Raw genomic sequence first — 54,805 nt, 5'->3', positions numbered from 1 at the left:
GCGCCGCCGTCAGGTAGTAAAGAGGGGATGGTCGTTGGGCTAGGGGCTATGGTGAATGCACTATGATCAGCTCTTCGTCGATTGAGAACTTCCTCAGCAGCACCGGGATGATCGAGGCCGGTCTGCTGCTGGCCAGCTTCGTCCTGTGTTCCCTCATCGGCTTCGAACGGCAGTTCCGACAGAAGGCGGCCGGGTACCGAACCCATGTGCTCGTGGGCATCGGCACCTGCGCCTTCACCCTGATCTCCGCGTATGGATTCGCGGGAGTCCTCGAGAACGACGTTCGTCTCGACCCATCACGGATCTCCGCGCAGATCGTCTCCGGCATCGGCTTCCTCGGCGCCGGGGTCATCTTCAAGGGACGCAACATGGTCCGCGGACTCACCACTGCCGCGACGATCTGGGTCACGGCCGCCGTCGGTATGGCCTGCGGCGCCGGGATGCTGCTCTTGGCGACGATGCTCACTGCCCTCCACCTGTTCACGCTCTTCGTCATCGCTCCCCTGATCCGCAAGATCCCCAACAGCGACCACCGCAAACTGCTGCGGGTGTCCTACCGCGACGGAGCGGGAGTCCTCCGCGAGATCCTCGCCCTCGCCGGCCAAATGGGATTCCAGAACACCATCGTCGATTCGCGGCGGTTCGAGTCCGCCGACGGGACGCGGATGGTCCAGGTCGACGTGAGATTCGACGGAAAACGACCCCTGCACCTGCTTGTGGCCCCGCTCATGGAGCTGAACGGAGTCGAAACGGTGAGCATGCGCGAAGACCGCGTCCATTCGGTCGATGACGACGGCGACTCCGTCTGAGCAGCGGAGGAACGAAGAAGTCGACGCTGACTCAGAACTCGATGCTGGAGAGCACGGCTTCGATTCCAGCACGGACCCGCACCCTGGAGGATTCGCCGAAGACGGTCGACTGGACGACTGCGCCCTGGATCATGGCCAGCAGGCCGGGCACCAGAACCGCGGCCCGAGCCCGCGCGGTCTCTGCATCCACTCCCCGTTGGTCCTGCAGGTAGAGAGCGAGGTAGTCGGTGAACTCTGCGATGAGCGTTTCGAAGGTACCCCTGGCGAAATTCGCGAACTCCATGTCGTAGGAGGACTCACCCCACACCTGAACCATCACCGGTGAGAACGGGTTGTCGATGAGCAGTGAATCGATGATCTCGACGAACACCTCCGCAGGAGCCGTCACCTCACCACCGGATTTGGCTGCATCGAGCACCGCCATGCGCGGCCCCATCACCCGGCGGGCGACGTCGATCATCAGGTCGGCCTTCGACGCATAGTAGACATAGACGGCTCCAGCCGACAGCCCCGCCTCCTTGACGATATCGGCCATCGACGCACCGGCGAATCCTTTGCGGGCAAAGCATGTCAGAGCCGCATCCTGGATCCTGGTACGCATCGCGGCCTTGTGCTCCTCGGTGACCTTCGGCACGTCTCCCCCTAAAAACGAATGGCCATTCTTGATATATCCTAGCCGCTGGTTTCATAATGAACGAGTATTCGTTTTCGATGATTGGACAGACATGCCGACCCAGATACTCAGCCGAGAAGACGCGGCCGACCGTTCGGCCGCGAGCACGACACCGGCGACGACAGCCCAGGATGCTCCCCCGCAGTTCGGACGGGCCGTCCTCGTCGCCGTCCTTGCCGCAGCCGTCGTCAGCCTCGTACTGCTCGCCTTCAGCTGGCCGACCGTGACCTCGGATCCCAAGGATCTGCCGATCGCCGCCGTCGGTGATGAAGAGCAGATCGACCGGATCTCCGGCAACGCCCCCGACGGCATGCTCGATCTCAAGCGCGTCGATTCCCGCGCCGAGGCGGTGCAGCTCATCAAGGAGCGTGAGGTCTACGGAGCCTTCGTCCTCGAGGACGAACCGGAGATCCTCATCGCCAAGGCCGCCTCCCCAGCAGTCGCGCAGCAGCTGAGCGGAATCGGCACCCAGATGCAGCACAACATCGACCAGCAGGCGATCTCGGGCCTTCAGGAAGGCACGAAGAAGATGCAGGAGCAGATGCAGAAGGCCCTCGAAGCCGCGGCCGCCGGCCAGGCCCCACCCCAAGGCAACCCGGCGGGAGAAGGCGCCGATCCGGCCGCCTCGGCGATCGAAATTCCGCAGGTGAAGATCACCGACGTCGCTCCGCTCTCCGATGACGATCCCTCCGGCGCGGGACTGGCCATCGCGGGACTGCCCCTGACCCTCGGCGGAATCGTCGGAGGTGTGCTCACCAGCATGGGCATCCGCTCGCGGCGGATGCGCCTGGTCGGCACCGTCGTCTACGGAATCGTCGGCGGAATGGCCCTGGCGCTGATCATGCAGACCTGGTTCGGGATCCTGCAGGGGAATTTCGGCCTCAACGCACTGGCGATCGGGCTCTCGATCGCGGCGACGGTCGGGCTGATCAACGGCTTCGTTTCGCTCATCGGTCCTGCCGGCATCGCCATCGGTGCGGTGCTGACGATGCTGATCGGCAACCCGATCGCCTCGCTCAATCAGCCGAAGGAGTTCCTCGCCGGTTCATGGGGTGACATCGGTCAGTTCTTCGTGCCCGGAGCGGCCGGCACGCTCCTGCGCGATCTCTCCTACTTCCCGGACGCGTCCATGTCGCTCCAGTGGTGGGTGCTCAGCGCCTGGCTCGTCGTCGGCATCGCGCTCATCCTCGTCGGCCATGTCATCGCCCACAGGAAGGCGCACGCCGCCGCCCACTGACAAGCTGGCGCGTCGTTGGACTCCCATCGATCCTGGTCTTCACTTCATGTGAGGACTAGGCTCGGTGGGAGTCTGTGGTTTCACGTGTGGGACCGAGAGGATGACATGGTGGCATTTTCCGATGTGACGATCTGCCGCACCTGCGGGGTGGAGACGACGACCCCTCTGCCCGACTTGTGCCCGATCTGCGCGGACGATCGGCAGTGGGTCCCTGCCTCCGGCCAGCAGTGGACGACGCGGACGGAACTCGAGTCCGAGGGCCACCGCCTCACCATTTCCGAACGCGAACCCGGCCTCTTCGCCATCCGCGTCGAACCGAAGCTCGGAATCGGTCAGACCTGTTATCTCGCCTGCACCGATGCCGGCAATGTGCTCTTCGACGTGCCCGCCTATATCGACGCCGAGGCGGTCGCGGCGGTCCGGGACCTCGGCGGAGTTGCGGCGATCGCCGCCAGCCACCCGCACATGTTCGGCACCCAGTTGGAATGGAGTGCCGCATTCGACGATGCCCCCGTCTTCGTGTGCCGAGCCGATCTCGACTGGGTGCAGCGGACCGGGCGGGCCATCTGCCCCTATTTCCACGAGGCGGAACCGGTCCCCGGAGTGAGGCTCCGACGCACCGGCGGTCATTTCCCGGGCAGCGCTGTAGCGGTATGGACGGGCGCCGACGGCACCGGGGTCATGCTCAGCGGAGATTCCATCGGTCCGGTGGCGCGATCGGGATGGGTGACATTCATGCGCAGCTTCCCGAACTACCTGCCGCTGTCGGCGGCAGTCGTTCGGCGCATCGCAGCCTCGGTGAACGATCTCGACTTCGACCGCATGTACGGCAACTTCGGCCAGTCGATCGCCTCCGAAGCTCACTCAGCGGTGCAGACGTCGGCCGAGCGCTATGCCGAATGGGTCTCCGGTGAACACGATCGGCTCACCTGAGCTTCTTTCTCGTCCGGCCCGCAGCGCTGGAGGTGACTGTGAGGCCTTCAGCCTGCGGGACCGCAACTGAATGTGCCCCGCCAGTCAGCGAGACCGGAACTGCGCGGTGACGGGGCAGTCGAAGGGATCGGCTTCCCCGAGGCCCACTCGGTTGAGGTAGGCGATGATGATGCGGAAGGACTCGAGCAGAGTCGTCTCCGTGTAGGCGATGTCCTTCTGGCGGCAGTATTCGCGCACCATCGGCTGGACCTTGTGGAGGTTGACGCTCGGCATGCTGGGGAACAGGTGGTGTTCGATCTGATAGTTGAGTCCGCCCATGAGGAATCCCATCGGGCGCCCTCCGGAGATGTTGCGTGACATCAGCGTCTGCCGGCGGAGGAAGTCGATCTTCACGTCCTTGGGAACGATCGGCTGACCTTTGTGGTTCGGAGCGAAGGACCCGCCCATGTGGACTCCGAAGACCGCGACCTGAACGATGACGAAGACGCTGCCGATGAGCGGGCCCGCCGCCCAGATCGCCACCAGCGGAAAGCCGATGAGGCGGACGGCGATGAAGACTCCCTCCATCCACCGACGTTTGATCGAGGACTGCCCTTTGACGATGGCCTTGACCGAATTCACGTGCAGCTGCAGGCCCGCCAGCGTGAGCAGAGGCAGGAAGAACCAGCCCTGGCGGGCGGCGAACCATTTGGCGATGCCGGTGCGTTCCCTCGCGTCTTCAGGGGTGAAGACGAGCGCACCGGGAGCGATGTCCCCGTCGACTCCGGCCTTGTTCGGATTGGCATGGTGAAGCGCATTGTGCTTCTTCAGCCACCATCCGTAGCTCAGACCGATGAAGAGGTTGCCGATGATCGTCGACACCCACTCCCCTGTCTTTCCATTGGTGAAGATCTGGCGGTGCGCCGCGTCATGGGCGACATAGGCGGTCTGAGTGAACAGTGCACCGAAGACGACCGCAGTCGCCATCTGCCACCAACTCTCACCGATGAGGAAGAGCATTCCGAAAGCCACAACGTAACCGAGCCCGAGGAGGACGAAGCGCAGCGTGTTCCAACCCGGCCGCCTGGCCAGCAGTCCCGCTTCCTTGACCTGAGCCATCAGCGCGCTGAAGTCGCTGGTGAATTCCTGTTCGGCGGTTCCCCTCTTCGCTCGCCTGCGTTCGAGCACCTCGGCCCGGGACGCGCGATCCGGTGCCGGAGTCGACAACGGCGTCGCAGCTGGGGAAGTCGGTTCAGATGTCATGAGGTCAGACGGGTTCATGGTTCCCACCGTATGGAGATCCGCCCGGTTTTTCGTCACCCCAGGGAGCCGTTCTTCACCCCCTACTCGGGTAGGGGGTGCGAGACGAAGACGAGCGCTCGGACTCAGCTGTTGGGAATGACGAGACCGGATTCGTAGGCGGCGATGACTGCTTGGGCGCGGTCGCGGGCATCGAGTTTGTACAGAATCCGGGAGACGTGGGTCTTCACGGTCTGCACCGCGATGTGCAGGCTCGACGCGATCTCTGTGTTCGAAGCTCCGCGTGCGACTTGGATGAGGATCTCGCGTTCCCGGTCCGTGAGTTCGGGCAGCGCTGTGCGGTTGGCCGTCTTCCCACCGGTAGCGAAGTGCTCGATGACTCGCTTGGTCACGCTCGGGGCCAGCAGCGCTTCGCCTCCCGCGACGATGCGGACCGCCTCGGCGAGTTCAGCGGGCGGAGCATCCTTGAGGAGGAATCCGCTGGCCCCGGCACGGATGGCGTCGAAGACATAGTCGTCGATGTCGAAGGTGGTGAGCATGATGATCCGGGTCGCGGCATTCGCGGCGACGATCGTGCGAGTCGCTTCGATTCCGTCCATGAGCGGCATCCGGACGTCCATGAGGACGATGTCGGGGGCAAGGTCGGCGACGAGATCGACGCTTTGTGCACCGTCCTCGGCCTGTCCGACGACCTCGATATCGGCATGGGCGTTCAGCAGTGCGGCGAAACCGGCGCGCACCATCGCCTGGTCATCGGCGATGACGATTCTGATCATGGGGTCTCCTTGTTCGTCACCGGTGCGTCGGTGGTCGATTCGCTGCCGTCGGTGGGGCGTTCGCGGGGCGCGAGCGGCAGCACCGCTTCGACCTCGAATCCTCCGTCGGCTGTGGACCCGGTGCGGATCTCCCCGCCTACGGAGGCTGCGCGTTCGCGCATGCCGATCAGTCCCTGCCGGTCTTGCTTGTCGTGCTTCGCCGCTTCGCTGGGACCGTCGCCGTAGTCGTTGGTGACGCTGATCCAGACGGCTGGGCTGGCCCCACGAATGCGGATGGCGATGGCGGAGTTGCGGGCGTGGCGTATCGCGTTGCTCAGGGCCTCTTGGATGATGCGGTAGCCGGCGAGTCCGGTGCTGTCGCGCATGAGGTGGTCGATCGGTTCGCCGCTGCGTTCAACGCTGACCTGCACTCCGGCCTGTCGGGCCTTCTCGATGAGAGCATCGATCTCGGAGAACTTCGGCTGCGGTGCCAGTTCGCCTCCGCCCTCATCGTTGCGCAGGACGCTGAGCAGTCCGCGCATCTCTGTCAGCGCGGTGCGGGCGGAAGTGGAGATGTCTTCGAACTCTTTGGCCACCTCCGCGTCGATTCCGGAGTGGCGGAACGGTGCGCTGGAGGCTTGGATGTTGATGATCGACATGCTGTGGGCGACGATGTCGTGGAGTTCCCGGGCGATGCGCGCCTTCTCCTCGATGGTCACGCGTTTGGAGTGCTCCTCCGCGGTGTTCTCCTTCTCCTGGACCAGTTGGGAGCGGATGAGCTGCCATTGCTGGACGATGACTGCGGCGAGATACACGCCGCCGGCGATGCAGGAGTAGATGAGGATGTTGACGATTGCGCCGTCGGTACGGGTGTCTGCCACCAGCAGATGAGTGATGAGCACCGCGGCTGCCGATCCCCCGATGCTGCCGAGCAGTGCGGCCAAGGCCACTCCCCAGTGGGCCCGGAGTCCGATGATGAGGATGATGACGATCTGCGTGATCATCATCGGAACCATCCACGGCCACGGCACACCGGACACGTGAGGCCCCAACAGCGGCAGCACCGTGCAGGCGCCGATCGACATGAGCGTGCCGAAGAGCGGGCGCAGCATCGACAGCGGCATGGATCCGACGTGGACGATCGTGACGACGAAGGCCAATGCGACGGAAGCCTCGTTGACCGAGACGGCGATCGACGATTCCACCGCGAGCATGACGATGGCGAGAACGATCACCGCAACCCAGGCCAGCGCCTCGGGATTGAGTCGACGGTTCGGTGGCATGAACCTGTCGAAGATTACCATCACAGACACCGGGTTCCCTTCTGTGATTCCGGCCGACCTGTGCGATCATAGCGTGTGGACTGCTTCATCACCTGGGAACGGCACATGGTGGTCAGGCCACGACCGTAAACAGACAGGCCGCGTTCAGTCTCCGCGGATCCCTTCGGACAGGTGCGCGTGTTCCGTTCTCGCGAACTTCTCCCGACTGCTCCAGGACAGCGCGAGGTAGAGCACGAAGGAGCTGGCGAAGGACGGGATCGTCGCTCCTATCGGGCTCGGATAGGCGTAGGTGAGCACGTAGGAAGCCAGTGCCCCGAGGACCCACACGCCGACGGCCACCCAATTGATTCCGCGCGTGTAGGAGTAGATCCCGCCGGAGTCCGTGAGGATGTCGGGTGAGTAGGCACGGCGTTTGATGATGTAGTAATCGACGATGAGGATGGCGAACACGGGGACGAAGAACGCTCCGATCATCACCAGGAAGTCGGTGTACTGGTCGAGCAGGGCCAACCATGTCGAACCGATGATCGAGATCGCGCCGAGGATGAGCGCCGTGGGCAGGAACTTCAGCTTCGTTCGGCTCTGTGCGCCGACGACGGAGTTGACCATTCCGTAGACGACCATCGTGTTCGTGGCCATGACGGAGAGGAAGATGACGATGGCCAGCGCCCACCCGAATTCCGCGGCCAAGGCCGTCGGATCGAATTCGGCCGGGTCTCCCCCGTCGAGCAGGATGAAGCTGAACGCGGTGAGACCCAGCAGCATCGCCAGCACGGTCGAGGTCAGGTAGCCCAAACCCGATCCGACGATTCCGGCCTTCTGAGTCCCGGCCAAACGGTTGAGGTCGCCGGAGAGCACGGTCCAGGAGATGGCTGTGGAGATGACGATATCGAGTGCGAGGACCGGAGTGAACTCGAGTGCCGGGAGGCTTTCGATTCCCGCGTACTCGCTCGGTGCATGTCCGGTGAAGGCGATGACGAAGACATAGGCCATGACCAGCAGGATGAGAAGAGCGAACCAGGGTTCGGCCTTCTCGATCCCTTCGTGGCCGAGGATCGCCAGTCCGACGACGAGCGCCTGGCAGAGCACGGAGAAGAGGATCGGATTGGAGAACCCCGTCGTCTGGGCGACCACATAGTTGACACTGATCCCCGCCAACATGGCCTGCACCCAGCTCCAGCCCATGAGGATGATGACGTTGGCCGCGACCGGCAGGAAGCTGCCCTTGGCACCGAAGGCACCGCGGGTGATGGCCATGGTCGCCAGGCCCGTGCGGGTGCCGATGTTGCCGATGAGCGTGAGCACGACGGTTCCGATGATCGTCCCGCCGATGATGACGATGACCGCCGTGGTGAAGTCGACGCCGGGGACGAACAGAGTTCCGGTCAGCAGTGTCGTGACGACGAGGTTCGCGGCCAGCCAGATCATGAACATCCGTCCCCCGCTCAGGGTGCCGCGGATGACCCCGGAGTCATGATCGGATTCCAGTCGCTGCTCCAAACGGCGGTACCAGTTCACTGCGCGGCCTCCTCGGCGTTCGTTGTGACTTCAGCGGCACCAGACCCAGCGGCCGAGGAGTCCCCACCAGAGTCCGGGACCGTGGAGAGGTGTTCGTGGATGGCGATGAGCTCACCATCGCCGAGGCGGCGGAAGATGATCGATTCGCGCTCCCGATACGATTCGCTGCCGTCCACCGTATTCACAGTGGTGTCAACGGTATGGGAGAAGACGGCCCCGCCGGGGAAGGTCTGCACGAGCTGATCCGACGAGGCGCAGGCGGCCACTGACCAACCGTCGGCCAACCACGAAGCCCACTCCCTTTCATATTCCGCACGAGTGTTCAGGCGTCGCGATTCGGGGTGGAAGACGAACGAGGCGTCCTCGGCGAATCGGGAGAAATACGACTGAGTGTCCGTGGCAGCGAAGGCATCGACGATCGCCGAGGCGGCCGTGAGCACATCTGATTCGCTGGGCTCCGGTGTGGATTCGTTCATGATCGACGGCGACCTTTCGCAGACTGAGAAACGGAGGATGCCGCGTTGAGTCCAAATGATTCGCGTGCGGCCCGATGAAGCTGAATGACACACTAACGAGTCTGTGATCGTCCGCACTATCCGCGATGGACGAATTCTGACCTCAGTTATACGAAGCGGCGAATCGGCGCGTGAATTCTTCCGCTGAACGTCACTGTGAGTTCATATGCCGAATGGACCCGATCGCACCAGGTGACATGCATTAATTTGAGTCGCATGCCCGTGTGCCGCCGGACATTCCGCGGCTGACGTTCGAAGGAGAAGCTGAACCCATGAGTGCAGAACTGATCTGCGTCGTCGTCCTCGGACTGATGTTCGTCATCGGAACCTGGCGGGACATCAATATGGGCCTGCTCGGCTTCATCGCGGCTGCGGGCGTCGGCGGCCTCGTCCTGCACCAGGCGCCCGAAGAGTTCCTCGCAGGATTTCCCGTCGACCTCTTCCTTACGCTCGTCGGCCTGACCTATCTCTTCGGATTCGCCCAGAACAACGGAGCCATCGAAGTGATCGTCCGCTGGTGTGTGAAGCTCGTCGGCGGGCGCGTCGGACTCATGCCGTGGATCTTCTTCGCACTGACGGCTGTCCTCATCTCGCTGGGGGCGCTCTTCGCGGTGGCCATCATCGCGCCGCTGGCGCTGTCGTTCGCGCGGCGTCATCGGATCAATCAGTTCATGGTCGGTCTGCTCGTCGTGCACGGAGCATTGGCAGGCGCGTTCTCCCCGATCAGCGTCTACGGCATCTTCATCAATGACTATCTGACCACGAACGGTCTCACACCGACGCCGCTGACCTTGTTCCTCGCCCCGTTCATCTTCAATACCGTCTTCGCGGTCGTTGTCTGGTTCGTCCTCCGTCGCCGGCCAGGACTGCGCGCGGAGGCAGATGGGGCTCATCCCCACCCCGAGCCCGAATTCGACGGCGGAACGACCATCCGCCTCACACGCTCTCAGATCCCGACCCTGATCGGGCTCATCGCGATGGCGCTGTCCGTGATCATCTTCAGCTGGGATGTGGGCCTGGTGACCATCGTGATCTCGGTAGTGCTCGCCGCCATCGACCCGGCCGCAGGCAAGGCCGCGATGTCGAAGGTCTCGTGGTCGATCGTCATCCTCATCTGCGGTGTGCTCACCTACATCGCAGTTCTGCAGGAAGCCGGAACCGTCGAATGGGTGTCGGCCGGAATCTCAGCGATCGGCGTCCCTCTGCTGGCGGCACTGCTGCTGTTCTACATGTCAGGTCTGATCTCTGCGCTGGCGTCGTCTCTGGCGATCATCGGTGTCGTCATCGCTCTGGCGGTGCCGTTCCTCGAATCGGGAGACGTCCATGTCGGCGGATTCGTCGCGGCTCTGGCGATCGCCGCGACCATCGTCGACATCAGTCCGTTCTCGACCAACGGCGCGATGCTCCTGGCGAACGTCCATCCGAGCATTCGCGACCGCTACTACCGGCAGATGATCGGCTACGCCGGTCTCATGTGCCTCATCGGGCCCGGACTCGCCTGGGTGGTCGCCGCGGTTCCGACCGTGATCACCGCCTGAAGATCCACCACGGCGGGGCCGCGCAGTCCCGCTGCGGCTCACATATGTCCGGTACTGAGGAAGTTCTCGTGCCAGGACAGAGCCTCGCCGAGGATGTGCGGGGTATGCCGACCGGTCGGGTTCGCCGCGATCGCACGTTCGAGGTAGTCGGTGAGACGGTCCCGATAGTCCGGGTGGGCGCAGTTGTCGATGATCTTCCGTGCCCTGGCCACCGGCGGCAGTCCGCGCAGATCGGCCAGGCCCCGTTCGGTGACCAAGATCTGAGTGTCGTGTTCGGTGTGGTCGATATGGCTGGCGAACGGCACGATCGCAGAAATCGCTCCCGCTTTGGCCTGCGAGTTCGACACGAAGAAGTTGAGGTAAGCGTTGCGGGCGAAGTCACCGGAGCCGCCGATGCCGTTGATGATCGACGAACCAGTCACATGCGTGGAGTTGACGTTACCGTAGATATCGGCCTCGACCATTCCGTTGATGGCGATGATGCCGAGTCGCCGGATGGCTTCTGGGTGGTTCGACATCTCCTGGGTGCGCAGCAGGATCCTGCCCTTGTACGACTCGATCCGGTCGTTGAAGTCCGCTGCCCGTTCGGCCGAGAGTGAGAACGCCGTCGCCGACACCGAGGTGAGCTTTCCGCTGTCGATGAGGTCGAGCATTCCGTCCTGGATGACTTCCGTATAGGCGGTCAGTCCCGCGAACTCGCTGTCGGCGAGATTGCCCATCACCGCATTGGCGACATTGCCGACGCCTGACTGCAGCGGCAGCAGTTCCGGCGGCAGCCGATCTGCGGCGATCTCATAGCGGAGGAAGTCAACGAGGTGGCCGGCAATCTCCTTCGAGTCCTCGTCGGCAGGTTTGAACGGCAGGTTCCGGTCCGGAGCGTTCGTCTCCACTACGGCGACGACCTTCGACAGGTCGACACGCAGGTACGGATCACCGATGCGCTGCATCGGCTCGAGCAGCTGGATCGGCAGCCGCTCGGGCGGACGCCGAGTTCCGTAGTAGACGTCGTGGAAACCTTCGTACCCACGCGGATGCCAATCGTTGACTTCGAGGATGACCTTATCGGCCAGGTCCAGCCACGTCTTCGAATTCCCCACCGAGCTGCCGGGCACCAGCAGACCATTGGGCAGGATCGCTGCAACTTCGACGACGGCGACGTCGAGATTGCCGTAGAAGCCGAACCACGCCTGCTGCGCCGCATGGCTGAGGTGCGTGTCGACATACGCGGTATCGCCAGAGTTGATCGAGGCCCGCATCGCCGGATCGGATTGGAACGGCAGACGCTTGCTCACCGCGTTCGCTTCGGCCAGCACTCCGTCGAGTTCCGGTGCCGTCGATGCGCCCGTCCACAGTTCGATCCGGAAGTCTTCGCCCTGATCGTGGGCGGCTCGAGCGCGTGCAGCCACTGCCCCCGGCACTGCTTTCGGGTACCCCGAACCGGTGAAACCGCTCATCGCCACGCGTTGGCCATTGTCGATGTGGCGGGCCGCGTCCTCGGCGGTGACGGTCTTGGTACTCAGTTCGGGGCAGGTGATTCTCGACATGGCTGGCAGTCTATCGGGCGTGGCGTCCCCCTCGCCGAGGCGGTCCCGCGTTCCGCGCATGCGTGGTCGGCCTTGGCTCATTGCATAGCTGGGGGCGCGTCCCGGACGACCCGGAATCCGATATTCGACGCCGAGGAATCCGGTGTGTTCGAGGAGCGGGCTGCCACCCGATAGCGGTTGCAGTAGGAGTCGTGGCACAGGAACGATCCTCCGCGCATGATCCGCTTCTCTCCGGTGTCGGGACCGCGGGGATCGGAGTGCGGGGAATGCTGGTAGTAGTCGCGAGCGAACCAGTCAGCGCACCATTCCCATACATTGCCGACGGTGTTGTACAGGCCCAGACCGTTGGGGGTGAACTGTCGGGCCGGCGCGGTGCCGACGAACCCGTCGTCGAGGGTGTTCGTGCGCGGGAATTCGCCCTGCCAGATATTGCAGTTCCATTCCCCGTCGATCAGCAGCCGGTTGCCCCACGGATAACGGCGGCCCTTGAGTCCGCCGCGAGCCGCGAGTTCCCACTCGGCCTCGCTCGGCAGCCGTGTTCCGGACCATGCGCAGAAGGCGCGGGCATCGTCCCAGCTGATGTGGACGACGGGATGGTCTCGTCGGTCGTCGATGGTCGATCCGGGACCTTCGGGTGCCGCCCAGTTCGCGCCGGAGACTTCGACCCACCAAGGCACACCCGGCGCCTGCCCGAGGACGTGAGCTCGTGCTCCGGGATTGGATTCCAGGAGCATTGTGAACACCGCTGAGGTGCCCAGGTGCTCAGCCGTGGTGACATACCCGGTGTCAGCGACGAACCGGGCGAAATCATCGTTCGTCACGCTTGTCGTCGCGATCTCGAATTCGGTGAGGCTCACGCGGTGACGCGGTCCCTCACCGTCGGAGGGGTGCCCGTCGCCGAAGGGATCGCCCATGTCGAAGGTGCCGCCGGAAGTCACGAAGTCGAAGCTGAACGCAGGCATCGATTCCGAGCGCACAGCAGGACGAGCAACGGGGCTAGAAGGATGACTGCCCGCCGCCTCGGCACGGCTGACCGCCGGGGCGCAGCACGAATGGTCGTTCTGTTCCCCGGCGGCGCTCAGATCTCCGGTCGTCGTCACGTCTGGACTCCCTTGTTCTCTCCGGTTCTGCCCCTGTCTCGGGCAGATTCTGGGTTCACCTTATGACCTCGGCAGGGGTCGGGGACAGTCCGGGTCATCTCGCTCAGGTGAAGAAAGCTGACTCCGCGGACACCTCAGACCATCGCCGCCGAGATCGAGGCAGGTCTGCTCACCGTCGACGATACGACCTCGTTGCGACTGCGGCCGGTCTCCTTGCCGAACATGGGCGCTGATCCGAGATCACACGGTCGATGGCTTCCCCGACTACCCTGTGGCCATGACTGATTTCCTCAAACTGCGGAAGTCCGCCCCGGACGGCTTCTTCGCCGCCGAGGCCGCGGGGCTGCGATGGCTGGCCGAACCGGGTGTGGTCCCGGTCGTCGACGTCGTCGAACATGGTGCGGATTTCCTGCGGCTGCGCCGCCTCGAAGAAACCGGTCCCGACGCCGAGGCGGCCGCCGCCTTCGGTCGCGACCTCGCTCGGCTCCACGATGCCGGTGCTCCCGGGTTCGGGTGGGCACCGGCACCACAGGCATTCTTCGGCCCCCTCGACAATCCCTTCGAGGTGCCCGCCGAGTCTGTCAGCGACTTCACCGAGTACTGGGTCGAGCAGCGCCTCCGCCCGTTTGTCGCGGCGGTTGCCGGGGACCTCAAAGGCGCGGATCGGGCCACGGTCGCCTCGGCGATCGATGCGATCTCATCCGGCGCCTTCGCCGGGATCTGCGGCGAAGGCGAGGAGGCACCGGCGCGCATCCATGGGGACCTGTGGGCGGGTAACCTCATGTGGACACCGACCGGGGTGACTCTCATCGATCCGGCCGCACACGGCGGTCACCGACTGGAAGACCTCGCCCTGCTCGCGCTCTTCGGCACCCCGTTCCTCGAGGACATCTTCTCCGGCTACGAACACGCCCACCCGATGCCGGACGGCTGGCAGGAGGACCTGCCGGCGCACAGCTTCTTCGCGCTGCTCGCTCACATTCGTCTGTTCGGGCGCGGGTTCCTCGGACAGACGGTCCGTGCCGCCCGGTCGGTCATCGCCCGGGCGGCACAGCTGGATCGGTGAGGTCACTTCAGGGAGATCTCCACCGGGTCGGAGAACAGTCCGCCGGCGAAGGTCAGTGTGGTCGGGTCGACGTCTTCGGGCACATCGAAGACGAGGACGCCCTCAGCGGTGTTTCCGGGATTGATCTCTTCGAGGAAGAGGATGTTGTCCTCGGCCGCATAGATGCCGGCTTCTGAATCCGCAGAGTAGGTGTTGCCGGAATCATCACCGAGTTTGATGTCGTCTTCGAAGAAGAAGCTCGGATCCGATCCTGTGTTCTTCACCGACAGTTCGACCTGGACGAACTGTCCCTGTGCCTGGGCGTTGAGGAATTCGTCACCGACCTGCGAGACACCATCGTCGACCTTGGCGACGGTGATCTCCCAGTCATTGGCAGCCACGGTGTCTCCGATACCGTACGAAGCGTCCTCGGCAGGCTTGTCCGCGGCTTCCTTCTCAGCGGCCTCATTCTCCGCAGCCTCCCCCGACTGCTGGGCGTCGGACGAGCCGCCTTCCGACGTGCCGGTGTCGTCTCCCCCACCTCCGATCGCGCTGGCAACGGCGATGATGATGACGACGACGAGCAGCCAGAACCACCAGCGCTTCAGCAGCGGCTTCTTCTGCTTCGGCGGCTTCTGCCCGTAGGGCTGCTGCTGGTAGCCGCCGGCTCCATAGGCTGGTGCGTTCTGGGCGGGTGCCCATTGCTGGGGGTCGAAGTTCTGGGCCGGTTGCTGGTGGTGGGTGTTGTGAGGGGGTTGGTGCTGCGGGGACCATTGGTGCTGCGGCTGTGGTGACTGCGGCTGCTGCGGGGTGTTCTGGGGATTCCGCGAGTGGGACATGACGCTCCTTCGAAGCTCGGATCTGACTGACTGCTCCAGCTTCGTCCCATCAGCGCCCCGGCACGTCCGCAATCGGGCTGGATCACTCCAGCCGATCGGTTGACCTCGTCCAGCCGGAAGGTGGACTACGTGTGTCAGCCCCCGCGGATACGATTCTCTTGTGTCAGAACACTCCGCCCCTCGCCGCAGAATGCCACGCGGCGTCCGCATCGCCGGCAGCATCCTCATCGGCGTCATTGCCTACCTCTTCGGGTTCCTCACCTCGTCGATGGCGGTGACGGCAAACGCCTGGGCCTTCTCCGACGGCGAACTCAACGACACCGGGCTCGTGGCCGTCCTGCTGCTGTTCTTCGTGTGGGGGCTCGTCTTCCTCCGACACCGATGGCCGTGGGTGCCCTTCATCGCCGGCGGACTGCTCACAGCGGGATGGGGCGATGCGCTGATGCTGCTCATTGCGGTATTCCACCTCGTCATCCGAGCATCCCGGCGGCAGGCGATCGCCGCCTCGGCGGTGGGCACCGGACTGATCGCGTTCTCGACATTGAGGATGTGTCTGGCACCGGCCGAGCACAATCCCTTCAGCATCTTCTTCCTGCCCGACCCGGCACAGGTCACGGGCCTCGAGGCGTCCATCCCGCCGGAGGATTCGCACTTGGCGATCAGAATCATCACGATCGCGGCCGCAGTCATCGGACTGTGTACGGCTCAGGGCGTCGGCGTGCTGCTGCGGCGGACACGGCGGATGAGAGCGGTCGAATCGATCGCCGAACGTGAAGCCCTGCGCAATGAGTCGCTGTCCGCCGAGATCGCTCGGCAGTCCGAACGAGAGCTCTTGGCACGCGAGCTTCACGACACGCTCTCCCACCGGCTGTCGGTGATCTCTCTGCATACCGGCGCCCTTGAGGTCGGAGCAGGCACCGACCCCGAAGTCGCGTCGACGGCGTCTGCCCTGCGGGAGGAGGCCCGCGCGTCCATGGAGGATCTGCGCCATCTTGTCGGTGGCGTGCGGAACGGCGATCTGGCGTCTTCGCGACCGGACCATGGCAGCTCGTCACCACCGAGCCGCGCGACGATGTCAGCGATTCCCGAACTCATCTCCTCCGTGGCCTCCACCGGTACTGTCATCCGCCCGCTCATCGTCATCCAGGACGTGGAATCATGCCCACCTGCGCTCGACCGTGCGGCCTATCGCATTGTTCAGGAGGCTCTGACGAACGCGATGAAACATGCACCGAGCCTGCCGGTGACGGTGGACGTCGCCGTTTCGGCAGCTCGCGGAATCCAGATCTCGGTGAGCAATCCGCTTCCTGGTGTTTCAAGTTCGGTCGGTGTTCCGCCTCGTCCTCGATACGCACCGGACTCGGCGCGGGAGCCCGGTGCCGGTGTGCCCGCTGACGGGTGGGCGCCGCCTGGGTCGAATCCGGTACCGCAGGGAGCTCACCTGGGGTCGACCGGGTCGGGATCCGGGCTGATCGGCATCCGGGAGCGCGCAGCGATGTTCGGCGGCGAAGCCTCGATCGGGGTGGTCGGCAATGAGTTCCGTGTGCAGGTGAGCTTCCGGCCCTTCTCAAACCCGAACTGATTCGCACCCGGTTCGGGCCGAGTGGGATCTCGCCGGACTGATTCGTATCCTGTCGGATCGTCGGCCGACAGTCGCCGAACGGTCGATGTGGAACTGGGACCTCAGCACCGCGACGAGCCGTGACAGTGGCCTCGGGTATTGTGACGTTCATGAACCAAGCCGCCCCGATCCGAGTCATTGTCGTCGATGATGACCCCATGGTCATCACCGGGATCACGGGAATCCTCCAAGCGGCCGACGGCATCGACGTCGTCGCTTCGGCATTGAGCGGGGAAGAGTCCATCGAGAAGGTGTCTCGGCACTTTCCCGATGTCGTGCTCATGGACATCCGGATGCCGGGAATCGGCGGGATCGAGGCCACGCAGCGTCTGCTCAACAGCGTACGACCGCCGAAAGTGGTGTCCCTGACGAGCATGAGCAGTGACGAGCACCTCTTCAACGCGCTCGAGGCGGGGGCCGCCGGATACCTGCTCAAAGACATCGGCCCTGTGGAACTCGCCGCCGCAGTCCGCAGGGTCCACGCCGGTGAGCCCATTCTCGCCCCGCAGTCCATGCGGCAGGTCATCGCCAAGGTCAGGTCGAGCTCCGATCATCGTCTGCAGCAGGAGGCCGTGGCACTGCTGTCGGAACTCACCGACCGCGAGCGCCAGGTCGCCGAGCTCGTGGCCGAAGGTCTGTCGAATCAGCAGATCGCCGAGGAGACATTCATGAGTCTGGCCACGGTCAAGACTCACCTCAACCGGATCAACGTCAAACTGGACACGAACAACCGCGTGCGCATCGCCACGATGGTGGTTCGTGCCCGCAGGCACTGACCTCGACAATGCGACTGGTGGTTTCCTTCGGGAATCCTCGCAAGAATTCACCGTTTCTTTATCCCCCACAGCAGAAGTGATTGTCCACTCCGTCTAAAATCGACCCTGATGGTTGCTGAACACTATGTCGAATCCGAGAATACGATCAGCAGCCCCTCAGATCGCAGTCAGTGGACGCAACGAGCACAGGGGTTGCTGTCCTGGGCAACCTCATTCTGGGTCTTGGCGATCGCCTTTGTCATCGTCACAATCGCTGCGGCCGGTCCCCTGCGAGTCTGGGACTACAAGCTCAATCGACGATGGCTCTATCTCTTCGAACCCGACCTCGTCTGGTTCGTTCAGCACATCCTCGATCCCATCGCTGGTCAGGCCGTCTGCCTTCCCGTTCTGGTGATCACCGCGATCGTTCTGGCACGCAGACGCCGGTCCTGGCGACCGATCGTCTTCGCGATCGCAGTCGAAGCGGCTTTCTATCTCGGCGTCGGTTCGCTCAAGGTCCTCCTCGCCCGACCGGCGACGACCCTGCACGATCCGCGGTTCTTCCACGGCGGTCTGATCGAAATCGGCGGCCGTGGAATCAGCTACCCGTCCGGGCACGCAGCCGAAGCCGTACTCATCTACGGCGCGGTCGCTTACCTCATCGCCACCTACAGCGACGTCTCCACCAGAACCGCGCAGCTGCTGTGGTGGGGCGTCGCCGCCGTCAGCGTAAACTCCGTGGTCGTGTCCTTCACCCTCGGCTGGCACTGGGCCACCGACCTCATCGGAGGTCTGCTGATCGGCGGGGTCTTCCTGCGACTGCTCATCATCGCCGACAGGCGAATACCCGATCTCAGTACCTGAAGTCGTTCACAGCCAGGTGTCGTCGAGGTCGGCGAACGTCGTCGCCCTGCTTTCGACGAGGTCGAACCACGGCCCGGTCTGCGGCAGTTCGTGAGCGAAGAAGTACCGTGCCGCCGCGATCTTTCCCCTGAGGAACGCCGAATCGCCGCGTTCACCGGCGGTCGCTCCGGCAGCCATCCCCTGCTGCAGCCACAGCCACGCCATCACTGTGTGTCCGACCGCTTCGAGATAGGTCCAGGCATTGTCGAGAGCCACCGTAGGATCTCCGCTCGCCCACACTGCGGTGGTCACGGATTCGATGCGATCCACGGCTGACTCCAGGGCGGCGGTCTCGGCGGTCCATTCGGAACGGTCGGCCGCCTCGGCGAGGGTCTCTCGCATCTGCTCCAGCAGCACCTGCAGTCCGGCCGCACCTTTCATAATGACCTTGCGGCCGAGGAGATCCTTGGCCTGAATGCCGTGCGTGCCCTCGTGGATCGGGTTGAGTCGATTGTCGCGATAGAGCTGCTCGACATCGTGATCGCGAGTGTACCCAGCACCGCCGAGCACCTGGATAGCGTGATCGTTGGCCTTCAGACACCACACACTCGGCCAGGTCTTGACGATCGGAGTGAGCACATCGAGCAGCAGTGCGGCGCGCTCACGCTCCGCCTCGTTATCTGCAGTCTCGGATTCGTCGAGCAGACGCGCGGCATAGAGGATGAGTCCGAGTCCGCCCTCGACATAGCTCTTCGACGACAGCAGCATGCGCCGGACATCGGAGTGCTCGACGATCGGGACCGGCGTACCATCAGATCCCTTGGCGCCGTCGGGCCGACCTTGACGCCGGTCGCGAGCATAACGGAGGGCATCGAGGTACCCGTGGTAGCCGAGCCCCACGGCACCGGCGCCGACCCCGATGCGAGCCTCATTCATCATGTGGAACATGCAGGCCAGCCCCTGGCCCCGCTCCCCCACGAGGAAGCCGACCGCACCCGCGGAGCCCGCCGGAGTGTGCGCACCCTCACCGAAGTTGAGCAGCGTGTTCGTCGTTCCCCGCCATCCCATCTTGTGGTTGAGCCCAGAGAGGACGACATCATTGCGCTCACCGAGGCTGCCATCGTCGTTGACGAGGTACTTCGGCACGAGGAACAGGCTGAGACCCTTGACCCCCGGCTGGTCGCCGTCGGCACGTGCCAGGACGAGGTGGACGATGTTCTCCGAGAGCTCGTGATCGCCACCGGAGATCCACATCTTCGTTCCATGGATGCGGAAGGCGTCGTCCCCGCCGTCGGGGTCCGGTACAGCCTTCGTCGTGACGTCGCCCAAAGAGGAGCCAACATCGGGCTCGGACAGGCACATGGTGCCGAAGAAGCGGCCGTCGAGTTCGGGCAGCACGTACTTCTCGATCTGTTCCTCGGTGCCGTATTCGAGCAGCAGATTGGCGTTGCCCATAGTCAGCATCGGATAGCTGGCGGTGCCGATATTGGCCGCCTGGAACCAGGCGAAACAGGCCTTCGCGACCGTCTGCGGCAGCTGAATGCCGCCGACGCTCTCATCCATCGTCGCCGACAGCAGGCCGATTCCGGCGAACTGGTCGAGCGCAGACTTGATCTCGGGGATCAGCGTCACCGCCGTGCCGTCGAATGTCGGCTCGTTGAGGTCGGACTTGCGTGCGTGAGTGGCGAAACGTTCTTTCGCCAGTTCCTCGCTGGCTTCGAGCACGGAGTCGAAGACCTCACGCGAATGGTCGGAGAAGCGAGGCCGCTGACAGAGTTCGTCGATCTTGAGCCAGTCATAGAGTTGGAAGTCGATGTCCTCGGCGGAGAGGATGGATTCTGTCGCAGTCGTCAAGACGCCATTGCCTTCAATCTGTTCAGTCACGAGACCAAGCTATGGCTAATCATTCGTTAAGTAAAGTGATTCGCTCTCTCACATTGCGAGGATGTCGCCCGGACTTTTCCGCGAGGCACGATCCCTGGCTACGCGGGGACCTCTGATGAGTCTCGGCGGCCCTGGGTTTCGCCGCCCGGGAGAGCTATAATTCTCTCTACAATCTGCGTGGGAATGGGGCGAAGGATCATGACCACAGAAACGAATCGATCGTCGAAGTTGGCCCAGACGATCAGACAGATCCCGAAGGCGTTCAAGAGCGCCAATATCGGCCAGGGGCAGAAAGTCGGCTATCGAGAAGACAGCTCCGAAGAACGGCTGCAGGCCACGGCTGAGCACGAAGGAGTGAAGCTCTACCGCAATCCCGACGGCTCACATCTCGCCGTCGACGAATCCCACTCGAGCTACGATGACTGAACATCGGCTCAGTATCCGGCGCTGCGTCTGCAAGCGAGGCACCCCCTGGACGAATCAAAGAAAACGACTATGGTCACGAGTACAGCGTCTTTGCAGCAGTGAGGTGGTGACAGATAACCGACCAGACTGATTCACAGAAGAAGGTCGACAAGATCAACGACAAGCTCGACGAGCTCGGGGCGAGGGCCAGCGGACCCGATGTCGCCTATGGTGCGACTCCCGGATATGCCGACGATGTATCCGAAGAGGACCTGGAGAAGCTCGCCGAAGCGGAAGGTGTGACCCTCCGACGCCTCCCGGACGGCTCGCATGAGGCGATCGACGAGTCCGCCGTGACTCCATCCTCGGACACTTCGAACGCCGAGGATTCGTCAGCTGAGAGCTGATTCGTCGGCTCGAGCGAACATCGACAACCCGGTACGCCATCCGCGTGCCGGGTTTCGCTGTGCCCCAGGTAGGATCGCCAGGGCCATGACGCCGCGCCGCACTGTCGGCGGAACAATAATGCTGAGCTGAAAGGCAGAGCCTATGTCCTCCCCCGCCGCCTCGCCTGCGCAGACCTCCGCGACGAAGACTGAGCCGTCAGGCTTCCTCCGGATTCTGCGCAACTACCGCTTCCCGATCTTCATCCTCACAGGGGTAGTCATCGGCGCGATCATCGGCCTCGTCTTCGGGGAACGCGCCACCGTCATCAAGCCGTTCGGCACGCTGTTCATCAATATGATGTTCACTCTCGTCGTGCCGCTCGTGTTCTTCTCCATCGCCTCCGCGGTCGCGGGAATGTCCTCGGCGGCGCGACTCGGCAAAATCATGGGCAGTATGCTCGGAGCCTTCGCCGTCACCGGCATCGTCGCCTCCATCGTCATGGTCGCCGCGCTGCGCATCTTCAACGCAACCGACGGCGTCGAAGTGGAGATGCAGGAGCCGGAGAACGTCGAGGACGTCGGGTCCATCGGTGACCAGCTCGTCCAAACCGTCGTCGTCGACGACTTCTCGAAGATCCTGTCCGCCGAGCACATGCTCGCCCTCATCGTGTTCGCCGTCATCGTCGGCTTCGCCACCAGCAGGATCGGCGACGCCGGCAAGTCGTTCGCCCAGTTCCTCAATTCCGGCACCGAGGTGTTCCTCAAGTTCACCTCAATCATCATGTACTACGCCCCGATCGGCCTCGGCGCCTACTTCGCCGCACTCGTCGGCGACCTCGGCGCCCAGCTCGTGGGGGACTATGTTCGCGCCTTCCTCGTCTACTATCCGGTGGCGATCGCCTACTTCATCCTCGCCTTCACGTTCTACTCCTTCGTCTCCGGCGGCCGCCGAGGCGTCTCCCGCTTCTGGGGCAATATCCTCGAACCCACAGCGATCTCCTTGGGTACGTCGTCCTCGGTGGCGGCGATCCCAGCGAACCTGCGTGCCGGAGAGAAGATCGGAGTCCCACGGGACATCCGGGAGACGATCGTGCCGATCGGTGCCACGATCCACATGGAAGGATCGAGCCTGTCCGCGATCCTCAAGATCGCCTTCCTCTTTGCCGTGTTCCAGCGCGACTTCTTCACTCCGGAGAACATCCTCATCGCCATCGCCGTGGCGCTGCTGGCCGGAATGGTCATGGCAGGAATCCCCTCTGGCGGCTTCATCGGCGAGCTCATGATCATCACCCTCTACGGCTTCCCAGCAACGGCGCTGCCGATCATCCAGATCATCGGAACCGTCATCGATCCGCCGGCCACCACGGTCAATGCGGTCGGCGACCAGGCGAGTTCGATGATGGTCGCTCGCATCCTCGATGGAAAGGACTGGATGGATCGGACAGAGGACGATCACGATTCGGTTCCGTAACCGCTGTGAATCTGTCACAGTCCGGAATCCACGGATTCGGACAAGACTCCTTCTGACGGAATGTCTCGGAGATGTCATCGCAATGCAATAGAACCTCCGTATTTCCGACGACGCGTCTCAGCTTCTGTTCAGGCTCGGGGAATCGGCTCTCACCTGGGATGACGATACTCGATTCCAGCAATGTCCCTGTCCCGGAAGAGGAGAAGTCACCATGCCCGCCTTCATCAGCACTCACGCCGCAAAGTGGGGCGTCGCTGCACTAGCCGGTCTCACATCTCTGGGCCTCGCAGTCGGTCCGGCATCGGCCTCCGTTGATTCAGCACCCGCGCCCAGTGCCGCTCAGGCACCCCAGAGTTCGGGACACCCGAAGGGTGCCGTCAAGTACGCGGACAAACTGATCACCGCCTACGGCATCGGTGATGACTCGGTCATGGATCGTCTCGCCACACGCAACGTCGTTGCTGCCCTCGCCGAACACAACGACGGGCACGCCACACGCTGGCACCGGACCTCAGCCGACTCCGGCAAGGGGTACACCTGGGTGTCCTACACGAACCTGGACACCCACGAGGTCATGACCCTGACGGTCAGAGACGCCAAAGCCGTAGGCAAGGGCGGCGACGCTGTTCGTGAGGTCGAGTTCGTCGGCTGAGGACGACCCGCTGTCATGCCGTTGCCCGAATCCTGAACGGTGTCTTGCCAGCTTCGCCGACCCGCTCGGTAGACTCGGGAACCATGGTCGCCCTGAACGAAATCCCCCGTCGCCGCTACACCGCTGGCCCGACACCGCTCGAGCATCTGCGGCGACTGTCCGCCGAGCTCGGCGGACCGGAGATCTGGATCAAACGCGATGACCGGCTGGGGCTGACACAGGGCGGGAACAAAACACGCAAGCTCGAGTACCTCATCGCCGACGCACTGAACCAGGGAGCGGACACGCTCATCACCGTCGGCGGGGTCCAGTCCAACCACTGTCGGCTGACCTTATCCGCTGCACGCGCCGAGGGCCTCGACTGCCATCTCATCGTCGAAGAGGACCTCGGACCCGACGGCACAGCACTCGGCCCAGCAGGGGCGAACCCTCCGGAGCACACGGGCAATTTCCTGCTCCTCGACCTCCTCGGCGCGGATTCGGTCACCGTGCTCGGCCACGGAGCTGACCTCCTCGGCGAGGCCGAGATTCTGGCCGAGAAGCTGCGCGGCGAGGGCGGGATCCCCTACATCATCCCCGTGGGCGGGTCGAATCCGATCGGCGCGCTCGGCTATGTCGACTGTGCCCACGAGCTGCTCGATCAGTTCGCCGAGGAGGGAGTGGACTCCCCCACGATCGTCACGCCCAGCGGCTCGGCCGGAATGCAGGCCGGGCTCATCGTCGGACTCCACAGCGCAGGAAGCACCGTCCCGATCATCGGCATCAACGTCAGCCGGTCACAAGCGGAGCAGGAACCGAAGATCGTCGACCTCGTCGATTCCACGGCACGGTTCCTCAACCTGCCGCCTGTCCCCCGCGATGCCACGACGGGACTCGGCGACTATGTCGGGACCGGCTACGCTCTGCCGACACCCGAGATGGCTGAGGCCGTGCGCCTCTTCGCCCGCACCGAGGGGATCCTCCTCGACCCCGTCTACACCGGCAAGGCTGCGGCCGGTCTCATCGACCTCATCAGATCCGGCCGCTTCCCTTCCGAAGACGCGGTCGTCTTCGTCCACTCCGGCGGAGTCCCCGGACTCTACGCCCGCACCCAGGCGTTCACCTGAGCACCTCCCACCACCCACCATCGACGAAAGGCAGACAGATGACAGTTTCGACAGCAGACCTGTGGGACGAACGCGGCGACGACCTCTATTCGATCGCTCTGAACTTCGGCGACTTCGGAGCCAAGACCTCATTCTCCGGACCGGCCCGCACGATCCGCTGCTTCCAGGACAACGGACTGGTCAAGCAGACCCTCAATCAGCCAGGCGACGGCGCCGTGCTCGTCATCGACGGTGACGGTTCGATCGCCACCGCCCTCATGGGTGACATGATCGCCGAGGCCGGGGTCCGAAACGGCTGGAACGGAGTCGTCATCAACGGCGCTGTCCGCGACCGTGAAGCTCTGGCCGAGATGGAATTCGGAATCAAGGCTCTGGCCAGCAATCCGCGCAAGAGCGCGAAAGACGGTGCCGGTGAGATCGACGTGACCGTGGAGATCGGCGGCGCGACGATCCGCCCAGGAGCGATGGTCTTCGCCGACGCCGATGGTGTCGCCATCGAGAAATAGAGCAGCCGCGGCTCAGCGATGAATGGTGTCGAAGCTCTGTTCGGCTGAGTCCCAGATGTCGGCAACGTCGATCCGACCGTCGGCGGTGAGATCCTCGACGGTCGAACGGTCGTAGAGGTATCTCCATTCCCCCGCCGCGACGTCTCCCGTGACCACGAGGATGTCGTAGTCGAAGGCTGCCTGTGAGGTCGCCTGGACGATGAACGCCGTGGCTTCCAAGTCCTTGGCCCTGTTCTCATCGGAGGCGAACTCGACATGGAGGCGTTCGGGTTCGGCCTCCTGGTTGAAGTCGGGGTTCGTCTCGGACTCGAGACTCACCTCGACACCGTCCAAGGACTGCGCCACATAATCCGCGAGCTCGTCGAGGGAGTCGAAGCCCTGCGCCACGACATCGAGTGCCGCTGTCGGCGTCGATTCGGCCTCCGCTGATGAGTCTGCATCGGAGCCGCAGCCGCTGAGGGCGATGAGTGCGGCGGTCAGGAGCCCGGCGAGAGCAGGGGCGGACTTCGAATCGAACCTCATGGCACCAGCCTATCGACGAGAGTGCGCTGGTGCCGCATCGAGTCAGTCGCATAGTGCGTGGGGCTTCAATGGGATCGGATTCCCTTCGGCGCGGATCGGGAATAGGGTCATCAGCCTATTTGTTGAATGTTCAACTAGCTTGATCTAGACTGGAGCCAACAGCCCATCCGCTCAGGAGAACAGCATGACCGCCACCCCCATCCAGGCACCGACCTCCACCGCCCCGCAGACACTCGCCGTCGATGAGAAACGACTCAGCGCGGCCACCGGAATGGACGCGGTGACCCTGCGCGTCGGCGACCTCGAGAAGATGTCGAACTACTACTCGAACGCCCTGGCGATGGAACCCCTCGAAGAGACCGCCCGCGATGGCGAAGTCCACCGTGTGCTCGGCCGCGGCGCCACTCCCCTGGTCAAGCTCGTGGCCACCCCGGGCCTGCCCGGCGTCGACGCCAAACAGGCCGGCCTGTTCCACACCGCCTTCCTGTTCGACACCAAGGAAGCCTTGGCCGCCACGGTCGCCCACGCCGCGCAGAACACCAACAGCACCTTCGTCGGCTCCAGCGATCACCTTGTCAGCCAGGCGTTCTACTTCACCGATCCCGAAGGCAACGGCATCGAGCTCTACGTCGACCGCGCCCGTTCGGAATGGACTCACTCGCTCGACGGTGAGGTCCAGATGGACACGCTCTACCTTGACCCGAACCGCTTCCTCGAACGCCACCTCAATCAAGACATCCTCGCGAACACTGCCGCCGAACCCGGCATCGTCGGCCACGTCCACCTGCAGGTCGGCAACATCCCTCAGGCCCGCGAATTCTACGTCGATGCCCTCGGCTTCGAGCCGTCGCTGTCGTCAATGCCCGGAGTCCTCTTCGCGGCGGCGGGCGGATACCACCACCACGTCGCCATGAACACATGGAACAGCCGCGGCGCCGGCCCTCGCGCGGCCAGCCTCGGCCTCGGGGATGTCGCGATCACCGTTCCCGGACGCGAGGACCTCGACGCGCTCGTCGCTCGCCTGCGCACGCACAACCTCGACTTCGCCGATGACGGACGCTCCGTACGCGTCGTCGACCCGTGGGGCACACAGGTCACCCTGGCCACCGGAACCAGCTCCATCGACGAGACCCTAGCGCGCTGACGACCTGCCGGTGCGAACATCTCCACCGGATACAACGCACTGAGGCGGGTGATGCTCAATGGCATCACCCGCCTCAATCGTCTGCGCCGAGATCAGCTCGTGGAGTGCACTCGCCCGACTGCCGCCTGCGGATGCAGGTCGAGTCGGCGCAGCAGCTGAGCATTGAGGGCGACGACGATCGTCGAGATCGACATCAGGATCGCACCCACACTCATCGGCAGCACGAATCCGACAGGAGCGAGCACTCCTGCCGCCAGCGGCACCGACAGCAGGTTGTACCCGGCCGCCCACCACAGGTTCTGCTTCATCTTCCGGTAGGTCGCCCGAGAGAGTTCGACAATCGAGAGCACGGACCGCGGATCGTCGGAAGCGAGGATGACTCCGGCAGAGCCGATGGCCACATCGGTTCCGGCCCCGATGGCGATGCCGACATCGGCCTGCGCGAGCGCAGGAGCGTCATTGACACCGTCACCGACCATCGCCACACGACGCCCCTCCCCCTGCAACTCAGAGACTTTCGCCGCCTTGTCGGCGGGATGAACGCCGGCAAAGACACGGTCGATGCCGAGCTCGGAGGCCACAGACTGCGCGACCGCCTCGGCGTCTCCGGTGATCATCACGACCTGTGCACCGATGGCGTGGAGAGCATCGACGGCATCGCGAGACTCCGGCCGGATCTCATCGGCCAACCGCAGGGCACCGACGACAGACCCGTCGACGAGCACGTGGAGGATGATGGCACCTTCGGCTCGCCAGGCCTCCGCAGACTTCGCCTCGGGGGCATCGTGAGCCTCGAGCAGTCTGGGACCGCCGACCTCGACCGTCTGGCCCGCGATGACGGCCTTGACCCCCACCGCAGGTGACGACGAGAAGTCGGAGGCTCTCGGCACGTCGACCCCCCATTCAGCCGCAGCTGTGACGATGGCTGCGGCCAACGGGTGCTCGCTGTCGGCTTCGGCCCCAGCCGCCAGGCCGAGCACTTCACTCTCGGCTCGCGTGGCCCCGGCACCCTCGACGACTTCGATGGCGGTGACCGTCGGCTGACCCTTCGTCAGGGTGCCGGTCTTGTCGAAGAGCACGGAATCGACCGTGCGCATCGTCTCGAGCGCGAGCCGGTCCTTGACGAGGACGCCGGCACGGGCGGCACGTTCGGTGGCGATCGACACGACCAGCGGAATGGCCAGACCCAAGGCGTGAGGACAGGCGATGACGAGCACGGTGATCGTGCGCACGACCGCCGAGTCCGGCATGCCGATGAGCGACCAGACGACCGCTGTGATCACGGCAGCGCCGAGAGCGAACCAGAACAGCCATGCCGAGGCTCGATCAGCGATGCGCTGGGCTCGAGATGACGAGCTCTGAGCGTCGGAGACCAGCTTCTGGATACCGGCCAGCGTTGTGTCGTCACCGATCGCGGTGATCTCGACTCGAAGCCCGGAATCGGCGGCGACGGTGCCGGCCACAACCGAGTCGCCTTCGCCGCGTCGGACCGTCGCGGATTCTCCGGTGACCATGGATTCGTCCATGTGGGCCGCGCCGTCGATGATCCGTCCGTCGGCGGGAACGGAGGAGCCGGGACGGACGAGGACGATGTCACCGACGACGAGGTCAGCCGGAGCGACGCGCATCGTCTCCCCGTCGATGATCTTCTCGGCCTCATCCGGCAGCAGTGCGGCGAGACTGTCCAGCGCCGAGGTGGTCAGTGCCAGTGAGCGCATCTCCATCCAGTGACCGGCGAGCATGATCACGACCAGCAGAGCCAGCTCCCACCAGAAGTCGAGCTGCGGGTCGAGCAGACCCAGCGACGATCCCCAGGACGAGACGAAGGCGACCGTGATCGCCAGAGCAATGAGCAGCATCATGCCCGGACTGCGCCCCTTGATCTCGTCGAGTCCGCCGGCCAGGAACGGCTTGCCGCCCCATACGTACATGACGGTGCCGAGGATCGGTGAGAGCCAGCGAAGCGCACCGAGGATGCCGGTGTCGGGAACCTCGTATCCGACGAGGTGGCCGAACATCGGACTGAATGCGACGACGGGCACGGCGATGACGAGCATGATCCAGAACAGCCTCCGGAACTGCGCGACGTGATCGCCATGGCCGGCATGACCCGCGTGGCCCGAATGGCCGGAGTGAGCCTCGTGACCGGAGTGGTCGCCATGACCACTGTGGTCATGGCGAGCGTGATCGGAGTGGGCCATGGTCTCAGTGTGTGCGGAATGGTCTGTCTCAGCAGACTGCATTCCGTAATGACGATGATTCTGCGGCTTGTTCATACCCACAACCTATACCCCTAGGGGGTATAAATCAATGGTGATGCCACTCATATGCAATCGCCTGCAACCCTGGCTCTCACGTCGCAAGCGCTCTAGCGTCGAAGAACACCGAATGGCACGGATACGCCCCACGAAAGGACTCATCATGAGGGCAGCACGATTTCACGCGCGCAAAGACATCCGGATCGAAGACATCCCAGAACCCGAACTGCGGCCGGGCACAGTCGCCATCGACGTCGCATGGTGCGGGATCTGCGGAACGGACCTCCACGAATACCTCGAAGGGCCGATCTTCGTCCCTCCGGCAGGGCACCCTCATCCGATTTCCGGCGAGTCCGCGCCTGTCACGATGGGGCACGAATTCTCCGGCACGATCACAGCGCTCGGCCAAGGAGTGGATGATCTGGAGGTAGGGCAGAACGTCGTCGTCGAGCCCTACATCATCGCCGAAGATGTCGACACCAGCCCCGGCCAGAGCTATCAGCTGTCGAAAGACATGAACTTCATCGGCCTTGGCGGGCACGGCGGCGGACTCTCGGAGAAGATCGTCGTCCAACGCCGTTGGGTGCACCCCATCGGCGACATCCCACTCGACCAGGCAGCGCTGATCGAGCCGCTGTCTGTTGCCCACCACGCAGTCGTCCGCTCGGACGCCGAATCCGGCCAGACCGCCATCGTCGGCGGCGCAGGACCCATCGGCCTCCTCACTGCCGCCGTCCTCAAAGCCAAGGGACTGACCGTCTACATCTCCGAGCTCTCCGAGGCGCGCAAGCAGATGGCACTCTCAACAGGCGTTGCCGACGAGGTCCTCGATCCACGAGAATTCGATGTCGCCGAAACCATCCGAGAGCGCACGGGCGACCGTGGAGCCGACGTGGGATTCGAATGCTCGTCCGTCCCCGCGGTTCTGGACATGCTCCTCGATGCCGCCCGTCCCGGCGGAGTCATCGTCAACGTCTCCATCTGGGGGCATAAGCCCGAGGTCGATATGCCGAAGCTGGTCCTCAAGGAGATCGACCTGCGAGGAACCATCGGCTACTCCGGCGACCACCCGGAGACGATCAGACTGGCCGCCGGCGGCACCATCGATCTCTCAGCTTTCATCACCGCACGCATCGGCCTGGACGAGCTCATCTCGGGCGGGTTCGACGAGCTCATCAACAACAACGAGCAGCACGTGAAGATCATCGTCGACCCCCGCGCCTGACAGGAACCTCCTCGACACCCTCTCCACGCGCACCCCGCAGTTTCGAGGGAGCAGAATGTCGATTCAGTCCGCTGAATTCAACATTCCGCTCCCTCGAATTTCTGCATTCACGCTCTTGGCCCCGCATTCACGCACGCATCTCCGCACTCACACGCTTGGCCCCGCATTCACGCACCCGCCCCGCAGGAGGAACGCACCCGCGCTCGACATTGCATATACGTGCAGTTATGACTCATACTTGCTCATACTGTTCAACTTCGCTTCTGATCGTCGACTGCCCTCGGGCATCGCAGGTCGTGGCGAAGTCAATGAGAACCACACACCCTGGCTCGCCCGCGAGCCGGCCTCACCGCGGAGGACCCCATGGACCTGCAACTCATACTGGCGTTGGCCGCCGGCATCGCGACGATCGTCGTCATCGTGCTCGCGACCCGACTCGACGCCTTCATCGCCCTGCTTCTGGCGGCCGTCGTCACCGGCATCGTCGCCGGTCAGGATCTGCTCTCGATCATCGACTCGATCACCACCGGCTTCGGCGACACCCTGGCCAGCATCGGCATCGTCATCGGCCTCGGCGTCGGCATCGGCAAGATCCTCGAAGTCTCCGGAGCCGCCGACTCCCTCGCCCGCGCCTTCCTCCGTGCCTTCGGCAAGGGCCGTGAGCCGTGGGCGATGGGAACCGTCGGCTCGCTCGTGTCCATCCCCGTCTTCTGCGACTCCGGCTACGTGATCATGAATCCGCTGGCTCGTTCGATCGCCCGCGTGAAGAAGGGCGGCTACGTCACCCTCGCGCTGGCTCTGGGCTGCGGTATGACCCTGACTCATCACATGGTGCCGCCGACGCCGGGCCCTTTGGCTGCCACCGGCATCCTCGGTGCCGACATCGGATCGGTCATCCTCGCCGGCATCGTCTTCACCGTCATCCTCCTGCCCGTGGTCGTCGTCTACGCGCGCTGGATCGGGCCGAAGCTCGAACCCGTGCTCAACAGCAAGGTCAGGCACGACGTCTATTCCGAGGTCTCGGCCGCCTCGGCGGAGGGCACCGACGAAGGATCATCCAGGGTGTCCACCCTCACGGGCGACCATGAGCACTCCGGCGACAGCTCCACCGACTCCGCGACGTCGCAGGACGCGGCCGGCGCCGACCCGGGCACCGGCAAGAAGCCGGGCGCCTTCCTCGGCTTCCTTCCGCTCATCGTCCCGCTCCTGCTCATCGTGGCCAACACGGTCGGCACCGCAATCGACAAGAGCGCACAGGGAGAGCTCGCCGGCGAGGCGTATGAACCCTCCGCCTGGGTCGCTCCGCTGGCATTCTTCGGCAACCCGGTCGTCGCCCTGATCATCGGCCTCATCCTCGCCGTCTACACGCTGCTGCCCCGCGTGACCCCACGCAATCAGGTGCAGAGCTGGCTGGCCGACGGTGCCGCCTCGGCCGGTCTCATCCTGCTCATCACCGGCGCCGGCGGCAGCTTCGGACTGGTCCTGCGCGAATCTGGTGTCGGTGACGCCCTCGCCGAGGCGATCGCCTCGATCAGCCTGCCCGCGCTTCTCGTCCCGTTCCTCATCGCCTCCTTCGTCCGCCTGGCTCAGGGATCGGGTACGGTCGCGATGATCACCGCTGCCTCGGTGACGGCTCCGCTCATCGCCCCGCTGGGACTCGATCCGCTCGTGGCCGTCATGGCCTGCACCGCCGGTTCGATGGTCTTCTCCTACTTCAACGACTCCTACTTCTGGGTCGTCACCCGATTCGCCGGCCTCGACGGAATCAATGCCATCAAGGGCTGGTCGGGGATCACCACCTCCGTGTGGATCTGCTCCCTTCCGCTGCTGTTCGTGCTCGACTTGGTCGTATGAGCGCCTCCCACATGTCCGACTACGAAACGACCGCAGCCGCCTCCACGACGCAGGCGAGTCCGCGCATCCTCATCGTCGCCGATGATCTCACCGGCGGAAATGCGTGCGGAGCCCTGTTCGCCGAGGCGGGGCTGCGGACGATCACCGTCACGGATACCGGCCCGGCCGGCGGCGTCGACATCAGCGGACTGCTCGATGACTTCGACGCGGTCGTCGTCAACACCGATTCCCGGCACCTGCCTACGCAGCAGGCAAGCGAGCTCTACACCGAACTCATCGAAACCGCCGGGACCGTCGACCTCGTGGCGTGCCGAATCGACACCACCCTGCGCGGCAATGTCGGGCCCGCCGCGGCCGCCGCCATCTCGGCCCGCAGACGGTCTCTCGCCGGGACCGATGGTCCGCCGCATCGCGTGCTGGGCCTGTGCGTGCCGGCGTTCCCTGCCGCAGGCAGAACCACCGTGCAGGGGCGACAGCTGCTGGGCGGCCGACTGCTCGAACACACCGAGCTCGCCCATGACGTCCGCTCCCCCATGCGCACCTCCGTCATCGAGGACATCCTTGCCGCCGGCACGGATCTCGACAGCCGCCTCATCGATATCGCCACGGTGCTGGCCGGTCGGGGTGCCGTGCGCACTGCCGTACTCGACGCCATCGGCGACGGAACGGACGTGCTGATCGCCGATGCCCTGACCACCGACCACATCGACCTCGTCGGGTCCGTCATCGCTGAAATCAGCCACGAGCTCGCGGAGGCGGCCACTCCGGAGATCCGCAACCGCGCAGGTCTGGCCGACGGTGAGCGGTTGGACTGGGTGACCATCGACCCCGGACCCGGCAGCCTCGCCCTGGCTCAGTCTCGGCTGCCGGCTCGCGCCGACGGCATTCTGCTCGGCATTTCGGGATCGGCCACTGAGGTCACCCGTGCACAGCTTGCAGCAGTGGCCGAGGACCCCACGATCACGGTCCTGCGCGCACCTTCGGACGACGCGGGACTGCCCGATGTCGAGGCCGCACTCGGCCTCATCGATCGGACCGCCTCGGCGCGGGCGATCATCATCGCCACCGTCCTCGAGACCAGCGACCTGCGCGAACTCACCGATGCTGAATCCGAAGAGACGACACGGCGCCTGGCACTGATCGCCTCGGCGGTCATGTCCACCCTCCCGGTCTCCGGCCTCTACACCACCGGCGGGGACGTCACCGCCACGGTGATGCGCGAGCTCGGTGCGATGGGGATGGAGATCGACAAGGAGATCGTGCCTCTGGCCGTGGGCGGTCGCCTCGTCGGCGGAAGCGCTGACGGACTGCCGATCGTCACGAAAGGCGGGCTCATCGGTGACACCGGCACCGCCGTCGACTGCCTCGAATTCCTATCGACAACTGCTCGCGTCAGGCGAGACTGAATCGTGCACGACGACCCCAGCACCCAACCCACCGACATCCATCCGAACCATCTGAGGAGACAGAAATGACAGCACCAGCACTCGCAGTGACCGTGGGTGACCCGGTCGGAATCGGACCGGAGATCACCGCCACGGTGCTTGCGGAGTTCGCCGGCAGAGACGATCAGCATGGAATCGCTGTGGCGGATCTGGCCGTGATGAAACGGGCCGTCGACGTCCTCGGACTCGACGTCGAACTGCGCTCCATCTCCGACTGGTCGACCCCGTCAGCCGGTGAAGGCGTCATCGACGTCTTCGATATCGGCGTTCTCGGGGATGACCTTCCTGACTGGGGAGTCGTCGATGCCCGCGCCGGCAGGGCTTCGGTGGCCGCGATCGAGCTCGCCACCAAGGCGGCCATGGATCAGCAGGTCGCCGGCATCGTCACCGGCCCCATCAACAAGGAAGCCGTATGGAAGTCCGGTTCGCAGCACCTCGGGCACACCGAGATGCTCGGTGAGCTGACCGGAGTGACGAAGCAGGACACGATGTTCGTCGTGGAGAACACGAAGGTCCCCGACCACAAACTCCAGATCTTCTTCGCCACCCGCCACATGTCCCTGCGCAAGGCTCTCGACGCCCTGACCGTGGACACTCAGGTCGACTCCATCGAACGCGCCCATCGTGCCCTCCAGCTCTACGGCGTCGCCTCGCCGAGACTGGCCGTCGCCGCTCTCAACCCCCACGGTGGCGAGAACGGCGCCTTCGGCGACGAGGAGATCGAGATCCTCCGCCCGGCCGTTAAGAAGGTCAATGCCGCAGGCGCCTTCGAGGTCGCCGGGCCGATCCCGGCCGACTCCGTCTTCCACCAGGGACTGACCGGCCGCTATGACGGCATCCTCTCGCAGTACCACGATCAGGGGCACATCGCGTCGAAGACCTTCGACTTCGACGGCACCATCTCCGTCACCGTCGGCCTGCCGATCCTGCGCACCTCCGTCGATCACGGCACTGCCTTCGACATCGCCGGACAGGGCATCGCCGACGCGGGCACCATGCGCTCGGCCTACCGCGCTGCTATCGGCTACGCACCGTTCGTCGACGGCATCCGTGCGGAGTACCTGCCGAAGTAGGCTTAAGACGCATGTCCGACCGCGGCGATTCCGCTGCGGTCGGAGGTGCGAACGACGAGAGGATAGACAGATGGCGATCCGATCAGGGACCCAGCGGCGCCGCGAAGCCATTCTCGGCCTGCTCAAGACCGGATCGTGGAGCATCCCCCGCCTGGCCGGGGCCCTCGAGACCTCGGAATCGACGATCCGCCGCGACCTGCGCGATATGGCCGCAGACGGTGAGATCATCCGCACCATCGGCGGAGCCGCTGCGGCAGGGTACGTCGAACCGCCGCTGGGCGAACGGATGGAACAGCAGGCCGAAGCGAAGGACGCCATCGCCGCCCGCGCTCTCGCACGCCTCGACGATGCGCGAGTGCGCACCGTCTTCCTCGATGCCGGATCGACGGCTGTGCGTCTGGCCGAGAGGATCAGGGACCGCAGCGAGCTCATCGTGGTCACCCGCGGCCTCGAGATCGCACTGACCCTTGCCCATCCCGCCGGACCCACCGTCATCATGATCGGCGGTGAGGTCTCGACCCTGTCCCACGGGACGACCGGGGCGCTGTCGGACCATGCACTGGCTCGCATCCATGTCGACATCGCCTTCCTCGGCGCCGATGCGGTCGACACCGCTCAGGGGCTGGGCGAACCGAGCCTCGACGAGGCCCGGACGAAGGAACTCATCGCCGAGCGGGCCGGCGCCGTCATCGTCCTCGCCGACAGCTCGAAGGCAGGCCGCGAGGTCGTCGCCTGGGCGCCGCTGCCGCCCGGCTGGACGTGGATCGACGAACACGGGGAGCACGCGCAGGGCTGACGCCCCGCAGCCGCCGATCCGAGCGTTCTCACACCTTCTGTTCGCGCGCCATCCGCCGGACATAGACAGGAGCGGCGACGAGCGCTGGCAGCATCACGAAGCCCACCGGCACAGCGGTGATGACGATCGCCGACTGCAGAGCCTCCACTCCCCCGTCGCCGAGGCTGATGAGCACGGCCGCTGTGATGCCGATGAGCAGAGCCCAGGTGGCGCGCAGCCTCGGAGAGGGTTCCCCGGAGGTCATGCACGACTGGGACATCGCAAACGACATCGAGTCCGTGGTTGTGGCGACGAACGTCATCGTCAGGACGAGGAAGCCGAGGCTGATGACCAGCGACAGCGGCAGGTGACCGCTGATCGCCATGACCGCCGCGGGCAGTCCGCCCTCCATGAGCGGCTCCGAGATCGCCCCATCCGACTTCTGCTCAAGGAAGATGCCTGTGCCGCCGAGCACTGTGAACCAGAAGGTCGTGGCCACGGGAGGCAACACCGTCGTGCTGATAAGCAGATCGCGGACCGTGCGGCCCTTGGAGATCCGAGCGACGAAGATCGCCATCAGCGGCGCATAGCCGAGGAACCAGCCGAAGAAGAAGACGGTCCACCCGGACAGCCACTCGGTGTCTCCGCGGTAGAGGGTCATGCTGAAGAAGTCGGTGACGTAGAGGGCGAATCCGTCGAAGAAGCTCTTGACGACGAACCACGCCGATCCGAGCACGAGCACCGCGGCCATGAGGCCCAGCGCCAACCACACGTTCGCGGAGCTGAGGAATCGGATGCCGCGGTTGACTCCGGAGAAGACACTGACTCCGGCGACCGCGGTGAGCGTCGCGATGACGAGGAGCTGGACGGGATAGACGTCGGGGATCCCGAACAGCGAATTGAGACCGTAGGAGACCTGGAGGCCGAGGAAGCCGACCGGGCCGATGGTGCCCGCCGCGACTGAGATCACGCACACGACGTCGACGATCGCAGCGATCGGTCCGGTGGCCGCACGCTTGCCCATGATCGGATACAGAAGGCTGCGGGGGCGAAGCGGCATGCCTTTCTCGGCAGCGCGCATCATGACGATGGCACCCAGCGAGCCGAGAATCGCCCAGGCGAGGAAGCCCCAGTCGATGAAGCTTGTGGCCAATGCCGCGGCCACTGCGTCGACTCCATCGCCGTCGGAGAAATACGGTGGTCTCGAGGTGTAGTGGTACATCGGTTCGGCGGCCGCCCAGAACACTCCCCCTGCGGCGAGCAGGGTCATCATGATCATCGCGATCCAGGAGAAGCGGTTGAAGTCCGGCCGCGCCTGGTTGCCCAATCTGGCCTTCGCCCAGGGGGTGAAGACGAGGACGAGCGCGATGAGGAATGTGGCCAGCAGCAGGAACTGCCAGTACATGCCGAAGATCTCGGCACAGGCGGCGAACCCGGCCCCCACCCAGCCCGACATCCGATCAGGGACGATGAGAGCGAGGGCGACGAAGCTCGCGAGGATCCCCACGCTCGCCCCGGCCACGGGCCGGTCGAGGCGGCGGGGGCCGATATGGCCGGGGTCGCCTGTCGCAGGAGGCGGCTCAGCCGCCTGATCGGCGGTTACCGTGGTGGTGCTGGTCTGGCTCATGGGTGGCGCTGCCTTCCGTGCCCCGCTGACTCTGCCGTCGGCTGCGGGGCTGTTGGGTATCGATGCTCGTTCCGTCTGGAATCGCAGCGGCCCAGTCTAGGGGGCGGAGCACCGAAACGGTCCGGCGGCCGAGGGATTTCCGCTCGAATGTGGGACGACTCACCCGCCTCGGTGGTCTGCCCTGGGACATCCGCGCCGTTCCCGGATGAGCGCGGTCGTCGCCGGTCTCACTCCCCCGCGATCTCGAGCAGCACCTTGCCGATCACGGAGCGGGATTCGAGTTCCTTGATCGCTGCTGCCGCCTGCGCCAGCGGATACCTCGCATGGTTGCGCGGATTGAGACGCCCGGCGGACACATACTCGGCCACGGCCTGCCACTGTTCGTCGATGAGAGACGGATGACCGACAGTCGCCGCGCCCCACGCGACACCATCGACGGAGATGTTCTTCAGCAGCAGTCGGTTGACCTTGATCGAGGGAATCTCGCCGGCAGTGAAGCCGAGGACGAGCAGCCGGCCGAAGGGTGCGAGCACTCGCGTCGAATCGGTGAAGCGGTCGCCGCCGACAGGGTCGAAGACGATGTCGACGCCGCCCGGGAAGATCTCCTTCGTCGCGTCTTTGAAACCGTCGGCGAAGACGACATGCCTCGCGCCGATCTCACGAACCGCGTCGGCCTTCGCCTCGGTCGAGACGACGGCGACGACGTCGAGTCCCATCGCCGAGCCCAGCTGCACCGTGGCCGAGCCGAGGCCACCCGCAGCACCGTGGACGAGGAGACTCTGGCCCGGCCGGGCATCGGCGCGCACACGCAGCGCGAAGTCAGCAGTGAGCACGTTCATCGGCATACCTGCGGCATCGGCCAGAGAGACCGTGTCCGGCACCTTCACGGTGGCCTCGTCGGCGGCCACAAGGTACTCGGCGAAAGTGCCCGAGCCCGTGATCGCCGCGACCCGATCACCGACGGCGAACCGGGAGTCCGGCCCCGCCTCGGCGACAGTTCCGGACGCTTCGGAACCCAGGGTGAATGGCAGGTCATGCTTGACCTGATACATCCCGCGCGTCTGCAGCAGCTCGGGGAAGGTCACTCCGGCGTAGGCGACCTTGATGAGCACTTGGCCCGGCCCCGGAACCGGACGCTCCACGTCGAGATGCTCCACATCATCGGGCCCGGTCAGAGCAGTGACGCGAATGGCTTTCATAGTTTCCTCGCTAACGTTGTGGCCCACGCGGAACGCTAGAGCTCCGGTGGCGGCGGTCTTCTCACGTCTATCACACCGCGCGGCTATGACCGTGATCACTTTCACGGCTTGACTCCCCCGCCCGGGATGAATACTGTGAACTCTACTGAACGATTGTTCACTCGGGAAGGTCAAGGATGACACAATCACCGGCAGGGTTCGATGTGGACAGCATCGGCAGATGGATCGAGCAGAGATTCGGGATCAGCGACTTCGACGTCGAAGTGATGTCGGTCGGTCGCTCGAATCTCACGTTCACCATCCTCGTCGACAGCAGCCCGCGCTGGGTCCTGCGACGCCCGCCCCTCGGCCACGAAGGCGGCAGTGCTCACAACGTCGCCCGCGAAGGCCGGATCATGGCCGCTCTCAACGACAGCAGCGTTCCGGTGCCGACCGTCCTCGACATCGTCGATGACCCCGAGGTCCTCGAAGTGCCCTTCGTGTTCATGGATCACTGCCCCGGGTTCCCGATCAACACACCCACCGAATGGGAGTCCATCCCTGCTGATAACCGCCGCGACTGCGCCTTCGGCATGGTCGACGCACTGGCGGCGATCCATTCCGTCGACATCGATGCTGTCGGATTGTCCGACCTGCGCCGGCCGGGCGGACTCATCGACCGACAGCTGCGTCGCTGGATCGGGCAGGTCGAGAAGATCGCGATGCGCGAGACCCCGATCATCCATGAGGTCCATGACGTCCTCCGCGAGGCCATGCCCGACCCGGCGGGCTCGCCCGTGGGAATCGCGCACGGGGACTTCAAACCGAACAATCTGATCTTCGGTCCTTCCGGCGCGGTCAACGCCGTCGTCGACTGGGAGCTGACGGCCATCGGTGAGGTGCTCACCGACCTCGGCTATTTCGTCGCGATGCTCACGGTGCCCGAGCAGTACACCAGCATCTGGGTGCCCCGAACCGATAACGGCTTCCCGACCACAGACGAACTCATCGACCGCTACCAGGAAGTCAGCGGTCACGAAGTCCACGATGTCGGCTACTACTCGGCGTTTGCGATGTGGAAGCTCGCCTGCATCCGTGAAGGCGTCTACACACGGCTGGCGACAGGAAAGATGGGTGACCTCGATCTCGACCCGGACGAGGCCGGAGCCGGTGTCGAAGACCTCGCTCGCCAAGCACTCGACCTGCTGGAGAGATCATGACCTCGCCTCTGACCGGAAAGCGCGCGGTGGTCACGGGGGCCGCAGGCGGCATCGGCGCAGCATTGGCCGCCGAACTCATCGTACGCGATGCGTCAGTCGTTCTCGCAGACCTCTCCCCCACGGTCGACGACACAGCCGCTGAACTCGGCGAATCGGCATTCGCGTGGACAGGGGACGTGTCATCGGTCGAAGGAATCGGTGCGCTCATCGAATCTGCCGACGACAGCCTCGGCGGGATCGATCTGTACTTCGCCAATGCCGGAATCATCGGTCCGGCGATGCTCGGAGAATCCGACGCCGACTGGGACGCGATCATCGACGTCAACATGCGCGCCCATGTCCGCGCCGCGCAGGCACTCGTCCCCCGTTGGCAAGAGGCCGGTTCCGGCTATTTCGTCGCCACCGCTTCGGCGGCAGGGCTGCTCACGCAGATCGGCTCGGCCGCATATTCGGTGACGAAGCATGCGTCAGTCGGATTCGCGGAATGGTTGGCCATGACCTATCGCGATGACGGAATCCGCGCTTCGGTGGTCTGCCCGATGGGAGTGAACACGAATCTGCTCGACGACGCCGGATCCGCCGGCGGCGCCGCCCAGAAGGCCGTGACCTCAGCCGGAACCGTCCTGGAACCCGCCGAGGTGGCCGCAATCGTCCTCGACGCCGTCGAGAACGAGCAGTTCCTCATCCTGCCGCACCCCGAAGTCCTCGAGATGTATCGGATGAAAGGCAGTGACTACGACCGCTGGCTGCGCGGAATGTCCCGGTACCAAGCCCGACTCAGCGAACAGTGACACCGAGACTGACCACCGAGCGAGACCCGACTGAGACCAGACCACACAGCAACCGTCGAGAAGCAAGGAGCCCCCGTGTTGGAAATCAGCGAACGCGGACGTGAGTATCAGCAGCGCCTGAACGCGTTCATGGACGAATTCGTCTACCCGGCCGAGCCGGTCTATGCCGAGCAGATGGCCGCGGCGGCCAGCCCCCACACGCAACCGCAGATCCTCGAAGACCTCAAGGCCGAAGCGAAGAGGCAGGGCCTGTGGAACCTCTTCCATCCGCACCCGGAATGGGGCCCCGGCCTGACGAACCTCGAGTACGCTCCGCTGGCCGAGATCACCGGACGCAGCCTGGAGATCGCACCCGAAGCGATCAACTGCAATGCACCGGATACCGGAAACATGGAGGTCTTCACGGTCTTCGGCACCGATGAGCACAAGGAGAAGTACCTGAGGCCCCTGCTCGAGGGTGAGATCGCCTCGGCGTTTGCGATGACGGAGCCGGCTGTGGCCAGCTCCGATGCGACGAACGTCGAGATGAGCATGGAACGCACCGACGACGGTTTCGTGCTCAATGGCCGCAAATGGTTTGCGTCGAACGGAATGCACCCGAATTGTCGGGTGCTCATCGTCATGGGCAAGACCGACCCCACTGCCGAAGTGCACCGCCAGCAGTCGATGCTCGTCGTGCCGATCGACGCCCCCGGGGTCACGGTCGTGCGCAACCTGCCCGTGTACGGCTACGCCGACCGGGAAGGCCATGCCGAGATCGTCTTCGAGAACGTGCACGTGCCTCTCAAAGACATCCTCAAGGGTGAGGGCGAAGGCTTCGCCATCAGTCAGGCGCGCCTGGGCCCGGGCCGTATCCACCACTGCATGCGTGCCATCGGAGCCGCCGAACGTGCGCTCGAACTCATGGTCAGACGCGCCGAATCCCGGGTGACCTTCGGTGAGAAGCTGTCGAACCGGGCGAACATCCAGGACTGGATCGCCGAATCACGGATCGAAATCGATCAGGCTCGACTGCTGACCCTGCACGCCGCGGACATGATGGACAAGTACGGCAACAAGGTCGCGAAGAACGAGATCGCGGAGATCAAGGTCGTCGCTCCGACGATGGCGCTGAAGGTCATCGACCGGGCCGTTCAGGTCCACGGCGCCGGCGGAGTCACCGAGGACTTCCCCCTGGCCCGAATGTGGGCGCATATGCGCACCCTGCGTCTGGCCGATGGACCGGATGAAGTGCACAAGCGCTCTATCGCCCGCAATGAGATCAGGAAATACCGCGGCTGAGGTCGACTCTTCCGCGCTACAGTGAGACCCCACCGGGCCCGCAGCAGTGTGCACGGGCCTGGCACAGCCTGCGAAAGGATGTTCAATGACGAACAATTGGTTTGAGGAGCGCCCATGGATCACCACTTTGGGCGATATCGCTCAGGAGCCCTATGTGCTGCCGGAATCGACGCCCTTGGCCGATCTGGCCGCCACGGTCGAAGCCCGCGGCGACGAGGAAGGCATCACCTACTACGGATTCACCCTGACCTGGGCCGAGTTCGACCGGTGGTCGACGGCATTCGCCGCTTTCCTCTCGACCCACGGCATCAAACCCGGCGATCGAGTCGGCATCTATGACCAGAACACCCCCGCGTTCGTGATCGCCACCTACGGGATCTGGAAGGCCGGAGGCACCGTCGTCCCCCTCAACCCCATGTACCGCGGCGAGCTCGAGCACATCTTCTCCGACTCCGAAGTCACGGGACTCATCGTCTCTCAGGCCGCCTACCTCGACCGGGTCAAGGACTATACGGCAGACGTGCCACTCGTCGTGCTCAGCGACGACCGAAGCTTCCAGACGGACGGCCCCGAAGCGATCTACGCGATGTTCGACTCGCTTCCGCGATTCGAGGAGCTGCCGCCGGCCGAGGGACGCTTTGCATTCGCAGACGCGGTGCAGAGCAATCTCGATGCCGATTTCACCCCGCACTCCCCCGCACCGTCGGATCTCGGCCTCATCGCCTACACGTCCGGCACCTCGGGACGGTCGAAGGGAGCGGCGGCCACACATGCGAACATCTCGAGCAATTCGCGCTACTGCCTGCGCAACCCGATACTGGGCCCCGGTGACGGCTACGTCTCACTGGCGCCGCTGTTCCACATCACCGGATTCATCTGCCAATTCCTTGCCGCTGTCGCCGGCGGCGCCCGTCTCATCCTCAACTACCGTTTCGAGCCCGGTTCGCTCATCGCCCTGTGCGAACGGGAGAAGCCTGCATACATGGCAGGCCCGGCCACGATCTACACAGCGATGATGGCCCACCCGGATTTCAGCGCCGAGAAGTTCGCTTCCTTCAAATCGCTCATGTCCGGCGGTGCACCGCTGCCCGAGGGTCTGGTGAATAAGTTCGAAGAACGCGCCGAGATCTACGTCGGTCAGGGCTACGGCCTGTCGGAGACCTGCGCGCAGGTCGCCACCGTGCCGCACGGTTTCCAGGCCCCGGTCGACCCGGACAGCGGAAACCTCGCCTGCGGTCTGCCGCAGGCGGACGTGATGATCCGCATCCTCGATGACGACGGTCAGCCAGTGGGTCCCGGGGAGGTCGGCGAAGTCGCGATCTCCGGACCTCAGGTGGTCTCCAGCTACCTCAACAATCCTCAGGCCACGGCCGAGCAGATCCCGAACGGCGAGCTGCACACCGGCGATGTCGGATTCATGAATGAGGACGGATGGCTGTTCATCGTCGACCGGAAGAAGGACATGATCAATGCGTCCGGCTTCAAGGTCTGGCCACGAGAGGTCGAGGACGTGCTCTACATGCATCCCGCCGTGCAGGAGGCAGCAGTCGTGGGCATCCCCGATGACTACCGCGGAGAGGACGTGGCGGCCTTCGTCACGCTGCAGCCCGGCGCCGAGGCGACCGCAGAGGAGATCGTCTCCTTCTGCCGGGAGCGTCTCGCCTCCTATAAGGCACCGCACCAGGTGACGTTCATCGATCAGCTGCCGAAGACGAGTTCCGGCAAGATCCTGCGGAGGACCATCCGCGCCGATGCCGTCGAAGCCGCTCAAGCGGCTAAGCAGGCGGCCGCTCCCGCCGACTGAAGGCAGCCGCCTCGAGTTGCGGACGATTCGTGCCGGATTTTCAGCAGAATTCGACACGGATCGTCCGCAACTCGATCATTCGGGTCGCGTCGGTGTCGTTCAGGGAACGCGGGATGCGGGAAATCTGTCTGCTTCGCTGACGATTTCCGGAGTCTGCTCGTCTTCCTCGACTATGCCTGCTAGCTCCCATCGGCCATGGACCGGACAGCGCTGGAAGCGGTAGGCACCGAAGCGGATCGATTTGAATGAGACCAGCGGAATCCAGCGCGTGCGGTAGTACCCGCCACCGGAGCAGCGGACGATGACTTCATCGGCATAAGTCTTCTCGCTCATCACCTCAGGCTACTGCGTGGTGCCTCAACGACGCCGAGGCTGGACGCTGAGGTTCAGCTCAGGCTGACGGTTTCGGCGCCGCCGATGGACGCGAACCGGTCGGGCTGACAGGTGAGCAGAATGACCTGAGCCGTGCGGCCGACATTGCCGAGAATGACGTTGAGGGCGGCCAGACGCTGCTCATCGGAGAAGCCGAAGGCATCGTCGAGGATGACCGGGGCCCCGGCTTCCCCATCGACGAGGGTGGCGACGGCGAGTCGGCCGATGAGCGCCAGCTGTTCCTTCGTCCCACCCGAGAGCGCGTCGAAGGCGACCGTGCGCCCGTCGAGCGTGCGGGAGACGATTTCGAGATTCTCGGAGATCTCCACCGACAGTCCCTGACCGAAGATCACTCGCCCAAGCTTCTCGATCGCTTCCTTGAACGGGGCGACGTACCTCCGCTGAGCCTCTTCCTTGTGCGCGAGCACGGTATCGCGCAGCAGACGGATCGCATTCGCCTGACGCTGCATGCGAGCCAGCCTCGATCGAATGGACTCCAGGTTCTGCTCTGCGACTTTGAGCTTGTCGTAGATGCCTTCGGCCGCGCGATCCTCGATGAGGGCCGAGAGCTGATCGACTTCCTGTCGGTCCTTCTCCTGCTGCTTCTGCTTGCTCTCGAAGAGCTGGAGAGCATTCTGCCGACGCATCTCCAGGGTCTCCGGGTCGGCGGCGTCGTATTCGGAGCGTGCGGCAGCGGCCTCGTCCTCCAACCGCGTCAATGTTGCCGCGGCGGCCGTCAGTGCTTCGTCGAGCGACTCATCGGAGTTCGATTCCCTGTCCGTGCTCAGGCGGGTACTGAGGTTCTGCAGCGTCGTCGCCGCCTGCTCGTGCGTCGACTGTGCACGCACCGCAGCCACACGTGCCTCATCTCGGTCGGCGCGGATACGGTCGAGCGCGGTCCTGGCCGTATCGACCTGTGCACTCGCATCGTCGACGGCTGCCGTCGTCGCTTCGACTCTGGCTTGGAGATCGTCGATCGACGTGGCGGAATCGTTCGTGTCTGATTCGTCTCCCGCCACATGTTCGGCTCGGGTGAGGGCGGCATTGAGCTCATCGCGGTCGTCGTCCCCGATGAGCACACGCAGAGTCGATGTGGCTTCTGCCAGCACTGCCTCGGCATCGGTGCGCACCTCGCTGCGTTCTCGTGCCTCCTCAAGGGTGGCCCCTCCGAGGCGGTCGAGCTCCGCGTCGAGATGTGCCTGAGCGGATTCGAGATGCCGGTCGAGCTCGGCCGGCGACTGCCCCGGTCGCACGGTGATGTCGACGACGGAGTCGATGAGGATCTGCAGGTCCGAGGTGACGGCGAATTCCTCGGCAGAATCCTTCGGCACATCGGTTCCGTCGATGCTCACTGCGGTGTCGCCGAGGCGGCGGGCGACGATCTGTGCCGCAGCCGCCGTCTTCGCGTTCTGCGCAATGCGCAGCTCGGTGAACAGTCCCCCGAGTTTCTCGACGTCCTTCGCGGTCACAGTGATCGACCCGATCGTCGCTTTCGCTTCGGCGACACGATGTTCCTGCTGACGGATATCGGTCAGTCTCTTCCGCAGAGTGTCGACCTCTCTGCGTGCGCGGACACGAGCGAGTTCGGCAGATGCGCTCTTCGCCTGGTCCTGCGCGCTGACGAGTTCGGCCTGTCTGGCCTCGAGGCTCTTCTGCGCTTCGGCGAGAGTCGAGTCCTCTTCCTGCTGTGCGGCCGTGACCTTCTCGAGTGCGGCGTCGGCAGTCTTCACTGCCTTTTCAGCCGAGGCGACCTCAGTGATGAGTGCCTGGCGACGGTCACGTGCCTCCTCGGCACGCTGTCGTTCTCTCTGCGCGGCGCTTGCGCGTTCGAGCGCACGGTCGAGTTCAGCCTTGAGCCCGGACACAGCCTGCACGGCTGCCTCAGCGTCTTTGCGTTCGGTCACGGCCGACTCCAGTTGGGCACGCACACCCTTCAGCCGCTCAGTTGCTCGAGCATGTCGGTCGACGAGCGCGTCCATGTCGGCGCTGCGAGCCACCAAATCACGATACTGTTCTTCGGCGGCGGGAAGCTGCTCGGTGAGTCTGCGCAGTTCACCGGTCTCTTTGCCTTTGGCCGTGAAGAACCTCAGGTATTCGGATTCGACTCGGTCGAGGAAGGCATCGTGGTCGGCCGGCTCCTCCCCGGCATCGCCCAGAGCCCCGTGCAGGGCCTTGATCTCGGCCAAAGACGCCTGATCGAGGCTGCGTCCCTGAGCGACGTCGAGGGCATCGAGCAGGTCGACGTCGACGGTTTCGTCGAGGATCGCCAAGAATCTTTCGTGTGCCTCGTTGCCGCTGAGCTGTTCGGAGACAGGCTTGAGAATGCTCAGTTCGGTGAAGGGCTGTTTGATCCAGCGTTTGCTGTACCGGAGCTCGTAGTCCCCGGTGCTCAGGTGCAGGTTGACCCGTGGGCCGACGTCGGAGCCGACCGGCTGGGTGTCTTTGACGCTGGCCTTGCGCGAACTGTCCTTGTCCTCACGCAGCTGTGTGATGGCTTGGTGGATCGAGGACTTCCCGACCTCGTTCGGACCTTCGACGATCGTCACTCCGGAGCTGAAGTCGACAGTGGCGTCGCTGATTGCTCGGTAGTCGATGAGGCGAATGGAATGAAGTCTCATGAACCGCTCCTGGCGAATCGAAAGAGCAGGCCGAGTGCGTCTTGGGCCGTGACTGCTGAGTCGTCGTCTGCTGTGGCTCGTGCGGAGAGCTCGTCAAGAGTCTCCTGCAGATACCCGCTCAGTCCGAGATCGGCGAAGTCTTCGTCGGCGGCGACGACCGCCAAGTCCATGTGCCGCTCCCAGAGTGAGACGAGGGCGAACAGATCGGAGAAGTGATCGAGCTGTTCATCGAGGCGGGCTTTCGCCGCCGTCGGCAGAGTGCCGCGCAGGATCAGCCACACCGCCGTGCGGTCCTTGTCGGGGACGGCGTTCATCCGCTCTTCGAACTCGGTGACATCCTCGGTGGAGTTGAGGTCGGCTTCGATGACGGTGAAGGCCCAGGTGCCGACGTGGACCTTGTCGACCTCGGCCCGATGGGTGTCGGGATCGATGTCGACGACGAGGACGTTGCCCGGATCGGTCTCACGTCGAGAGGTCACCTCCGGTGCCCCCGGGTACCAGATGCGGTCGGCGACTTCGAAGGTCGCGTGCCGGTCACCGAGCGCGACGAACTGGGCGCGATCCTCACGCAGCAGAGCCTGCAGATGGTCGGTGTCGATCGTCGCCAGCGATTCCCGGTCAGGGTCAAGGACGCTGACGGCTCCGTGTCCGGCGATGATGCGGATATCACCGGCAGCCACCTCGGCGAGGTCATTCGTCGCCGCGGCGACGAGATCCCCTTGGGGACGTTTGGAGAACCAGGGGGCTCCGATGATCTCGACCCCGGGACCGACGGTGAAGGGACCACTGTCGCGCAGGACGTGCACATGGGAGGGCACTCGCGAGGAGAATGCTGCGGAGTCGTAGATCGAGGCGGCGTCCAAGGGGTCGTGGTTGCCGGGAAGCAGGACGACCGGGACGGTGAACGCGTTGAGGACTTCGAAGGTGCGGGCGATGATCGCTCGGTCGAGCTGGTTGGTTTCGAAGACGTCTCCGCAGACGAGGACGAACTCCGCGTCCGTCTCGGCGGCGAGCGCACCGATGCGAGCCACGGCATCGAGGCGTGCGCGGTGGAACCTCGGGCGCGCCTCGTCGCTGAGGTAGTGCGCGGTCATGCCCAGCTGCCAGTCCCCCGTGGCGATGAATCTCATCTGCTCCTCCTCGATCGGTCCCATCTTACGGTCGCGGGCTCACCATATCGGCCGCCACTGACATAAGTGATGCACAGCACACTTTGCATCGCCGCCAGAGGTCCCACCTGGGCGGATGCCAACGACGCACCGCTCAGACCTCGCTCGACCAACGAGTTCCGCCCCTCAGCCATACCACCACTCGTCGACTTAGGTTAGGCTAATCATTTGTGAACGCGATTGCACTGACTGCCACCGGCCTCAACCTGGGCTACGACCGCACCGAGGTCGTCCATGACGTGAGCCTGACGATCCTCCCGGGACGGGTGACCGCCCTGCTCGGCCCCAACGGATCGGGCAAGTCGACCGTCCTGCGATCACTGGCCCGACTCCACCCGATCGCCTCGGGCGATGTCGTCATCAGCGAGGCAGATGCGGACACTCCGTCGAGCACTCTGACAGCCAGAGAATTCGCCCGGTTCGTCACCCTGCTGTCCCAGTCTCGCCCGCACCCGTCGGGCTTGAGCGTCCGTGAGATCGTCACCTTCGGCCGTCACCCCCACCGCAAGCGCTTCGCCGGTCTCACCGAGGCCGATCGCAGCGCGGTCGATCGTGCACTGACTCTCACCGGCACCATGGCGATGGCCGATCGTCCGGTCGACCAGCTCTCCGGCGGTGAGCTCCAACGCGTGTGGCTGGCGACCTGCCTGGCGCAGGACACCGGTGTGCTCCTGCTCGACGAACCGACGAACCATCTGGACCTGCGCTACCAGGCGGAGATCCTCGACCTCATGCGCGAACTCGCCGATGACCACGCCATCGCCGTGGGCGTCGTCCTCCATGATCTCGAGCATGCGGCCACCGTTGCCGACCACGTGGTCCTGCTCGAACAGGGCCGCATCCGTTCGGTCGGCACCTGCGAGGATGTCTTCACCGCCGAGACGCTCAGCGAAGTCTACGGGCTGCCCATCGCGACTCGCATCGATGCCGACACCGGATTGGTCCGGGTCGAGGCTCTCCACCGACGGACCCGCCGCCCGGCCGCAGCCCTCTGAGCGCCCATCACCCTCGCCGCTGTTCACACCCCGTCCTCTGACGTTCACACTCCGATATCGCACCACCCCAGACCCGATCGCTGATCGGCCCACAGAAAGAAGACCATGACCACAACTCCTCTGTCGCGCACCTCGTTCGCCGCCTTCGCATCGGCGACGGCGGTCTGCGCACTCGTCCTGACCGGGTGCGGGACGACCGACACCGATGCTCCCGCCGATGCGACGTCACAGACCTCGGCCTCATGCGCGGACGACTCGAGGACCACCTCGGCGGATCCGGTCACAATCACCGACGACACCGGTCACGAGATCACACTGGACAAGCCCGCGGCAAAGGTCGTCTCGCTCGAATGGCAGTACACCGAGGATCTCCTCTCCCTCTGCGTCGACCCCGCCGCTGTCGCCGATGCGAAGGGCTTCACCACTTGGGACACTGCGGAGAATCTTCCCGAGTCGACCACCGACGTCGGCACCCGCCAGGAACCCAATGTCGAGTCGATCCTGTCGGCCGACCCGGATCTCGTCATCATCGAAACGACGAACCGCAAGGACAAGATCGTCGGTCAGCTCGAGGACCAGGGAATCCCCGTGATGGCGATGGCCGGCGCCGACGGGAAGGATCCCGTCAAGTACATGAAGGACACATTCACCACCGTCGCCGAGGCCACCGGTCGCACCGAGCGCGCAGAAGCCGTCCTGACCGACTTCGATAAGAAGCTCGAAGAATCCAAGAAGGCCATCGCCGAGGCGGACCCGGAGACCACCGAATTCGTCTACTTCGACGGCTGGGTGAATGGTTCGAATGTGGCGCTGCGCCCCTTCGGCCAGGGTTCGCTCATCGGCGAACTCGGTGAGGAGCTGGGTCTGAAGAACGCGTGGACCGGTGAGGTCGACCCCGCGTATGGATTGGGACAGACCGATATCGAAGGCATCTCGAAGGTCGGTGACGCGAACTTCTTCTACACCGGAACCGAGGACCCCGAGTCCGAGGACTATGTGGAGCTGCTGAAGAAGAACGACATCTGGGCGAACATTCCCGCCGTGAAGGACGACCGCACCACGGCCTTCCCCGCAGGGATCTGGACCTTCGGCGGACCCAAGTCCTCCGAGAAAGCCCTCGACGCCTACGTCGACGCTCTGACGAAGTAATCCGTGGCCTCTCCCCTGACCCGCCAGATGACGCCCAGCCCGACGACAGCGACACCGGAACCGACCGTGGTTCCGGTGCGCGGTCGCGGTGTCGTCGGTGCTCTCTCGACCGCCGCCGCCCTGCTCGGGCTCGTCGCCATCCTCGTCATCGCCTCCGCATGGCATATCACGCAGGGGACCTCGGGGGTCGGTGTCCGAGAGCTGTTCACGGCCATGACCGGTACGCTCTCCCCCGCCGAGGATGGTCCCAGTGCCCGTGACATCCTGCTGGGGTCCCGGCTGCCGCGCGTGGGGGCAGGGATCCTCGTCGGCATCGCCTTGGGCGTTGCCGGTGCCCTGTTCCAGTCGCTCGCGCGTAACCCCTTGGCGTCGCCGGACACGCTGGCGGTCACCGGCGGTGCATACTTCGCCGTCACCGTGGTCACCGCCTTCGGCATTGCGATTCCGCTCTGGGCCTCGGGCGGGGTCGCCTTCTTCGGCGGTCTGCTCGCCGCAGCCCTCGTCCTCGGCCTGGCTGGAGGCGCAGGTGCCTCGACGACTCGGCTCGTGCTGGCGGGCACGGCCACGGCGATGGCGCTGCAGGCAGGGACGTCGACTCTGCTCATCCTCTTCGCCGAAGAGACGACGAGTCTCTTCTCCTGGGGCTCGGGCACTCTCAATCAGCTCGACGGCTCCGCGGCTCTGCGCAGCATTCCGGTCATCGCCGTCATCGCCGGCGCTGCGATTCTGCTGTCGAGGCGGCTGGATCTGCTCGGTCTCGGTGATGATGCCGCCTCGGTGCTCGGAGTTCCGGTCAGGTCGACCAGGGCCATCGGGATCCTGCTGGCCGTCATGCTCACCGCCACTGCGGTGACCCTGGCCGGGCCGATCGGCTTCGTCGGTCTCTGCGCTCCGGTCATCGCCAGGCTGTTGGCCCGCGTGGTACCGGGCCTCGGCCGTCATGCCGTGCTCTTTCCGGCAGCCGGTCTCATCGGCGCGATCATCGTCATCGTCGCCGACGCCCTGCTGCGCGCCATCGTCGGCGCCACCGAGGCGATCACCCTGCCGTCAGGTGTGACGACAACCGTGCTCGGGGCGCTCGTCCTCGTCCTGCTGGCGCGGTCGATGCGCACGGCATCAAAGGCGGCGACCACCTCGGCAGCGAATTCGACGGTGGTCGGTCCTCGACGGGCCGGCCTCGTCATCGTCACCGGCACCGTCGTTCTCGTCGCCGTCGCCGTGATCGGTCTGCTCACCGGGGAACGGTTCTACCTCCTCGGCGATATGCTGCTGTGGTTCCAGGACCGGGCGGCACCCGTCATCGACTTCGCCTTCGATTCCCGGGCGCCACGGGTCGCGGCTGCCCTGGCGGCCGGTGCTGCGCTCGGACTCTCCGGCACCCTCGTCCAAGCCAGTGCACGCAATCCTCTGGCCGAGCCCGGCCTGCTCGGCATCACCGGTGGAGCCGGACTGGGAGCCGTCATCGTCGTCACCCTCATCCCCGGCGCCGGGGTCGGTCTCGTCTCCGGGGTCGGTATCGTCGGGGCCCTGGTCGCCTTCGCCGTCGTCTACGGGCTGTCGTGGCGGGGCGGAATGAATACTGATCGTCTCGTCCTCATCGGCATCGGGCTGTGGTTCGGTTTCACCGCGCTGACCACACTGTTCCTCGTCCGAGCGAATCCCTGGGACACTCCGGCGCTGTTCACCTGGCTGTCCGGATCGACGTACGGACGGACGTGGGCCGATATCGCACCGGTCGCCCTCGCTCTGCTCGTCGCCGTACCACTGGCGGTCGTCTGGACGCGCGAACTCGACCTGCTCGCCCTCGATGATGACACCCCACGGCTGGTCGGAGTTCCGCGTGAACCGGTGCGCCTGGCCGTACTCATCACCGCTGCCGTGCTCGCGGCGGTGAGCGTATCGGCCGTCGGTGTGGTCGGTTTCATCGGTCTCGTCGCCCCGCATGCCGCACGAGCTCTGGTCGGGGCCCGACATATCCGGGTCGTGCCCACGGCGATGCTGCTCGGGGCCGTGGGCCTCGGCGTCGCCGACGCCGTGGGACGTACGGTCATCGCTCCGGCGCAGATACCGGCCGGGCTCATCGTCGCCCTCATCGGTGCTCCGTACTTCGTCTACCTGCTGGCACGTTCGCGGGCGTGAGCGCGGTGTAGAATCGTCCCTACTCTTATCCATCTCCGACAGGGGCGTCCGGTGGAGTTCGTCAAGTTCGACGGCATCGAATTGGCCGTGGACCGCTTCGGGTCGCCCCAGGGTGAAGCGGTGCTGCTCATCGCCGGGGGTGCGCAGTCGATGGATTGGTGGACACCCGATTTCTGCCGAATGCTCAGTGGGCAGGGCTTCCAAGTCATCCGCTACGATCACCGAGATACCGGTCGGTCGACCTCGAGTCCGCCCGGCCACCCGCGGTATACCGGAGAGGAACTCGTCACCGACCCCGTTCGCATTCTGGACGAGTTCGGAATCGCGTCCGCTCATCTTATAGGGCTGTCCATGGGTGGTGGCATAGCGCAGGTCATCGCGGTCAGATTCCCCGAACGGGTGCGGACCCTGACGCTCGTGGAGTCCTCACCCGCCGGAGGAGACCCAGGGCACCTGCCGCCGCCGACTGCGGAACTCCAATCGACCTTCGCCGCAGATCCGCCGAACGTCGACTGGTCCGACCGAGCTGCCGTCATCGAACATCGCATCGACGTCGAACGCCCGTACGCGGGGTCGTCGGGTTTCGACGTCCGCCGGGCTCGGGAGATCGCCACAGCTGAGGTCGAGCGAACCGTGGACATGGAATCGTCGATGACCAATCACTTTCTCATCGCCACGAGTCCCGAGTGCGATCCGGCGGCCATCGACGCGCCAACTCTGATCATCCACAGCACCGACGACCCGCTGTTTCCCGCAGCACATGGTCAGGCGCTGGCCCAGATGATCCCCCATAGCGACATTCTCATGCTCGAAGGAACGGGCCACGAAGCTCCTCCTCCCAGCGAATGGCACACTGTGGTTCCTCGACTTCTCGCACATATGCGGCAATCGATCGGCCCGGCCGGCGGGCTCGGCGGCGCCCCATTGCTGTCCGACTTCGGCTGGTTGGACGACATTCGCAGGAGCTACGACATCGATGCCGAAGGCTACGCCCGCGAAGTGGACGGACTGCTCGAGTCCAGCCCCCACCTACGGGCAGGTCTTCGCCTCTTTGCGGAGCTGATCGGCGAAGACTCGGAAGATCGCGTCGCCGACGTCGGCTGCGGCACAGGCTACGTGACCGGCTATCTCAATGGCTTGGGATTGAACGCTTTCGGCATCGACGTCTCTCCTGAGATGCTGAAGATCGCTCGCCGTGACCACCCCTCATGCCATTTCGAATGCGGCACGATGACGCAGCTGAGTACAGAAGATGGAGAGTTGGCGGGCATTGTCGCCTTCTGGTCGATTGTGCACGTTCCCGACAGTGCCATGCCCGGCGTGATGGACGAGTTCAGACGGGTTCTGCGGCCCGGAGGCCTGCTGCTCGTGGGGTTCCACGTCGGAGACGGTGCGAAACACACCTCACGGGGGTATTCCGGTCAGGGCGTCGACATCGACAGTTTTCTGAGACAGCCGAACACCGTCGCGCAGTGGATGCGCGACGCCGGTTTCACTGTGCTTTCCGAGTTGGTGCTCAGGCCCGCCGATCCTTCCCCGGGTGCACTCCTGCTCGCCCGTGCCGATTCTCAGCCGACTGCTGACCTGCCGGATTGAGGTGCGTGATGGCGACGAAAGGTCGCCGCCGAATCGCGAATCTATTCGGCGGCGACCTTTGTACAGTTCGGTTCTCAGATGATTCCTGTCGGCACAAGCAGAGCCCACGCAAGAAGCGGAGCGATGAGCACGACGAACGCAGCGTAGATCATGAGGTCGCGCCAGATCGTCTTCGCCTCGCTGCCCCGAGTGTTGGCGATGATGAGCGCACCGTCTGTCGAGAAAGGAGAGACATCCACGATCGTCGCCGATACGGCGAGCGCCGACATGACGGCAGTCGCGCTGAGGGTACTCTGCTCGAGCAGAGGTATGGACATCGGAATCAGGGCCGTGAGCAGCGCGGTGGACGACGCGAAGGCCGAACTCACGCCGATGACATAGCAGAGGACGATCGCGACGATGAGCGGCGCACCAATCGCCACGGCCATCTTCGAGAGCGAATCGATGACACCGGCATGGGTGAGCAGGCTGACATAGACGATCATGCCCGACACCAGGAGGACGGTCGACCACGAGATTCCAGAGACGAGGTTCTCGGAGTTCTTCAATGAGGTGAAGGCCAACACGAGCCCACACGCCAGTCCGAGGAAGCCGATCGGCAGGTCGAAGCCTACCGCGCCGATGACCATGGCGGCGATGAGACCGATCGTCAGCCACACCTGACGGGTCACCGTCGTTGTCGCCGTGCGCTCTTCGGTTTCAACGGCGACAGCCGTCCCTGAGCCGCCAGTCGGCCCAGTCGTCCCAATTTCGGAGTCGGAACCTTTCCTTCCGGAACTGGAAAATCCAGGAGCTCCCCAACCTTCAAGCGTTTCCGGGTCAGGCACTGTGCGCAGTCGCCCGAGAGCTTTCATCACGATGACGATGAGAATCGTGACCAGCAGGTTGACGACATAGGCTGCGAGGAAGAGAGCACCACCGTTGATCTCGAAACCATTGGCCTCGGCAATGTCACGAACAATGTTTCCGGACACGGAGATCGGTGAGAACCCACCTGCGTGTGCACCGTTGATGACCATCGCTCCCATGACCACTCCGCTGTAGCCGGTCGAGGCACAGAATCCCATGGCTGCCGGTGCCAGGAGCGCAACTGCGGCAGGCGAGAATGTGCCCATCGCAGTCAGCAGCGAGGAGACGACGAAGAAGATCCACGGCACGATATTGATACGACCCCGGACCGCGCGAATTGCCAGATCGACGAGGACCCTGATGGTCCCATTCCTCTGGGCGATGCTGAAGAAGAAGGTCACGCCTACGATCGTCAGCACAATGCTCGCGGGAAACTCCTCAAGGATCTCCTTGTCGTCCATGCCGAAGACGAAAGTGCCGAAGACGAAAGCCCCGACGAGACCCATGATTCCGATGTTGATGGGCCATTTGGTAGCGGCGATGAACATCACCACCAGAACCACGAGCATGAGTATCTGGACTAGGGACATGGGTGTTCCTCCAACTTCATTGTCAGTTGATCTTCCTTGAAAAGAATCAGGTATTCCTTGGGACGGTCGCTTATGAGACCAGGGGCAGATCGATGTCTGCGTGGGCAATCCGCCGCGCCACTCGTCTGACTCCGAGACGAGCAACTTGCCCCGACTCGGTGAGCTGCACTCGACAGACGATGACTCCGACGGGGGTGCCGATGCGGATAGCCACCTCGGTGTCGTCGGTGGTGTTCTGCAGAATCCGCTTGTCGATGGCGTCATTGACAAGACTTCCTTCGACGAAAGAAGCCCGTGCCAGGGCGATCGCCGAGGTGATTCCGATGGCGGGATGCAGATCGAACATCGATACCATCCGTACAGATATGTCGTAGTCTCCGGCGGAGATCCTCTCTCCGGAGATGCTTAAGTAGTCGGACGGCGGCGCGATCAGTCCTGCCTTGGGTACGGCAGGGCTCGGCTCTTCGCCTTCGG

The 54,805-nt window shown here is 64.4% G+C and carries 46 protein-coding genes (1 of these 46 cut by a window edge); 27 read left to right on the top strand and 19 right to left on the bottom strand.

All coding sequences use genetic code 11. The annotated features are described in order from the left end of the window. The first annotated feature begins 62 nt into the window (after positions 1-62). Positions 63-809, top strand: coding sequence for an MgtC/SapB family protein (locus AD89_RS0106225; RefSeq protein WP_035320099.1), 747 nt, complete (start codon positions 63-65; stop codon positions 807-809). Positions 810-840: 31 nt separating this feature from the next. On the opposite strand, the gene AD89_RS20120 is transcribed toward AD89_RS0106225, so the two are convergent. Beyond that, entirely contained in the window at positions 841-1,443 is a 603-nt protein-coding gene (locus tag AD89_RS20120) for a TetR/AcrR family transcriptional regulator (RefSeq protein ID WP_025777744.1), read from the bottom strand. A gap of 91 nt (positions 1,444-1,534) precedes the next feature. On the opposite strand from AD89_RS20120, the gene AD89_RS0106215 reads away from it, so the two are divergent. After that, entirely contained in the window at positions 1,535-2,719 is a 1,185-nt protein-coding gene (locus AD89_RS0106215; RefSeq protein WP_025777743.1) for a hypothetical protein, read from the top strand. Between the two features lie 105 nt (positions 2,720-2,824). Then, positions 2,825-3,652, top strand: coding sequence for a hydrolase (locus AD89_RS0106210; RefSeq protein WP_025777742.1), 828 nt, complete (start codon positions 2,825-2,827; stop codon positions 3,650-3,652). A gap of 84 nt (positions 3,653-3,736) precedes the next feature. Here the strand turns inward: AD89_RS0106210 and AD89_RS0106205 are convergent, their stop codons facing one another. The 5 genes from AD89_RS0106205 to AD89_RS0106185 all read right to left on the bottom strand — a co-directional run bounded on the left by AD89_RS0106205 (position 3,737) and on the right by AD89_RS0106185 (position 8,923). Further along, positions 3,737-4,912, bottom strand: coding sequence for a fatty acid desaturase family protein (locus AD89_RS0106205; RefSeq protein ID WP_231488488.1), 1,176 nt, complete (start codon positions 4,910-4,912; stop codon positions 3,737-3,739). Positions 4,913-5,016: 104 nt separating this feature from the next. After that, entirely contained in the window at positions 5,017-5,667 is a 651-nt protein-coding gene (locus AD89_RS0106200) for a response regulator transcription factor (protein WP_025777740.1), read from the bottom strand. Then, complete coding sequence (locus AD89_RS0106195; RefSeq protein ID WP_197021717.1) at positions 5,664-6,929, bottom strand: sensor histidine kinase; 1,266 nt, start codon at positions 6,927-6,929, stop codon at positions 5,664-5,666. The genes AD89_RS0106200 and AD89_RS0106195 overlap by 4 nt, the downstream gene beginning before the upstream one ends. 144 nt (positions 6,930-7,073) lie before the next feature. Continuing rightward, positions 7,074-8,447, bottom strand: coding sequence for a purine-cytosine permease family protein (locus tag AD89_RS0106190; protein ID WP_025777738.1), 1,374 nt, complete (start codon positions 8,445-8,447; stop codon positions 7,074-7,076). Next, the gene (locus AD89_RS0106185; RefSeq protein ID WP_025777737.1) at positions 8,444-8,923 is read right to left on the bottom strand and encodes a YybH family protein; all 480 of its coding nucleotides are present in this window, start codon (positions 8,921-8,923) and stop codon (positions 8,444-8,446) included. The genes AD89_RS0106190 and AD89_RS0106185 overlap by 4 nt, the downstream gene beginning before the upstream one ends. A 311-nt stretch (positions 8,924-9,234) precedes the next feature. Here AD89_RS0106185 and AD89_RS0106180 point away from each other — a divergent pair, with 311 nt between their 5' ends. Then, complete coding sequence (locus AD89_RS0106180) at positions 9,235-10,500, top strand: SLC13 family permease (protein ID WP_025777736.1); 1,266 nt, start codon at positions 9,235-9,237, stop codon at positions 10,498-10,500. A gap of 38 nt (positions 10,501-10,538) precedes the next feature. On the opposite strand, the gene AD89_RS0106175 is transcribed toward AD89_RS0106180, so the two are convergent. Together AD89_RS0106175 and AD89_RS0106170 are read right to left on the bottom strand one after the other, a co-directional pair. Next, on the bottom strand, positions 10,539-12,044 hold the full coding sequence (locus AD89_RS0106175) for an acetyl-CoA hydrolase/transferase family protein (protein WP_025777735.1): 1,506 nt from the start codon (positions 12,042-12,044) through the stop codon (positions 10,539-10,541). A gap of 77 nt (positions 12,045-12,121) precedes the next feature. After that, complete coding sequence (locus AD89_RS0106170) at positions 12,122-13,144, bottom strand: formylglycine-generating enzyme family protein (protein WP_442853637.1); 1,023 nt, start codon at positions 13,142-13,144, stop codon at positions 12,122-12,124. A 277-nt stretch (positions 13,145-13,421) separates the two neighbouring features. Here AD89_RS0106170 and AD89_RS0106160 point away from each other — a divergent pair, with 277 nt between their 5' ends. Further along, complete coding sequence (locus tag AD89_RS0106160) at positions 13,422-14,210, top strand: fructosamine kinase family protein (protein WP_025777733.1); 789 nt, start codon at positions 13,422-13,424, stop codon at positions 14,208-14,210. A 2-nt stretch (positions 14,211-14,212) separates the two neighbouring features. On the opposite strand, the gene AD89_RS0106155 is transcribed toward AD89_RS0106160, so the two are convergent. Further along, positions 14,213-15,028, bottom strand: coding sequence for a DUF4352 domain-containing protein (locus tag AD89_RS0106155; RefSeq protein ID WP_025777732.1), 816 nt, complete (start codon positions 15,026-15,028; stop codon positions 14,213-14,215). A 160-nt stretch (positions 15,029-15,188) separates the two neighbouring features. Between AD89_RS0106155 and AD89_RS0106150 the strand changes: the two genes are divergently transcribed. The 3 genes from AD89_RS0106150 (at position 15,189) to AD89_RS0106140 (ending at position 18,268) form a co-directional block, all read left to right on the top strand. Then, positions 15,189-16,610: a histidine kinase gene (locus AD89_RS0106150; RefSeq protein ID WP_231488486.1), complete on the top strand. Its 1,422-nt coding sequence runs from the start codon at positions 15,189-15,191 to the stop codon at positions 16,608-16,610. 149 nt (positions 16,611-16,759) lie between these two features. Next, complete coding sequence (locus AD89_RS0106145) at positions 16,760-17,425, top strand: response regulator (RefSeq protein ID WP_025777730.1); 666 nt, start codon at positions 16,760-16,762, stop codon at positions 17,423-17,425. Positions 17,426-17,533: 108 nt separating this feature from the next. Next, positions 17,534-18,268 (top strand): phosphatase PAP2 family protein, encoded by a 735-nt coding sequence (locus AD89_RS0106140; RefSeq protein ID WP_025777729.1) that lies wholly within the window; start codon positions 17,534-17,536, stop codon positions 18,266-18,268. 6 nt (positions 18,269-18,274) lie between these two features. Here the strand turns inward: AD89_RS0106140 and AD89_RS0106135 are convergent, their stop codons facing one another. Further along, a complete protein-coding gene (locus AD89_RS0106135) occupies positions 18,275-20,101 on the bottom strand; it encodes an acyl-CoA dehydrogenase (RefSeq protein ID WP_035320121.1) in 1,827 nt (608 codons plus the stop codon). Between the two features lie 228 nt (positions 20,102-20,329). Here AD89_RS0106135 and AD89_RS0106130 point away from each other — a divergent pair, with 228 nt between their 5' ends. The 5 genes from AD89_RS0106130 to rraA all read left to right on the top strand — a co-directional run bounded on the left by AD89_RS0106130 (position 20,330) and on the right by rraA (position 24,657). Next, a complete protein-coding gene (locus tag AD89_RS0106130) occupies positions 20,330-20,557 on the top strand; it encodes a hypothetical protein (RefSeq protein WP_025777727.1) in 228 nt (75 codons plus the stop codon). 528 nt (positions 20,558-21,085) lie between these two features. Next, the gene (locus AD89_RS0106120; RefSeq protein WP_025777725.1) at positions 21,086-22,393 is read left to right on the top strand and encodes a dicarboxylate/amino acid:cation symporter; all 1,308 of its coding nucleotides are present in this window, start codon (positions 21,086-21,088) and stop codon (positions 22,391-22,393) included. Positions 22,394-22,604: 211 nt separating this feature from the next. Next, entirely contained in the window at positions 22,605-23,045 is a 441-nt protein-coding gene (locus AD89_RS0106115; RefSeq protein WP_025777724.1) for a hypothetical protein, read from the top strand. Positions 23,046-23,128: 83 nt separating this feature from the next. After that, on the top strand, positions 23,129-24,151 hold the full coding sequence (locus tag AD89_RS0106110) for a D-cysteine desulfhydrase (RefSeq protein ID WP_025777723.1): 1,023 nt from the start codon (positions 23,129-23,131) through the stop codon (positions 24,149-24,151). A 38-nt stretch (positions 24,152-24,189) separates the two neighbouring features. Continuing rightward, positions 24,190-24,657, top strand: coding sequence for a ribonuclease E activity regulator RraA (gene rraA / locus AD89_RS0106105; protein WP_025777722.1), 468 nt, complete (start codon positions 24,190-24,192; stop codon positions 24,655-24,657). A gap of 12 nt (positions 24,658-24,669) precedes the next feature. On the opposite strand, the gene AD89_RS0106100 is transcribed toward rraA, so the two are convergent. Beyond that, entirely contained in the window at positions 24,670-25,179 is a 510-nt protein-coding gene (locus AD89_RS0106100) for a hypothetical protein (RefSeq protein ID WP_025777721.1), read from the bottom strand. A 184-nt stretch (positions 25,180-25,363) separates the two neighbouring features. Here AD89_RS0106100 and AD89_RS0106095 point away from each other — a divergent pair, with 184 nt between their 5' ends. Beyond that, positions 25,364-26,323 carry a VOC family protein gene (locus tag AD89_RS0106095; protein WP_025777720.1) on the top strand — a complete coding sequence of 320 codons (960 nt, stop codon included), beginning with the start codon at positions 25,364-25,366 and terminating at the stop codon, positions 26,321-26,323. 92 nt (positions 26,324-26,415) lie between these two features. Here the strand turns inward: AD89_RS0106095 and AD89_RS0106090 are convergent, their stop codons facing one another. Further along, a complete protein-coding gene (locus AD89_RS0106090; RefSeq protein ID WP_231488484.1) occupies positions 26,416-28,524 on the bottom strand; it encodes a heavy metal translocating P-type ATPase in 2,109 nt (702 codons plus the stop codon). 220 nt (positions 28,525-28,744) lie between these two features. Between AD89_RS0106090 and AD89_RS0106085 the strand changes: the two genes are divergently transcribed. The 5 genes from AD89_RS0106085 to AD89_RS0106065 all read left to right on the top strand — a co-directional run bounded on the left by AD89_RS0106085 (position 28,745) and on the right by AD89_RS0106065 (position 34,974). Further along, complete coding sequence (locus tag AD89_RS0106085; protein WP_025777718.1) at positions 28,745-29,806, top strand: 2,3-butanediol dehydrogenase; 1,062 nt, start codon at positions 28,745-28,747, stop codon at positions 29,804-29,806. Between the two features lie 363 nt (positions 29,807-30,169). Further along, complete coding sequence (locus AD89_RS0106080) at positions 30,170-31,660, top strand: GntP family permease (protein WP_025777717.1); 1,491 nt, start codon at positions 30,170-30,172, stop codon at positions 31,658-31,660. Beyond that, a complete protein-coding gene (locus tag AD89_RS0106075) occupies positions 31,657-33,066 on the top strand; it encodes a four-carbon acid sugar kinase family protein (protein ID WP_231488482.1) in 1,410 nt (469 codons plus the stop codon). The genes AD89_RS0106080 and AD89_RS0106075 overlap by 4 nt, the downstream gene beginning before the upstream one ends. Positions 33,067-33,131: 65 nt before the next feature. After that, a complete protein-coding gene (gene pdxA / locus AD89_RS0106070) occupies positions 33,132-34,178 on the top strand; it encodes a 4-hydroxythreonine-4-phosphate dehydrogenase PdxA (RefSeq protein WP_025777715.1) in 1,047 nt (348 codons plus the stop codon). Positions 34,179-34,248: 70 nt separating this feature from the next. Next, the gene (locus AD89_RS0106065; protein ID WP_025777714.1) at positions 34,249-34,974 is read left to right on the top strand and encodes a DeoR/GlpR family DNA-binding transcription regulator; all 726 of its coding nucleotides are present in this window, start codon (positions 34,249-34,251) and stop codon (positions 34,972-34,974) included. A 28-nt stretch (positions 34,975-35,002) separates the two neighbouring features. Here AD89_RS0106065 and AD89_RS18240 read toward each other — a convergent pair whose 3' ends face one another. Next, the gene (locus AD89_RS18240; RefSeq protein ID WP_081770356.1) at positions 35,003-36,580 is read right to left on the bottom strand and encodes a BCCT family transporter; all 1,578 of its coding nucleotides are present in this window, start codon (positions 36,578-36,580) and stop codon (positions 35,003-35,005) included. Positions 36,581-36,807: 227 nt separating this feature from the next. Then, positions 36,808-37,779, bottom strand: coding sequence for an NADPH:quinone oxidoreductase family protein (locus AD89_RS0106055; protein ID WP_025777713.1), 972 nt, complete (start codon positions 37,777-37,779; stop codon positions 36,808-36,810). A 176-nt stretch (positions 37,780-37,955) separates the two neighbouring features. Here AD89_RS0106055 and AD89_RS0106050 point away from each other — a divergent pair, with 176 nt between their 5' ends. The 4 genes from AD89_RS0106050 (at position 37,956) to AD89_RS0106035 (ending at position 42,854) form a co-directional block, all read left to right on the top strand. Further along, positions 37,956-38,978 (top strand): phosphotransferase family protein, encoded by a 1,023-nt coding sequence (locus AD89_RS0106050; protein ID WP_025777712.1) that lies wholly within the window; start codon positions 37,956-37,958, stop codon positions 38,976-38,978. Continuing rightward, positions 38,975-39,769 (top strand): SDR family oxidoreductase, encoded by a 795-nt coding sequence (locus tag AD89_RS0106045; protein ID WP_035320095.1) that lies wholly within the window; start codon positions 38,975-38,977, stop codon positions 39,767-39,769. The genes AD89_RS0106050 and AD89_RS0106045 overlap by 4 nt, the downstream gene beginning before the upstream one ends. A gap of 75 nt (positions 39,770-39,844) precedes the next feature. After that, positions 39,845-41,050, top strand: a complete 1,206-nt coding sequence (locus AD89_RS0106040; protein ID WP_025777710.1) for an acyl-CoA dehydrogenase family protein — start codon at positions 39,845-39,847, stop codon at positions 41,048-41,050. An 85-nt stretch (positions 41,051-41,135) separates the two neighbouring features. Next, positions 41,136-42,854 carry a class I adenylate-forming enzyme family protein gene (locus tag AD89_RS0106035; protein WP_035320093.1) on the top strand — a complete coding sequence of 573 codons (1,719 nt, stop codon included), beginning with the start codon at positions 41,136-41,138 and terminating at the stop codon, positions 42,852-42,854. A 99-nt stretch (positions 42,855-42,953) separates the two neighbouring features. Here AD89_RS0106035 and AD89_RS0106030 read toward each other — a convergent pair whose 3' ends face one another. Genes AD89_RS0106030 through AD89_RS0106020 form a run of 3 tightly spaced genes read right to left on the bottom strand, consistent with a single transcriptional unit; the run spans position 42,954 to position 46,974 of the window. After that, the gene (locus AD89_RS0106030; RefSeq protein ID WP_025777708.1) at positions 42,954-43,187 is read right to left on the bottom strand and encodes a hypothetical protein; all 234 of its coding nucleotides are present in this window, start codon (positions 43,185-43,187) and stop codon (positions 42,954-42,956) included. A 53-nt stretch (positions 43,188-43,240) separates the two neighbouring features. Beyond that, the gene (locus AD89_RS0106025) at positions 43,241-45,844 is read right to left on the bottom strand and encodes an ATP-binding protein (protein ID WP_025777707.1); all 2,604 of its coding nucleotides are present in this window, start codon (positions 45,842-45,844) and stop codon (positions 43,241-43,243) included. After that, the gene (locus AD89_RS0106020; RefSeq protein WP_025777706.1) at positions 45,841-46,974 is read right to left on the bottom strand and encodes a metallophosphoesterase family protein; all 1,134 of its coding nucleotides are present in this window, start codon (positions 46,972-46,974) and stop codon (positions 45,841-45,843) included. Before AD89_RS0106020 ends, AD89_RS0106025 begins: the two co-directional genes overlap by 4 nt. 209 nt (positions 46,975-47,183) lie before the next feature. Here AD89_RS0106020 and AD89_RS0106015 point away from each other — a divergent pair, with 209 nt between their 5' ends. From AD89_RS0106015 to AD89_RS20115, 4 genes are all read left to right on the top strand, one after another. Then, positions 47,184-48,008, top strand: a complete 825-nt coding sequence (locus AD89_RS0106015; protein ID WP_025777705.1) for an ABC transporter ATP-binding protein — start codon at positions 47,184-47,186, stop codon at positions 48,006-48,008. Positions 48,009-48,113: 105 nt separating this feature from the next. Beyond that, the gene (locus tag AD89_RS0106010) at positions 48,114-49,157 is read left to right on the top strand and encodes an ABC transporter substrate-binding protein (protein ID WP_051505104.1); all 1,044 of its coding nucleotides are present in this window, start codon (positions 48,114-48,116) and stop codon (positions 49,155-49,157) included. Between the two features lie 27 nt (positions 49,158-49,184). After that, positions 49,185-51,296, top strand: coding sequence for an iron ABC transporter permease (locus AD89_RS0106005; protein WP_025777703.1), 2,112 nt, complete (start codon positions 49,185-49,187; stop codon positions 51,294-51,296). A 51-nt stretch (positions 51,297-51,347) separates the two neighbouring features. Beyond that, positions 51,348-52,892: an alpha/beta fold hydrolase gene (locus AD89_RS20115; RefSeq protein WP_197021716.1), complete on the top strand. Its 1,545-nt coding sequence runs from the start codon at positions 51,348-51,350 to the stop codon at positions 52,890-52,892. 74 nt (positions 52,893-52,966) lie between these two features. Here the strand turns inward: AD89_RS20115 and AD89_RS0105990 are convergent, their stop codons facing one another. Next, positions 52,967-54,331 carry an SLC13 family permease gene (locus AD89_RS0105990; protein ID WP_025777702.1) on the bottom strand — a complete coding sequence of 455 codons (1,365 nt, stop codon included), beginning with the start codon at positions 54,329-54,331 and terminating at the stop codon, positions 52,967-52,969. A gap of 70 nt (positions 54,332-54,401) precedes the next feature. Then, a protein-coding gene (locus AD89_RS0105985) for a PrpF domain-containing protein (RefSeq protein ID WP_035320092.1) crosses the window boundary here: on the bottom strand, positions 54,402-54,805 show its 3' portion. 730 nt of this gene lie beyond the right edge of the window; only the last 404 of its 1,134 coding nucleotides appear in the window; its start codon lies off the right edge, out of view; it ends in the stop codon at positions 54,402-54,404.

Source organism: Brevibacterium sp. VCM10 (genome assembly GCF_000583215.1).
GTDB lineage: Bacteria > Actinomycetota > Actinomycetes > Actinomycetales > Brevibacteriaceae > Brevibacterium > Brevibacterium linens.
The sequence above is the reverse complement of the archived record's forward strand: the minus strand, read 5'-3'. Positions and strand labels throughout refer to the sequence as shown.

Excerpts from the sequence above, each read along its gene's own strand:
- AD89_RS0106005 (WP_025777703.1), top strand. The coding sequence starts at position 49,185 with ATGACGCCCAGCCCGACGACAGCGACACCGGAACCGACCGTGGTTCCG.
- pdxA (WP_025777715.1), top strand. The coding sequence starts at position 33,132 with ATGACAGCACCAGCACTCGCAGTGACCGTGGGTGACCCGGTCGGAATC.
- AD89_RS0106020 (WP_025777706.1), bottom strand. The coding sequence starts at position 46,974 with ATGAGATTCATCGCCACGGGGGACTGGCAGCTGGGCATGACCGCGCAC.
- AD89_RS0106010 (WP_051505104.1), top strand. The coding sequence starts at position 48,114 with ATGACCACAACTCCTCTGTCGCGCACCTCGTTCGCCGCCTTCGCATCG.
- AD89_RS0106095 (WP_025777720.1), top strand. The coding sequence starts at position 25,364 with ATGACCGCCACCCCCATCCAGGCACCGACCTCCACCGCCCCGCAGACA.
- AD89_RS0106180 (WP_025777736.1), top strand. The coding sequence starts at position 9,235 with ATGAGTGCAGAACTGATCTGCGTCGTCGTCCTCGGACTGATGTTCGTC.
- AD89_RS0106115 (WP_025777724.1), top strand. The coding sequence starts at position 22,605 with ATGCCCGCCTTCATCAGCACTCACGCCGCAAAGTGGGGCGTCGCTGCA.
- AD89_RS0106155 (WP_025777732.1), bottom strand. The coding sequence starts at position 15,028 with ATGTCCCACTCGCGGAATCCCCAGAACACCCCGCAGCAGCCGCAGTCA.
- AD89_RS0106185 (WP_025777737.1), bottom strand. The coding sequence starts at position 8,923 with ATGAACGAATCCACACCGGAGCCCAGCGAATCAGATGTGCTCACGGCC.
- rraA (WP_025777722.1), top strand. The coding sequence starts at position 24,190 with ATGACAGTTTCGACAGCAGACCTGTGGGACGAACGCGGCGACGACCTC.
- AD89_RS0105990 (WP_025777702.1), bottom strand. The coding sequence starts at position 54,331 with ATGTCCCTAGTCCAGATACTCATGCTCGTGGTTCTGGTGGTGATGTTC.
- AD89_RS0106075 (WP_231488482.1), top strand. The coding sequence starts at position 31,657 with ATGAGCGCCTCCCACATGTCCGACTACGAAACGACCGCAGCCGCCTCC.
- AD89_RS0106160 (WP_025777733.1), top strand. The coding sequence starts at position 13,422 with ATGACTGATTTCCTCAAACTGCGGAAGTCCGCCCCGGACGGCTTCTTC.
- AD89_RS0106225 (WP_035320099.1), top strand. The coding sequence starts at position 63 with ATGATCAGCTCTTCGTCGATTGAGAACTTCCTCAGCAGCACCGGGATG.
- AD89_RS0106055 (WP_025777713.1), bottom strand. The coding sequence starts at position 37,779 with ATGAAAGCCATTCGCGTCACTGCTCTGACCGGGCCCGATGATGTGGAG.
- AD89_RS0106090 (WP_231488484.1), bottom strand. The coding sequence starts at position 28,524 with ATGGCCCACTCCGATCACGCTCGCCATGACCACAGTGGTCATGGCGAC.
- AD89_RS0106120 (WP_025777725.1), top strand. The coding sequence starts at position 21,086 with ATGTCCTCCCCCGCCGCCTCGCCTGCGCAGACCTCCGCGACGAAGACT.
- AD89_RS0106065 (WP_025777714.1), top strand. The coding sequence starts at position 34,249 with ATGGCGATCCGATCAGGGACCCAGCGGCGCCGCGAAGCCATTCTCGGC.
- AD89_RS0106215 (WP_025777743.1), top strand. The coding sequence starts at position 1,535 with ATGCCGACCCAGATACTCAGCCGAGAAGACGCGGCCGACCGTTCGGCC.
- AD89_RS0106210 (WP_025777742.1), top strand. The coding sequence starts at position 2,825 with ATGGTGGCATTTTCCGATGTGACGATCTGCCGCACCTGCGGGGTGGAG.
- AD89_RS0106100 (WP_025777721.1), bottom strand. The coding sequence starts at position 25,179 with ATGAGGTTCGATTCGAAGTCCGCCCCTGCTCTCGCCGGGCTCCTGACC.
- AD89_RS0106080 (WP_025777717.1), top strand. The coding sequence starts at position 30,170 with ATGGACCTGCAACTCATACTGGCGTTGGCCGCCGGCATCGCGACGATC.
- AD89_RS0106195 (WP_197021717.1), bottom strand. The coding sequence starts at position 6,929 with ATGCCACCGAACCGTCGACTCAATCCCGAGGCGCTGGCCTGGGTTGCG.
- AD89_RS0106085 (WP_025777718.1), top strand. The coding sequence starts at position 28,745 with ATGAGGGCAGCACGATTTCACGCGCGCAAAGACATCCGGATCGAAGAC.
- AD89_RS0106205 (WP_231488488.1), bottom strand. The coding sequence starts at position 4,912 with ATGAACCCGTCTGACCTCATGACATCTGAACCGACTTCCCCAGCTGCG.
- AD89_RS0106200 (WP_025777740.1), bottom strand. The coding sequence starts at position 5,667 with ATGATCAGAATCGTCATCGCCGATGACCAGGCGATGGTGCGCGCCGGT.
- AD89_RS18240 (WP_081770356.1), bottom strand. The coding sequence starts at position 36,580 with ATGAGCCAGACCAGCACCACCACGGTAACCGCCGATCAGGCGGCTGAG.
- AD89_RS0106145 (WP_025777730.1), top strand. The coding sequence starts at position 16,760 with ATGAACCAAGCCGCCCCGATCCGAGTCATTGTCGTCGATGATGACCCC.
- AD89_RS0106140 (WP_025777729.1), top strand. The coding sequence starts at position 17,534 with ATGGTTGCTGAACACTATGTCGAATCCGAGAATACGATCAGCAGCCCC.
- AD89_RS0106035 (WP_035320093.1), top strand. The coding sequence starts at position 41,136 with ATGACGAACAATTGGTTTGAGGAGCGCCCATGGATCACCACTTTGGGC.
- AD89_RS0106130 (WP_025777727.1), top strand. The coding sequence starts at position 20,330 with ATGACCACAGAAACGAATCGATCGTCGAAGTTGGCCCAGACGATCAGA.
- AD89_RS0106030 (WP_025777708.1), bottom strand. The coding sequence starts at position 43,187 with ATGAGCGAGAAGACTTATGCCGATGAAGTCATCGTCCGCTGCTCCGGT.
- AD89_RS0106045 (WP_035320095.1), top strand. The coding sequence starts at position 38,975 with ATGACCTCGCCTCTGACCGGAAAGCGCGCGGTGGTCACGGGGGCCGCA.
- AD89_RS0106110 (WP_025777723.1), top strand. The coding sequence starts at position 23,129 with ATGGTCGCCCTGAACGAAATCCCCCGTCGCCGCTACACCGCTGGCCCG.
- AD89_RS0106175 (WP_025777735.1), bottom strand. The coding sequence starts at position 12,044 with ATGTCGAGAATCACCTGCCCCGAACTGAGTACCAAGACCGTCACCGCC.
- AD89_RS0106025 (WP_025777707.1), bottom strand. The coding sequence starts at position 45,844 with ATGAGACTTCATTCCATTCGCCTCATCGACTACCGAGCAATCAGCGAC.
- AD89_RS0106050 (WP_025777712.1), top strand. The coding sequence starts at position 37,956 with ATGACACAATCACCGGCAGGGTTCGATGTGGACAGCATCGGCAGATGG.